48 protein-coding genes (2 of these 48 running past the window's edge) are annotated in these 57,671 nt (G+C 71.2%); 20 read left to right on the top strand and 28 right to left on the bottom strand.

All coding sequences use genetic code 11. The annotated features are described in order from the left end of the window. Positions 1 to 750, bottom strand: the 5' portion of a protein-coding gene (locus tag PV734_RS34500; RefSeq protein ID WP_319095801.1) for a sugar ABC transporter permease. It extends 192 nt beyond the left edge of the window; 750 of the gene's 942 nt are visible here — the first part of the coding sequence; the start codon lies at positions 748 to 750; its stop codon lies beyond the left edge, outside the window. A 198-nt stretch (positions 751 to 948) separates the two neighbouring features. Here PV734_RS34500 and PV734_RS34495 point away from each other — a divergent pair, with 198 nt between their 5' ends. Then, entirely contained in the window at positions 949 to 1,815 is an 867-nt protein-coding gene (locus tag PV734_RS34495; RefSeq protein WP_319293436.1) for an aminoglycoside phosphotransferase family protein, read from the top strand. An 88-nt stretch (positions 1,816 to 1,903) separates the two neighbouring features. Here the strand turns inward: PV734_RS34495 and PV734_RS34490 are convergent, their stop codons facing one another. After that, the gene (locus PV734_RS34490) at positions 1,904 to 2,806 is read right to left on the bottom strand and encodes a LysR family transcriptional regulator (RefSeq protein WP_319293435.1); all 903 of its coding nucleotides are present in this window, start codon (positions 2,804 to 2,806) and stop codon (positions 1,904 to 1,906) included. A 94-nt stretch (positions 2,807 to 2,900) separates the two neighbouring features. Here PV734_RS34490 and PV734_RS34485 point away from each other — a divergent pair, with 94 nt between their 5' ends. Next, entirely contained in the window at positions 2,901 to 3,911 is a 1,011-nt protein-coding gene (locus PV734_RS34485; RefSeq protein WP_319095804.1) for a DMT family transporter, read from the top strand. A gap of 13 nt (positions 3,912 to 3,924) precedes the next feature. Here PV734_RS34485 and PV734_RS34480 read toward each other — a convergent pair whose 3' ends face one another. From PV734_RS34480 to PV734_RS34465, 4 genes are all read right to left on the bottom strand, one after another. Beyond that, positions 3,925 to 4,662: a 3'-5' exonuclease gene (locus PV734_RS34480; RefSeq protein WP_319095805.1), complete on the bottom strand. Its 738-nt coding sequence runs from the start codon at positions 4,660 to 4,662 to the stop codon at positions 3,925 to 3,927. A gap of 111 nt (positions 4,663 to 4,773) precedes the next feature. Further along, entirely contained in the window at positions 4,774 to 6,012 is a 1,239-nt protein-coding gene (locus tag PV734_RS34475) for an SAV2148 family HEPN domain-containing protein (RefSeq protein WP_319095806.1), read from the bottom strand. A 114-nt stretch (positions 6,013 to 6,126) separates the two neighbouring features. Continuing rightward, the gene (locus PV734_RS34470) at positions 6,127 to 7,455 is read right to left on the bottom strand and encodes a copper amine oxidase (protein ID WP_319293434.1); all 1,329 of its coding nucleotides are present in this window, start codon (positions 7,453 to 7,455) and stop codon (positions 6,127 to 6,129) included. 78 nt (positions 7,456 to 7,533) lie between these two features. Next, a complete protein-coding gene (locus tag PV734_RS34465; protein WP_319095808.1) occupies positions 7,534 to 8,355 on the bottom strand; it encodes a Tat pathway signal sequence domain protein in 822 nt (273 codons plus the stop codon). Positions 8,356 to 8,547: 192 nt separating this feature from the next. Here PV734_RS34465 and glgX point away from each other — a divergent pair, with 192 nt between their 5' ends. The 3 genes from glgX (at position 8,548) to PV734_RS34450 (ending at position 14,737) form a co-directional block, all read left to right on the top strand. Beyond that, on the top strand, positions 8,548 to 10,686 hold the full coding sequence (glgX, locus tag PV734_RS34460) for a glycogen debranching protein GlgX (RefSeq protein WP_319293433.1): 2,139 nt from the start codon (positions 8,548 to 8,550) through the stop codon (positions 10,684 to 10,686). 90 nt (positions 10,687 to 10,776) lie between these two features. Then, positions 10,777 to 13,173: a malto-oligosyltrehalose synthase gene (gene treY, locus PV734_RS34455; protein ID WP_319095810.1), complete on the top strand. Its 2,397-nt coding sequence runs from the start codon at positions 10,777 to 10,779 to the stop codon at positions 13,171 to 13,173. Between the two features lie 304 nt (positions 13,174 to 13,477). After that, positions 13,478 to 14,737: a M14 family zinc carboxypeptidase gene (locus PV734_RS34450; RefSeq protein WP_319095811.1), complete on the top strand. Its 1,260-nt coding sequence runs from the start codon at positions 13,478 to 13,480 to the stop codon at positions 14,735 to 14,737. A gap of 39 nt (positions 14,738 to 14,776) precedes the next feature. Here PV734_RS34450 and PV734_RS34445 read toward each other — a convergent pair whose 3' ends face one another. From PV734_RS34445 to PV734_RS34435, 3 genes are all read right to left on the bottom strand, one after another. Further along, positions 14,777 to 15,235, bottom strand: coding sequence for an SSI family serine proteinase inhibitor (locus tag PV734_RS34445; protein WP_319095812.1), 459 nt, complete (start codon positions 15,233 to 15,235; stop codon positions 14,777 to 14,779). Further along, on the bottom strand, positions 15,232 to 16,596 hold the full coding sequence (locus PV734_RS34440) for a M14 family zinc carboxypeptidase (RefSeq protein WP_319095813.1): 1,365 nt from the start codon (positions 16,594 to 16,596) through the stop codon (positions 15,232 to 15,234). The genes PV734_RS34445 and PV734_RS34440 overlap by 4 nt, the downstream gene beginning before the upstream one ends. A gap of 124 nt (positions 16,597 to 16,720) precedes the next feature. Beyond that, the gene (locus tag PV734_RS34435) at positions 16,721 to 17,272 is read right to left on the bottom strand and encodes a DUF1707 and FHA domain-containing protein (RefSeq protein ID WP_319095814.1); all 552 of its coding nucleotides are present in this window, start codon (positions 17,270 to 17,272) and stop codon (positions 16,721 to 16,723) included. 183 nt (positions 17,273 to 17,455) lie between these two features. On the opposite strand from PV734_RS34435, the gene treZ reads away from it, so the two are divergent. Then, positions 17,456 to 19,201, top strand: a complete 1,746-nt coding sequence (gene treZ / locus PV734_RS34430; protein WP_319293432.1) for a malto-oligosyltrehalose trehalohydrolase — start codon at positions 17,456 to 17,458, stop codon at positions 19,199 to 19,201. 60 nt (positions 19,202 to 19,261) lie between these two features. On the opposite strand, the gene PV734_RS34425 is transcribed toward treZ, so the two are convergent. Next, the gene (locus PV734_RS34425) at positions 19,262 to 20,230 is read right to left on the bottom strand and encodes an aminoglycoside phosphotransferase family protein (RefSeq protein ID WP_319293431.1); all 969 of its coding nucleotides are present in this window, start codon (positions 20,228 to 20,230) and stop codon (positions 19,262 to 19,264) included. Positions 20,231 to 20,285: 55 nt separating this feature from the next. Next, positions 20,286 to 21,419, bottom strand: a complete 1,134-nt coding sequence (locus PV734_RS34420) for an aminopeptidase P family protein (protein WP_319293430.1) — start codon at positions 21,417 to 21,419, stop codon at positions 20,286 to 20,288. 191 nt (positions 21,420 to 21,610) lie between these two features. Between PV734_RS34420 and PV734_RS34415 the strand changes: the two genes are divergently transcribed. Further along, positions 21,611 to 22,366: a metallophosphoesterase gene (locus PV734_RS34415; RefSeq protein ID WP_319293429.1), complete on the top strand. Its 756-nt coding sequence runs from the start codon at positions 21,611 to 21,613 to the stop codon at positions 22,364 to 22,366. Between the two features lie 10 nt (positions 22,367 to 22,376). Here the strand turns inward: PV734_RS34415 and PV734_RS34410 are convergent, their stop codons facing one another. The 5 genes from PV734_RS34410 to PV734_RS34390 form a co-directional block, all read right to left on the bottom strand. Further along, entirely contained in the window at positions 22,377 to 23,036 is a 660-nt protein-coding gene (locus PV734_RS34410) for a PDZ domain-containing protein (protein ID WP_319293428.1), read from the bottom strand. A 115-nt stretch (positions 23,037 to 23,151) separates the two neighbouring features. Next, entirely contained in the window at positions 23,152 to 25,305 is a 2,154-nt protein-coding gene (cyc2, locus tag PV734_RS34405) for a germacradienol/geosmin synthase Cyc2 (protein WP_319095820.1), read from the bottom strand. A 126-nt stretch (positions 25,306 to 25,431) separates the two neighbouring features. Further along, positions 25,432 to 26,694: a damage-control phosphatase ARMT1 family protein gene (locus PV734_RS34400; protein WP_319293427.1), complete on the bottom strand. Its 1,263-nt coding sequence runs from the start codon at positions 26,692 to 26,694 to the stop codon at positions 25,432 to 25,434. Between the two features lie 215 nt (positions 26,695 to 26,909). Further along, positions 26,910 to 27,560, bottom strand: a complete 651-nt coding sequence (locus PV734_RS34395; protein ID WP_319095822.1) for a ScbR family autoregulator-binding transcription factor — start codon at positions 27,558 to 27,560, stop codon at positions 26,910 to 26,912. 72 nt (positions 27,561 to 27,632) lie between these two features. Next, positions 27,633 to 28,724 (bottom strand): ScbA/BarX family gamma-butyrolactone biosynthesis protein, encoded by a 1,092-nt coding sequence (locus tag PV734_RS34390; protein ID WP_319293454.1) that lies wholly within the window; start codon positions 28,722 to 28,724, stop codon positions 27,633 to 27,635. Positions 28,725 to 28,787: 63 nt separating this feature from the next. Between PV734_RS34390 and PV734_RS34385 the strand changes: the two genes are divergently transcribed. Further along, positions 28,788 to 29,444, top strand: coding sequence for a ScbR family autoregulator-binding transcription factor (locus tag PV734_RS34385; protein WP_319095823.1), 657 nt, complete (start codon positions 28,788 to 28,790; stop codon positions 29,442 to 29,444). Beyond that, the gene (locus PV734_RS34380) at positions 29,441 to 30,307 is read left to right on the top strand and encodes an NAD(P)H-binding protein (protein WP_319095824.1); all 867 of its coding nucleotides are present in this window, start codon (positions 29,441 to 29,443) and stop codon (positions 30,305 to 30,307) included. The genes PV734_RS34385 and PV734_RS34380 overlap by 4 nt, the downstream gene beginning before the upstream one ends. Positions 30,308 to 30,454: 147 nt before the next feature. Here the strand turns inward: PV734_RS34380 and PV734_RS34375 are convergent, their stop codons facing one another. Beyond that, positions 30,455 to 32,260, bottom strand: a complete 1,806-nt coding sequence (locus tag PV734_RS34375; protein WP_319293426.1) for a S8 family peptidase — start codon at positions 32,258 to 32,260, stop codon at positions 30,455 to 30,457. 422 nt (positions 32,261 to 32,682) lie between these two features. Here PV734_RS34375 and PV734_RS34370 point away from each other — a divergent pair, with 422 nt between their 5' ends. Then, entirely contained in the window at positions 32,683 to 33,654 is a 972-nt protein-coding gene (locus tag PV734_RS34370; protein WP_319095826.1) for a lytic polysaccharide monooxygenase, read from the top strand. 33 nt (positions 33,655 to 33,687) lie between these two features. Here PV734_RS34370 and PV734_RS34365 read toward each other — a convergent pair whose 3' ends face one another. Beyond that, a complete protein-coding gene (locus tag PV734_RS34365) occupies positions 33,688 to 34,347 on the bottom strand; it encodes a Tat pathway signal sequence domain protein (protein ID WP_319095827.1) in 660 nt (219 codons plus the stop codon). 753 nt (positions 34,348 to 35,100) lie between these two features. On the opposite strand from PV734_RS34365, the gene PV734_RS34360 reads away from it, so the two are divergent. Together PV734_RS34360 and PV734_RS34355 are read left to right on the top strand one after the other, a co-directional pair. Next, positions 35,101 to 35,832 (top strand): DUF6230 family protein, encoded by a 732-nt coding sequence (locus PV734_RS34360; RefSeq protein WP_319095828.1) that lies wholly within the window; start codon positions 35,101 to 35,103, stop codon positions 35,830 to 35,832. After that, positions 35,832 to 36,365 (top strand): DUF6114 domain-containing protein, encoded by a 534-nt coding sequence (locus tag PV734_RS34355; RefSeq protein WP_319293425.1) that lies wholly within the window; start codon positions 35,832 to 35,834, stop codon positions 36,363 to 36,365. Before PV734_RS34360 ends, PV734_RS34355 begins: the two co-directional genes overlap by 1 nt. Here PV734_RS34355 and PV734_RS34350 read toward each other — a convergent pair. Further along, on the bottom strand, positions 36,287 to 37,027 hold the full coding sequence (locus tag PV734_RS34350; protein ID WP_319293424.1) for a peptidase E: 741 nt from the start codon (positions 37,025 to 37,027) through the stop codon (positions 36,287 to 36,289). The two genes, PV734_RS34355 and PV734_RS34350, sit on opposite strands and share 79 nt — an antisense overlap. Positions 37,028 to 37,037: 10 nt before the next feature. After that, positions 37,038 to 37,343, bottom strand: coding sequence for a Sec-independent protein translocase subunit TatA (tatA, locus tag PV734_RS34345; protein WP_319095954.1), 306 nt, complete (start codon positions 37,341 to 37,343; stop codon positions 37,038 to 37,040). Positions 37,344 to 37,429: 86 nt separating this feature from the next. Here tatA and PV734_RS34340 point away from each other — a divergent pair, with 86 nt between their 5' ends. Then, on the top strand, positions 37,430 to 38,941 hold the full coding sequence (locus tag PV734_RS34340) for an LCP family protein (RefSeq protein WP_319293423.1): 1,512 nt from the start codon (positions 37,430 to 37,432) through the stop codon (positions 38,939 to 38,941). Here PV734_RS34340 and mgtA read toward each other — a convergent pair. The 8 genes from mgtA to PV734_RS34300 form a co-directional block, all read right to left on the bottom strand. Then, positions 38,928 to 41,426 (bottom strand): magnesium-translocating P-type ATPase, encoded by a 2,499-nt coding sequence (gene mgtA / locus PV734_RS34335; protein ID WP_319293422.1) that lies wholly within the window; start codon positions 41,424 to 41,426, stop codon positions 38,928 to 38,930. The two genes, PV734_RS34340 and mgtA, sit on opposite strands and share 14 nt — an antisense overlap. Next, positions 41,416 to 41,772: a metalloregulator ArsR/SmtB family transcription factor gene (locus PV734_RS34330; RefSeq protein WP_319095833.1), complete on the bottom strand. Its 357-nt coding sequence runs from the start codon at positions 41,770 to 41,772 to the stop codon at positions 41,416 to 41,418. Before PV734_RS34330 ends, mgtA begins: the two co-directional genes overlap by 11 nt. A 9-nt stretch (positions 41,773 to 41,781) precedes the next feature. Then, the gene (locus tag PV734_RS34325; protein ID WP_319095834.1) at positions 41,782 to 42,858 is read right to left on the bottom strand and encodes a LacI family DNA-binding transcriptional regulator; all 1,077 of its coding nucleotides are present in this window, start codon (positions 42,856 to 42,858) and stop codon (positions 41,782 to 41,784) included. A 95-nt stretch (positions 42,859 to 42,953) separates the two neighbouring features. After that, positions 42,954 to 45,323, bottom strand: coding sequence for a beta-galactosidase (locus PV734_RS34320; RefSeq protein WP_319293421.1), 2,370 nt, complete (start codon positions 45,321 to 45,323; stop codon positions 42,954 to 42,956). Then, on the bottom strand, positions 45,320 to 47,080 hold the full coding sequence (locus PV734_RS34315) for a beta-galactosidase family protein (protein WP_319095836.1): 1,761 nt from the start codon (positions 47,078 to 47,080) through the stop codon (positions 45,320 to 45,322). The genes PV734_RS34320 and PV734_RS34315 overlap by 4 nt, the downstream gene beginning before the upstream one ends. A gap of 148 nt (positions 47,081 to 47,228) precedes the next feature. Next, entirely contained in the window at positions 47,229 to 48,434 is a 1,206-nt protein-coding gene (locus PV734_RS34310; protein ID WP_319293453.1) for an MFS transporter, read from the bottom strand. 236 nt (positions 48,435 to 48,670) lie between these two features. After that, positions 48,671 to 49,282, bottom strand: a complete 612-nt coding sequence (locus tag PV734_RS34305) for a hypothetical protein (protein WP_319095837.1) — start codon at positions 49,280 to 49,282, stop codon at positions 48,671 to 48,673. Continuing rightward, positions 49,233 to 50,486, bottom strand: coding sequence for an ATP-binding protein (locus tag PV734_RS34300; RefSeq protein ID WP_319293420.1), 1,254 nt, complete (start codon positions 50,484 to 50,486; stop codon positions 49,233 to 49,235). Before PV734_RS34300 ends, PV734_RS34305 begins: the two co-directional genes overlap by 50 nt. Before the next feature lie 407 nt (positions 50,487 to 50,893). On the opposite strand from PV734_RS34300, the gene PV734_RS34295 reads away from it, so the two are divergent. The 7 genes from PV734_RS34295 to PV734_RS34265 all read left to right on the top strand — a co-directional run. Then, the gene (locus PV734_RS34295) at positions 50,894 to 51,769 is read left to right on the top strand and encodes a helix-turn-helix transcriptional regulator (protein ID WP_319095839.1); all 876 of its coding nucleotides are present in this window, start codon (positions 50,894 to 50,896) and stop codon (positions 51,767 to 51,769) included. Between the two features lies 1 nt (position 51,770). Next, a complete protein-coding gene (locus PV734_RS34290) occupies positions 51,771 to 52,061 on the top strand; it encodes a DUF397 domain-containing protein (RefSeq protein WP_415924311.1) in 291 nt (96 codons plus the stop codon). Positions 52,062 to 52,134: 73 nt separating this feature from the next. Next, on the top strand, positions 52,135 to 52,950 hold the full coding sequence (locus tag PV734_RS34285) for an SAM-dependent methyltransferase (protein ID WP_319095840.1): 816 nt from the start codon (positions 52,135 to 52,137) through the stop codon (positions 52,948 to 52,950). 454 nt (positions 52,951 to 53,404) lie between these two features. Beyond that, positions 53,405 to 54,430: a substrate-binding domain-containing protein gene (locus PV734_RS34280; RefSeq protein WP_319095841.1), complete on the top strand. Its 1,026-nt coding sequence runs from the start codon at positions 53,405 to 53,407 to the stop codon at positions 54,428 to 54,430. Between the two features lie 290 nt (positions 54,431 to 54,720). Continuing rightward, complete coding sequence (locus PV734_RS34275; RefSeq protein ID WP_319095842.1) at positions 54,721 to 57,171, top strand: nitrate- and nitrite sensing domain-containing protein; 2,451 nt, start codon at positions 54,721 to 54,723, stop codon at positions 57,169 to 57,171. 14 nt (positions 57,172 to 57,185) lie between these two features. Further along, entirely contained in the window at positions 57,186 to 57,611 is a 426-nt protein-coding gene (locus PV734_RS34270) for a roadblock/LC7 domain-containing protein (RefSeq protein WP_006377390.1), read from the top strand. Between the two features lies 1 nt (position 57,612). Continuing rightward, positions 57,613 to 57,671 carry the start of a DUF742 domain-containing protein gene (locus tag PV734_RS34265; protein ID WP_319095843.1) on the top strand. Its footprint extends 298 nt past the window's final position, so only the first 59 of its 357 coding nucleotides appear in the window; it begins with the start codon at positions 57,613 to 57,615; its stop codon lies beyond the right edge, outside the window.

The following is a 57,671-nucleotide window of genomic DNA, read 5'->3' as shown; positions in this document are numbered from 1 at the left end:
GGCGAAGGAGTTGAAGTTCCAGATCAGGTTGAGGGCGGTGATGGCGAGCGCGATCGGCCGCAGGGCCGGCCAGGTGACGGTCCTGAAGCGGCGCCAGGCGCCGGCGCCGTCCATGGCCGCCGCCTCGTGCAGTTCACGCGGGGTGTTCTGCAACCCGGCGAGCAGGGCGACCGTCGTCTGCGGCATCCCCGCCCAGACGCCGACGACGACGACGGCGGGCAGTGCGGTCGCAAGGCCGCTGAGCCAGTCGCGGCCGTCGCCCAGGCCCAGGTCGCGCAGCGTCTCGTTGAGGACGCCGGCGTCCGCGTTGTAGACGAGCCGCCACATGATGCCGACGACGACCTCGGGCATCGCCCACGGGACGATCGCGAGGGCGCGGGCCAGCCAGCGCAGCCGTAACTCCTGGTTGAGGAGGAGGGCGAGACCGAGGGCGAGCAGGAACTGCGGCACGGTCACCCCGACGGCCCACACCAGCCCGATCCGGAACGACTCCCAGAACAGTGTGTCGTGCAGCAGGTCCTGGAAGTTGAGGGTGCCGATCCACCGCGTGGACGCGGTCCGGCCCGACTGGGCGTCGGTGAACGCCAGCAGGATCCCGTACAGCAGCGGTCCCACGCTCAGGACGAGGATCGGGATCAGGGCGGGCAGGACGAGGAACCAGGCGCCGTGGCCGCCGAGCGACCGGCCGCCGTCCGGCCCGGCGCGGGTCGCCTGCTTGGCCGGCCGCCTCGTTCCGGTCGCCAATGTCACGTGATCGGCTCCTTTGGTCGCCCGAGGTGGCCCCGTCAGGGTCGTGAATCCCTGGTAACCCGTCAAGGCGCCGCGCACACGCCCCCACCAGTACGAATGCGACACTGACCGGCGGATGGCGTGAACCCGACGCCGTTCGCGGACATACACCGGCGTACTCGCACAGCCGGGTACGAGGGACTGCGCGGGAGGCGGACGATGGACGAGGCACGGGCCCGGGACGTACTGGCCACGGCGGGCGTACTGCCCGGGACGGCACCGGAGGCGCGGCTTCTCGCGCTGGGCGAGAACGCGGTGTTCGCCGCCGGTGACCTGGTCGTCAAGGTGGGCCGCGACGCCGAACTCCTCGACCGCGCGCGTAGGGAACTGGCCATCGCGCAGTGGCTCACCGAAGAGGGCGTCCCGGCGGTACGCGCGGCCGACCCGGAGGCACACCTCGTCGAAGGCCACCCCGTGACGGTGTGGCACCGGCTGCCCGATCCCGTACGCGCCGCCGAACCCGGGGATTTGGCCGAACTCCTACGGACCGTCCACGCCCTGCCGGCCCCGCGCGCCTTCGCGCTGCCGCCCCGCGAACTCCTGGGCGGCGTCGAGCGGTGGCTGCGGCTCGCGGGCGACGCCGTCGACCCGGCGGACGCCGCCTATCTGCGCGAACGCCGCGACGGTTTCGCCTCGGCCGCCGCCGCGCTCACCCCGCGGCTGCCGCCCGGCCCGATCCACGGCGACGCGCTTCCGCGCAATGTGCACATCGGCCCGGACGGTCCGGTCCTGGTCGACCTGGAGACCTTCTCCGCCGACCTGCGCGAGCACGACCTGGTGGTCATGGCCCTTTCCCACGACCGCTACGCCCTTCCGGCCGAGGCGTATGCCGCGTTCGTGGAGGCGTACGGGTGGGACGTACGGGAGTGGGAGGGGTGCGGGGTACTGCGGGGGGCGCGGGAGACGGCGAGTTGTGCGTGGGTGGCGCAGCATGCGCCTGTCAATCCGGCGGCGTTGGTGGAGTTCTCTCGGCGGGTGGGGTCGTTGAGAGAAGGGGATACGACTGTGCGGTGGTATTCGTTCTGAGCGCCCGGTGACGTGGACTTGCTGTTGTTCGGCGGCTGCGGACTCGCTGTGGCTTGTAGCGCAGTCCCCCGCGCCCCTGAAAGGGGCGCTACTCCTTGGCCTTGATTGCCTGTGCTGCTCTGACCAGTTCCGTCAGTACGGTTCTTACCGCCCTGCGGGCCGTTCGTTCCGGGCGGTGGAGGGCGTCGATGCGGCGTCTGACCTGGACGCCGCTGAGGGGCTTGAGGACGAGAGCGGGGTGCGGGCGGGAGGTCCAGCGGGGCATCAGGGCGATGCCTCCGCCGGCGGCCACCACCTCCGCCGCCACCGTGAACTCGTTGATCCGGTGGGCGAGACGGGGACGACGGCCCGCCGCCGTGGCGATGGCCTCGATCGTCGCGATGATCGGGAAGCCGTCGTGCACGGCGATCCAGGGCTGGTCGGCCACATCGCCGGGGGTCAGTCGTCCTTTGGCGGCGAGCGGATGGTCGGCGGGCATGGCCACGTCGAGGGGTTCGCGCAGCAGCGGGGTCGCCGTCACCGTGCGCGGCCAGGGCGGGGCGTGGTCCAGACGGTGGGCGAGGACCAGGTCGTACTCCCGGGTCAGCGACGGGAAGTCGTCCTGCGTGACGTCCTCGTCGGCCAGGGCGAGCACCGGCCCGTCCGGTCCGGCGAGGGCCCGCAGCAGCAGCGGGAAGAACGCGGCGCCCGCGCTGTGGAACGCCGCGACGGACACCTCCCCGTCCGGCCGGTCCAGGAACTCCTCGACGGTGTGCCGGGCCCGCGCGAGCGCCGACTCCACCTCGGCCGCCGCGCCCGCCAGCGCCTGCCCGGCGTCGGTCAGCACCAGCCGACGCCCCTGCCGCTCCGTGAGCGGCACCGGGATGGCGCGCTGGAGCAGCCGCAGTTGCTGCGAGATGGCCGAAGGGGTGACGAGCAGGGCGTCGGCGACCGCGGTGACACTGCCCAGCTCACCCAGTTCACGCAGGATCCGCAGCTGACGTTCGTCCACGGGGTGAGTGTAGACGGACCATGTAGTAAAGCTAAAAGATTGTTGAAGAGACTGGGCCTGGGCTTCAGAGTTGTCGCCGGTGCACTGTGGTCGCGTGTCCGACTCCCGCCGTACCGACGCGGTACTCCTCCTGGTCGCGCTCGTCTGGGGTTCCAGTTATCTGTCCGCCCAGACAGCGACCTCCGCCCTGCCCGTCCTCGTGGTCCTGTTCGCGCGTTACGCCCTCTCCGCGCTCGCCTGTCTCGGCCTGGTCGCCGCCGGGCGGGGCACGGGGCCGAAGCGGGGCGGTGGTCTTCGTCTCTGGACCAGGGAGGAGGTGCGGGCCGGGCTGCCGCTCGGGATGACCCAGGCCGCTGTCCTCGTCGTGGAGACGTACGGGGTCGCGCACACCACCGCCGCCAACGCGGGCCTGATCATCAGCCTGACCATCGTGCTCACCCCTCTCCTCGATCGCGCCGGACACCCAGGTGGGCTGCCTCCGGCCTTCTACGCCGCCGCCGGCCTCTGCGTCCTGGCCGTCGGCCTGCTCATGTCCGGCAACGGCTTCCACGCACCGCGTCTCGGTGACCTGCTGATGCTGGGCGCGGCCCTCGTACGGGCGGTCCATGTGGCCCTGGTCGGACGCCTCACCACAGGCCGGCCGATCCGCCCCCTTCACCTGACGACACTGCAGACCGTGATCGGCACGGCCCTGTTCCTGCCGGCCGCCGCCCCCGACCTGCCGACGCTGGTCCGCGCCGACACCGGGACCTGGACGCAGCTGCTCTATCTCGCCCTGTTCTGCAGCGTTTTCGCGTTCCTCGCCCAGACGTGGGCCGTGCAGCGCACCTCGGCGAGCCGGGCCAGCCTGCTGTTGGGCACGGAGCCGATCTGGGCCGCGGCGATCGGTATCGCCCTGGGCGGCGAGCATCTGACGCCGCTCACGGCGCTGGGCGCGACGCTGATGGTCACGGGTACGTACTGGGGGCAGTCGGTGGAACGGGCTCACCGTGCGCGCCGTCTGGCGCCTGCGAGGGTTTCGCCCCCGCCGCCCCTACCCGTCCCTCCCTCAGAGGGGGGACCCCCACTGGGGGCTGCGCCCCCAGACCCCGCCTGTCGGCCTTGAAGGGGCCTCGTCCTCAAGCGCCGGACGGGCTGGGGGTGCCGCCCACCATCTCCCGTATCGGCCACGTCCCGTCCACCGCCGCGTCCGTCTCTCCCTTGCGGCGCAGGAAGCTCTGGAAATCGGCCGCCCACTCCGCATACCACTCGATCTGACGCCGGTGCAGTTCCACCGGTCCCAGTCCCGCGACCTTGGGATGCCGTTCGGCTATCGCGCACGCCAGCCGCGCCGCGGCCAGGGCGTCCGCCGACGCGTCGTGAGCCGCGTCCAGTGGTACGCCGTACTCCCTGCACACCGCTTCGAGGTTGCGCTTGCCGCGCCGGTAGCGGTCGACGGAGCGGTCGATCGTGTACGGGTCGATCACCGGCGCCGGCTCCAGACCGCCCAGCCGCTCCCGCAGGGACGGCAGGCCGTGCCGTCGCAACTCCGCGGAGAGCAGGGTGAGGTCGAAGTTCGCGTTGTAGGCGACCACCGGTACGCCCGTCTTCCAGTACGTCGCCAGTACGTCCGCCATCGCGTCCGCGACCTGGTCGGCGGGCCGGCCCTCGCTGGTGGCGCGCTCGGTGGTGATGCCGTGCACCGCCACCGCCTCCGCCGGGATCTCCATCCCCGGATCGGCCAGCCATTCGCGGTGGCCGAGCGGCTCACCGCCCCTCACCTCGATCACCGCGCCGGTGACGATGCGTGCCTCGCTCGGATCCGTCCCGGTCGTCTCCAGGTCGAAGCCGATCAGCAGCTCATGGTGCCAGCCCATGCCTGGCCCCCCTTCCAGCCTTCTTGGTGGTGCTTTCCCCCAGTGGTCTCCACGATCCCATGAGCCACTGACAATCAGAGGACCGCATTCCGCTTGAGGAGGACCGGCAGGTCAGGACACCGGACGTGAATCCGCCCAGGCCACCTCGAACTCCTCGCGATATGTCGGGAAGAGACCGATCTCCTCCGTCTCGCCCGACTTGACCAGTCGGCTCCCACCACGCAGCACCAGCACCGGTGCCTCCATCCCCCGCGTCCTGCGCAGATACGTCTGCACTATCGCGACTCCGTCCGAGCCGTCCCCGTCGACGAGGTAGGCCGTGAAGCGGGGTGTCTCGTCGAAGACCTGGATCTCGAAGGCGCCGGGGTCACGCAGACTCGACCGCACCCGGCGCATGTGCAGGATGTTCATCTCCACCGCACGGCTCAACTCGCCGCGCTTGAGGCCGAGTTCACGCTCGCGCCGTTTCACCGCGCTGGACGCGGGGTTCAGGAACAGCAGGCGTACCCGGCAGCCCGACTCCGCCAGCCGTACCAGTCGCCGCCCGGAGAAGTTCTGCACGAGCAGATTGAGGCCGATTCCGATGGCGTCGAGGCGACGCGCGCCGCCGAATATGTCCTCGGCCGGGAACTGGCGCATCAGCCGCACCCGGTCGGTGTGTACGGCGACCACGTCCCCGTACCGCTCGCCCACCAGGTCCTCGACCGCGTCGACCGGCAGACGGCGCGCGGAGGGCACGTCACCGCCCGCGCCGAGGGTCTCCAGGAGCTTGCCCGAGGCCCGCTCGGCCTGATTCAGGACGGCTTCGGACAGGGCCCGGTTGCGGGAGACGACGTTACGGGTGACCTCCAGCTCGTCCAGGGCGAGTTCGACGTCACGGCGCTCGTCCACGTAGGGCTCGAAGCAGGGCCAGTGCTGCACCATCAGCTCGCGCAGCTGGGGAAGGGTCAGGAAGCTGAGGACGTTGTCGTCGGCCGGGTCGAGCAAGTAGCCCTTTCGGCGGCTGACTTCACGTACGGCGACCGCGCGCTGCACCCACTCCTGGCCGGCCGGCCCGGCGGCGGCGACCACCCACTCGTCGCCGTGGACGGGTTCGTAGATGGGGCGCAGAACAGCGGCCACGACCGCGCGCAGCCGCTGTTCGACCAGGTTCAGCCAGATGTAGGCCCGGCCGGCTCGCTGGGCGCGTGTACGCACCTCGTGCCAGGCGTCGGCGTCCCAGTCCAGTTCCGGTCCGATGGAGCCCGTTTCCATCGGCCGTGCCAGGGACACCGCACCGGGCGGGACCTCTGTGGAGTTCCCCTCGTGACTCTCGTCACCAGGGGGCAGCTCCAGCCCTCCCGACCCCACCCGCGTACCGCCTTCCGCTCCCCCGAGCTCTCCCCGTGGCCGGTCCCGGCCAACGATCAAGGAAGGGTACTCCGGGAGCGGTCAGCGGTGCAGCAGGATGGACAGGGTCGTTTCTCAACTACCGCTTTCGACATGACCGTTCTGGTCGGCGAGGGCGGCCGGAGTGAGCGGATTCATAGCCGTGACATCGCGCGGGGCGATGGAGAAGCCCTGCCAGTGGACGGGCATGGGCTGCTGGTCCTCGTCCCGGGCTATGTGGTGGAAGCCCACGTTCACCCAGACCATCGGGTGGGTGAGGGTCTGACCGTTGACCCATCCGTCGACGGATGTCTTGGCGCCGGCACCGCAGTTGCCCAGGTTGTCGCTGGCGAACTGCTCGCACTTGTTGTACTCGGTGAAGTAGACGTCGTGCCGGGTGTAGGTGCGGCCGGGGTACTTGTTGGTGGCGCCGGGGACGATCTCGTACGACCGCGCGTGGCCGTCCTTGTTCTTGCCGGTGGCGCTGACCACACGCCACCAGCGCATGTTCTTGGCGTCGCCGGCGAGTTCCTTCTTGACCTGGGTGCGGGTCGTCTTGTTGGTCGGCCCCTCCTGGCCGTTCGCGGGCGGGCTGACCACGGAGTCGTACTGCTCGACCTTCCCCTTGGAGGAGCCGTCGAGGCCGAAGTCGAGCCGCCAGAAGACGTTGTGGCTGTGGCTGGTGGCGTACGCCTTGGCGCCCTTGCCTATGGGCCAGCCGCGGCCGTCACCCGCGTCGTAGTCCTCGGGGGCGAGGCTGCCGGTGGCGCCGATGTTCATGTTGACGGTGCCGTCGTCCTGGAAGCGCCACTCGGTGATGTACTCGTACCAGCCGACCTGGTTGACGGTGTAGACGAGCAGGTCCTTGCCCTGGGTCTGGTAGACCTTGTTCGCGGTGTCGCCCTGCATGCGGTAGGCGTGGCCACGTGAACGGGTCGTGGTGCACAGGCCCTTGACGTTCTCGTTCTCCGGGTCCCAGGCGTCGGGCACCTTGACGGTCTTGATGGTGCCGCCGGGGCACTCACCGGCCGCCAGGTTCATCAGGCCCTGGCCGAAGCCGGCCCCGGTGAGGTCCTGGTACTCGGCCTTTCCGTCGTCGTAGGGGACGTGTATCTGGCCGAGCCGCGCGGAGTTGAGCACCTTGATCGGCCGGGCCTCGCCCGGGGGCTGGTACGAGATGTTCTCCAGGACGAGCCCGGCCTCGCTCTCGTAGCGGTAGCACATCCGCCAGGTGGTGCCCGTGGCGAGCTTCTTCTCGATGCGGTAGGGCGCGCTGCACTCGGCGGGCGGCACGGGTCCGGCCTTCGGCTGGGCGACGGCCGGGCCCGCCGCCGAGGTGAGGCCGGCGGACAGGGCGACCGCGGAGAGGCCGACGAGCCCGACCGTCGCCCGCCCTCGGGTACGGCTGTTGTTGTTGACGCGCATGAAGTCGTGACTCCCTGGAGAGAGCTGGGGAAAGTAAAAGGAGGTTGAGAAGTGAACCGAGGGCCGCTCGCCCAGGGGTCAGCCGAGCTTGGCCACCTTGCGGGCGCTCAGGTCGATCACGATCGACCTGGCGTCGATCCACGACCCGTTCTTCACCTTCGGGAAGAGCCGCACACAGCGGTGGTCGCCGCAGGTGTCGAGTACGGCGGGCTGGGCGCCCGGCGTGGCCCGGTACACCATGCTGGTGACGAGCAGCTGGTCCGGCGAGGTGAGTTCCGCGCCGGTGGCGTCCTTGTAGTCGGCCTTCAGGCCCGCGCCCAGGGGGTCGGCTATCAGGAGCGCGGTCGCCTCGGCCGTCTCGGCGCGGCTCAGGGGCGGCTGTACGCCGTGCTGGGTGCCGGTCCGCTCGACCTTGCCGGTGTCGAGGTTGACGGTCCTGGTGACCAGGGTGTCGTCCTTGTAGTCGTAGTACGACACGTCCGCGCGCCGCGGCGCGTTCGGGTCGTCGACCTCGGTGGCCTCGGGCTCGGCGAGGTCGATGGCGAGCCGCTGCGGGCCGCGCTTCCCCTCGACGTTCTCGCTGGAATCGAACAACTGCCGGTTCAGGGCGATCCGCTCCACCCGCGCCGTCTCACCGTCGGTGAGCGGATCGCGGCCCGTGCCCTTCTCGCCCTCGGCGGGCACCTGCTCGACGACCCCGGGCGGTGCCACGGCCTGCTGCCCCGCGGACTCTCCGGTGCCGTCCGTACTCGCCGTGCTCCCGGCGGTCCCGGTGCCTCCCGACTCGTCGGCACCCGCCGCTCCCGGCAGCGTCACCGCGATCATGACGGCCGTACCGGCCACCGCGATACCCGTCCCCGCCACCACCTTGCCCAGGTGGCGGCGCACGATCTTGCGCACGTTGTCCCCTTACTCCCCCTCACTGCCCAGGGAGTACGTGAAGAAGGAAATGTTTTGACGCACCCGCGTATGCGGGTACGCACTGGTTCGACCGGTAAGAGGGACGTAAGTCGTAGGTGGTTCCATCACTTTCGGGGAGACTCGGAGGGGAGCAGGCCCCGGCGGCGGACCACAACTGAAAGAGTCGAGCGCATGCAGGTCTGGCCAGGAGAGGCGTACCCACTCGGTGCCACGTACGACGGCGCCGGCACCAACTTCGCGGTCTTCTCGGAGGCCGCCGACCGGATCGAGCTGTGTCTGCTCCACGACGACGGCTCGGAGACCGCGGTGGAACTTCGGGAGAGCGACGCGTTCGTCCGGCACGCGTATCTGCCGGGCGTGATGCCGGGCCAGCGGTACGGCTTCCGTGCGCACGGCGCGTACGCGCCCGAGCGCGGCCAGCGGACCAACTCGGCGAAGCTGCTGCTCGATCCGTACGCGAAGGCGATCAGCGGTGCGGTCACCTGGGGCGAGGAGGTGTACGGCTACCACTTCGACGAGCCCGAGCGGCGCAACGATCTCGACTCGGCTCCGCACACGATGTCGTCGGTCGTGGTGAACCCGTACTTCGACTGGGGCGACGACCGGCGCCCCCGCACCGAGTACCACCACACGGTGCTCTACGAGGCCCATGTGAAGGGCCTGACCATGCGCCACCCGGCGCTGCCCGAGGAGCTGCGCGGCACCTACGCGGCGCTCGCCCACCCCGCGATCATCGAACACCTGACCGGACTAGGCGTCACGGCACTGGAGCTCATGCCGGTGCACCAGTTCGTGAACGACCACCGTCTGGTGGACATGGGCCTCAACAACTACTGGGGCTACAACACCATCGGCTTCTTCGCCCCGCACAACGCGTACGCCTCCTGGGGTGACCGCGGCCAGCAGGTGCTGGAGTTCAAGTCGGCGGTACGGGCGCTGCACGAGGCCGGTATCGAGGTCATCCTGGACGTGGTCTACAACCACACGGCGGAGGGCAACCATCTCGGCCCGACCCTGTCCTTCCGGGGCATCGACAACGCGCAGTACTACCGGCTCGCCGAGGACCAGCGCTACTACATGGACACCACGGGCACCGGGAACTCGCTGCTCATGCGGTCCCCGCACGTACTCCAGCTGATCATGGACTCGCTGCGCTACTGGGTCACCGAGATGCACGTCGACGGCTTCCGCTTCGACCTCGCGGCCACACTGGCCCGGCAGTTCCACGAGGTGGACCGGCTGTCGTCGTTCTTCGACCTGGTCCAGCAGGACCCGGTGGTGTCCCAGGTGAAGCTGATCGCCGAGCCGTGGGACGTGGGCGAGGGCGGCTACCAGGTGGGCAACTTCCCGCCGCTGTGGACCGAGTGGAACGGCATGTACCGCGACACCGTACGGGACATGTGGCGGGGCGAGCCGCGCACGCTCGCGGAGTTCGCCTCGCGGCTGACGGGGTCCTCTGACCTCTACCAGGACGACGGCCGACGCCCGCTGGCATCGATCAACTTCGTGACGTGCCATGACGGTTTCACCCTCAACGACCTGGTGTCCTACCACGAGAAGCGCAACCTGGCCAACGGCGAGGACAACCGGGACGGCGAGAGCCACAACCGGTCCTGGAACTGCGGTGCGGAGGGTCCGACGGACGACCCCGACGTCCTCGCTCTGCGGGCACGCCAGCTGCGCAACTTCATGGCGACGCTGATGCTGTCCCAGGGGGTGCCGATGATCAGCCACGGCGACGAGTTCGCACGCACCCAGGGCGGCAACAACAACGCGTACTGCCAGGACAACGAGATCTCCTGGGTACCGTGGCCGAACCAGGACCAGGACCAGGAGGAGAACGAGCACGAGAACGCCGAACTGCTCGACTTCACGCGCGCGATGGTGTGGCTGCGAAGGGACCACCCGGTCTTCCGCAGGCGCCGCTTCTTCCACGGCCGCCCCGTGGAGGGCACCCACGACGAGCTGTCGGACATCGCCTGGTTCACTCCGGCGGGCGAGGAGATGGTCCAGCGCGACTGGGACTCGTCACAGGCGGGCGCGCTGAGCGTGTTCCTCAACGGCAACGCCATCTCGGAGCCCGGTTCCCGCGGGGAGCGCATCGCCGACGACTCGTTCCTGCTGATGTTCAACGCCTCGCCGAAGACCCTGGAGTTCGTGGTCCCGGTCAACCACGGCCGCCAGTGGCAGGTCGTGGTCGACACGGCCCTCCCGAAGGGTGTGGCACCGGGCACGGGCGCGAAGGTCGCCGCGGGCGACCGGCTGACCCTCCTGGACCACAGCCTGACGGTGCTGCAACGCCCGGCCTAGGGCCCTCCACGCGCGCGTGGAGGGCCGTTTCGGTGACCGTACGCAGGAGTCGATGACACGAAAGGCGGTGGGGCGGGTACGTAGGTTCCCATGACATCTGAGCGTTCTGAGCCGGTCGTGCCGACGGCCACCTATCGGCTGCAGCTCCAGCCCGCGTTCCCGTTCGGTGCCGCGGCGGACGCCGTGCCGTACCTGGCCTCGCTCGGCGTCTCGCATCTGCATCTGTCGCCGTTCCTCGAGTCCGTGCCGGGTTCGACGCACGGCTACGACGTCGTGGACCACGCGCGCGTGCGCGGTGAACTCGGTGGCGAGGAGGGGCTGCGCGCGCTGGCGCGTACCGCGCGGGAACACGGTCTCGGCCTGGTCGCCGACATCGTGCCCAACCACATGGCGATGTCCCCGCGTCACAACCGCCCCCTGTGGGAGGTGCTCCGGGAGGGCCCCGGGTCACCGTACGCGCGGTGGTTCGACATCGACTGGGAGGCGCAGGACGGGCGCCTGCTGCTGCCGGTGCTCGGGCAGCCGCTGGGCGCGGAGTGGGAGCAGCTGAAGGTCGAGCGGTGGCAGGACGCGCACCTGGGGTACGAGGGCCACGTCCTGCGCTACTACGACCATGTCCTCCCCGTGCGCGAGGGCACCGAGAAGCTGCCGCTGCCGCAGCTCGTCGACGCGCAGTGGTACCGCCCGGCGTGGTGGCGGCTGGCGCGCACCGAGCTGAACTACCGGCGGTTCTTCAGCATCTCGGAGCTGATCGGGGTGCGCGTCGAGGACCCCGAGGTGTTCGCGGCGACCCACGGGAAGCTGCTGGAGCTGCTCGCGGACGGGGTGGTGGAAGGGCTGCGGGTCGACCATCCGGACGGGCTCGCGGACCCGGGCGGGTATCTGCGCCGGCTGCACGAGGCCACCGGGGGCCGCTGGACGGTGGTCGAGAAGATCCTGGCCGACGGGGAGCACCTGCCGGCGGCCTGGCCGGTCGCGGGGACCACCGGATACGACGCCCTGCGACACCTGGACGGCCTGTTCACGGACCCGGCGGGGGCGGGCGAACTCCTCGGCCAGTACCGCCGGTTCGCGGCCCCGCAGGCCGACCGGGGCGGGCACTGGGAGGCGACGGTACGGCGGGCCGCGTACAAGGTGGTGACACACGAGCTGGCCACCGAGGTGGACCGGCTGACCCGCGTGGCGAGCCGTCTCTGCGCCGCCTCTTCCGACCCCGCGCTGCGCGACCGTGCCCCCTGGGCCCTGCGTACGGCGCTGCGCGAGCTGCTGGTCCGTCTGGAGGTCTACCGCCCCTACACCCCCGGGGACACGGCCTCCGTGGTCACCGAGGTGGCCGCCGCGGAGGCCCGACTGGCGTTCGCCGTCCCTGAGGAGGGCGAGGCCGTGGACGTCGTACGGGACCTGCTGCTCGGGCGGGTCGCGGGCGGGGACGCGAACGACCCCGAGCAGGTGGAGTTCCGGGACCGGTTCGCGCAGACGTCGTCGGCGCTGCGGGCCAAGTCCGTGGAGGACACGGCGTTCTACCGCTATGTGCCGCTGCTGTCGGCGACCGAGGTCGGCGGCGGTCCTGGCAGCCCGGCGGTGTCCCCGGAGGACTTCCACGCCTACTGCGCGCGCGTGCAGCGCGACTGGCCGGCCACGGGGACAGTGCTGTCGACGCACGACACCAAGCGCAGCGGCGACGTACGCGCGGCGCTGGCCGTACTCACCGAGTGCCCGCAACGCTGGGCCGACGTCCTGGCGGAGGTCACGCGCACCGGTGAGGGGCTGCCCGACGCCCAGCTGGCGTGGGCGGCCTGGCAGACGGCTTTCGGCCTGGGCCCGGCGGACGCGGAGCGTGTCCAGGGCGCCCTGCTGAAGCACGTCCGGGAGGCGGGCCTGCACACCGCCTGGACGGAGCAGGAACCCGCGTACGAGGAGGCGGTGGCGGCGTTCGTGGCGGCGGGCCCGTGCGGGGCGCCAGGCGAGCACGTGGCGGCGCTGCGGGGCGCCCTGGAGCCGTACATCCGGGCGAACGTCCTGGGCGCGGCTCTGGTCCATCTGACGATGCCGGGGGTACCGGATCTCTACCAGGGCACGGAGAGCGAGTACCGGGCGCTGGTGGACCCGGACAACCGCCGTCCCGTCCGGTTCCCTCCCGAGGCCCCCGGGGAGAAGGACGGGCTGACGGCGACGGCACTGCGGCTGCGCGCGCGGCGTCCGGTGGTGTTCGGCGACACGGCGACGTACACACCGCTCGTCGCGCTGGGCCCGGCGGCGGCGCACTGTGTGGCGTTCGCGCGCTCCGGGGAGGTGGTCACGGCGGTCACCAGGCTGTCGTCGCGGCTGGCGGACGCGGGCGGCTGGCACGACACGCGGTTGCCGCTGCCGCCGGGCCGGTGGGCCGATCTGCTGTCCCCGGAGCGGGAGTTCACCGGGCACGCGCACGTGGAGGAGCTTTTCGCGCGGCTGCCGGTGGCCCTTCTGGAGCGTGTCGGCGAGGAGTGACGGCCGGGGGCGTGAATCCTTCGACGCACGCCTCTACGAGCGCTCAGGCGCCCGGCGTACAGCAGCGCACGCTCGGGCGCGCAGGTGTGGCTACGGCGTGTGGTGGTGAGCGCCTTCGCCGGGCCGTGCGGGGGCGTCCCGCGCGGCAGACGTCCCTGCCGACCGTTGCCGCCGACCGTGCTCGTCCTCGCCGTCGGGGGTGAATGCTTCTTGGCGCCCCCTGGAGCCGCCCCCGCTACATCCTTGACAGTTCCTGGACGCCATGGGGTACTGCGGATTGCGACGCCGGGTGGACCAGACGGGGGTGAGTCTCCTGCCGGAGCTGCGTTACCCCAGTGTGAACGAACTCGTTTCGTCCGCACGGGCGCTGGCCGCTCACCGGCCGGGTCTGTGCACCTTCACTCAAGTGGGCTCCTCCCGCGCGGGACGGCCCCTGCATCTGCTCTCCGTGGGCCACGCACGACGCGCCGTGCTCGTCGTCGCGGGCGCCCACGCCAACGAACCCACGGGGGGCTCCACGCTCCTCGCACTCGCGGAACGCACCGTGCACGACCGCGGGTTGCGGGCGGACACCTCATGGCACTTCCTGCTGTGCGCGGACCCGGACGGTGCCAGCCTGCACGTCACTCCGGCGCCACGCAGCCTGCTCGACTACCACCTCGGCTTCTACCGGCCCGCCGGTCCCGAACAGCCGGAGTGGGCGCCCTCCGTGCTGCCGCCCGACCGGCTGCCGCCGGAGACCCTCGCCCTGACCCGTGTCATCGACGAGGTGCGGCCCTATCTCCAGGTCACCCTGCACGGCACCGACGTGGGCGGCAGCTGGGTGCAGCTGACGAAGGACGTCCCCGGGCTCGCCGAGCCGTTCGCCAAGTCGGCGGCGGAGCTGCACATCCCGGTCGAGACGGGTGCCTCGGACGCGGCCGGCTGGCCCGCGTCGGGGCCCGGCGTGCACGTGATGCCGGCGCCGGGCACGGACGCGGCGTACCCGAGCATGCCGGACGACGCCCGGCACAGCACCTGGTACCACGCGCACCGGTACGGCGGTCTGACCGCGATCGTCGAGGTGCCGATGTGGGCGAGCGACCTGGTGGACGACCCGGCCCCGCATCCGGCGCCGGCGGCGGCGATACGCCGGCTCGCGGGCCGGCTGCTGCGGGACGGCACGGAGGTCGAACGGGTCCTCGCCGACGCGCGGCCCCGTCTGACGGACGCCGAGGGACCACTGCTGCGAGCCGCCGAGTGGGCGCTGGAACTGGTACCCGGGCTGGCCGCCGACTGGACGCACACACCACCCGCCGACACGACGATGGCGTACGTCGGCAGCGTGGACGCGTTCGGCCGCCGGCTGCCACTACGGGCCGCCGCGATGCTGCTGCGGGTCCTGCGGGAGACCGACGACCGCGCGGCACCGCGCCTCGAACACCTGGTCGCCGCCTGGAGCGAGGCCTTCATGGTCCGCTTCCGGGCGCGCTGGGTGCCGTTGGACCATCAGGTCGAGCACCAGGCCCGTACGGTGGTGGCCGCCGCACGGCACGCGCGCGAGGGTGCCCCTCGGAGGGGTTAGGCGAGCCGGTTCGCTCCGTCAGGGCACCCTCCCCGGCCGCTACAGGGCGAACACCGCCCCGGTCCTCGCCCCCAGTTCGCATCCGTTGGAGAAGGTCCTGTCGTACTCCCGCGGGCGCCCGTTCCATTCGCCCCGCGCGTGCACGGTGACGGGCGAGTACAGCATCGGGCAGAGGGTCTTCCTCGGCGGGATGCGGCCGATGTCGCCGTCCGCCGCCGCGAGGTCCGCACAGGCGCGGGCGGCCTGCGCGTGCCCCTGGGGCGGGTCGCACAGCACCAGCGTGCCGCGGGTGTCGCCGGAGCCCGGCTCACCCCGGCTGACGGTGACGTAGAGCCAGTTGTCCCGGACGTCCTCCCGGGTGACCGCCTGGGCGGGCACGGAGCCCGCGACGAGGAGGCCGACGGCCAGCAGGGCCCCGCGCACCACGCGGGCGGTGCCGACGGCCTTGTTGACTCGTCCGGGTTCGGTCGTGTTGCCGGTACTGATGGTGTGGGTCATTCCCTGTGCATCGGCACCGCGGTCCCCGCACCCCACCCCGACTCACCCGAACGGGAGCCCACGCGCGCGCGGCGGCCCGCCAGTTCGAACGCGGCGAGCGCCACCCGCGACTGGTACTCCACCTGACGGGCGACCGGAATCCAGCGCGCCCCGCAGCCGTCGCGGTAGTCGGCGCACCACTCGTCGATCAGTCCGTCGAGCGCGCACAGGACGTCCGCGGCTCCCGGACCCGCGCCGCGCGCCAACTGGTGCAGCAGCCCCGCGGTACGCAGTGCCAGCCGCCGTCCGGCGATGCGCAGGGTGGCCAGGTGGGCGTTGCTGAGCGGTGGCAGCCGGCCCGCGGTGCCGTCGTCCGTGTCGGGGTCCCAGGCGTCGGCAAGACCCGGGCAGACCATCAGATATTCGTCCACCGGGGCGAGGAGACGGTCCGCGTCGGGCACGCGCACGAGGTGGGGCCGCAGCCGGCCGAGGACCACCTCCAGGTACCGCGTGTCGTGCCGCAGCGCGTGGCTGACGGTGCGCAGCACCGCGTCGGCGTCGACGGGCGGTGTGTCGTCCTCCACCGCGGCCACGCCCCACATGGGCGCCTCGACGATCGCCGTCACCGTGCCGTGCCGGTGCGGGTGGAACCAGGTCGACTCGACGGCGGCCTCCGTGATGGCCGCGGCCAGGTCGCCCGGTACCGGGGGCGGGATCCGGTGCACGGCGGGTCCCAGACTGGGCCAGTACAGGGTGTCGTACGGGCCCAGCTCGCGCGGGATGCCGAGCCGGGCCGCCGTCTGCTCGACGCGCTGCGGGAGACCCGGCAGGTCGCGTGTGAGTTCCACGAAGCCTCCGCCGACGTCGACGCCGTGCAGCGAGCACTGGAAGAACGGCCGCAGCTCGTCCTGGACGGCGAGCAGCGCGCGGGTCTCCGGCAGGGCGGCCCCGGCCGCGCCGTCGGGCAGCCACTCGGGCTGTTCCAGGAAGCCGGGCCGGAAGAAGTTCCGGAAGTGGTGGCCGAGGGTGAACGGACCCGAGAGCCAGCCCTCGTTGCGGCGCGAGCCGTCGGGGTCCAGGCACAGCAGCAGGTTCCAGGTGGCGTCCGCGCGGCGGGTCGGCCCGGGGTCGGCGAGGGCCCGTTCGGCCAGCCGGAGGGCGGTCGCACCGCCTACGGGCTCGTTGGCGTGCGGTCCGGCGACGATCAGGGCCTGCCGGCTGCCGTGCCCCACGGAGAGCAGCCACAGGGGCGTCCCCTCGCGCGAGGTGCCGATGGTACGCAGCCGGGCGTCGGCGGGATGACGGGCGACGAGCGCGGCGGCCCGGTCGGCCAGCTCGTCCACGGACGGGTAGCGGAGGAGCGGCGACAGGGCAACCTCCACAGCGGGGCCGTCGTTTCACTTGGTGTGCATGGCGCACGCACAGTCAGTCACGACTCGGAGGGTACGTCAACACCACGACACGCAAAGTGAATTGCTCCTGTGCGGTGGACCCGGGCAAGCGCTGTCACTCGGCCGAGAGGCGGAACGCCATGTGCCCGAAGCCGATCTGATCGCCGTCCCGGACTACGGCCGCGCCGATCACACGGCGCCCGTTCACCGTCGTGCCGTTGGTCGAGCCGAGGTCGCGCAGCACCCACAGGCCACCCTGGTGCCGGAGTTCGGCGTGGACGCGCGAGACCGTCTCGTGGGTGAGGCGCAGGCCGTTGGCGGGGTCGCGCCCTATGCGCAGCGGGTGGCCGTTGCCGGGGTGGGGCAGCAGCAGCTTGGGGAGCCGCTCGGACTGCCAGGCCCTGCGCAGCCGTACCGTGAAGCCGGAGACCGCTTCGACCGTCCCGAACACCAGGCGGGAGAGGCGGTTCTCGGTGGGTAGGTCGGCGGTGAGGAGGGCCAGTTCGTCCGACCGCCGGGCGACCAGCGCCAGTTCCATGCGCCGGATGAACGTGTCGTGCGAGAGCCGCCCCAGAGCGACGCCGTCGCGGAGTGCCTTCAGCGCCCGGTCGCGCTCCGCGTCGGAGAGGCGCGCAGGGTGCGTGTGGAACTCGAAGGACGATGTCACTTCGTGATTGTCGGGCAGCGCGCGCGGGGTGTCCACACAACGCGGAAACAGGTGCCCCGCGGACCGACCTGACGACACCTGGGGCGAACGAGCGGATGCGAACGCGGGGCATCGGCGTTTGAAGCACCATGGGACGGGCTACCTCCCGGTGAGCACCGCTCGGCAGAGTAAGGGGATCCGTCCGTGCACTTCGAGGTGTGGGCACCGCAGGCCAGTCGTGTGACGCTCCAGTGCGACTCGGCCACGCGCGCGTTGGAGCGCGATCCGGAGCGTTCCGGCTGGTGGTCCGGCGAGGCCGAGGCCGTGGACGGGTCGCGTTACGGCTTCGCCGTCGACGACGGCCCCGTGCTGCCCGACCCGCGCTCGCGCCGCCAGCCGGACGGCCCGGACGGACTGAGCGCGGTCGTCGACCACGGCCACCACACCTGGCGCACCGAGTGGCCCGGCAGCGCACTGCCGGGCGCGGTCCTGTACGAACTGCACGTCGGCACGTACACCGCCGAGGGCACGCTGGACTCGGCGGCCGAGCGGCTCGGCCATCTGGTGGAACTGGGCGTCACGCACGTCGAGTTGATGCCGCTGTGCCCGTTCCCGGGGCGGCACGGCTGGGGCTACGAGGGGGTGTCGCTGTGGGCCGTGCACGAGCCGTACGGCGGCCCCGAGGCGCTGAAACGCTTTGTCGACCGGGCGCACGCGCTGGGCCTCGGTGTGGTCCTGGACGTCGTGCACAACCACTTGGGGCCGTCCGGCAACTATCTGCCCGCCTTCGGCCCGTACTTCACGGACACTCACCAGACGCCGTGGGGCTCCGCGGTGAACCTGGACGCGCCGGGCTCGGACGAGGTGCGCGCGTATCTGCTCGGCAGCGCGCTGGCGTGGCTGCGGGACTACCGGATCGACGGGCTGCGCCTCGACGCGGTGCACGCGCTGCGGGACACGCGCGCGTGTCACTTCCTGGAGGAGTTGTCGACGGCCGTGGACGCCCTCGCGGCCGACCTGGGCCGGCCGCTGTTCCTGATCGCCGAGTCCGACCTCAACGACCCGCGGATCGTCACCCCGCGCGCGGGCGGCGGCCTCGGACTGCACGCGCAGTGGAGCGACGACTTCCACCACGCCCTGCACACGGCACTGACCGGAGAGGCGCAGGGCTACTACGAGGACTTCGCGCGGGCCCCGTTCCAGGCACTCGCCAAGACGCTCACGGGCGGCTTCTTCCACGACGGCACGTACTCGACCTTCCGGGGCCGTCTGCACGGCCGCCCGCTCGACCGCACCGGTGTCGCCGCGCACCGGCTGCTCGGCTACACCCAGACCCACGACCAGGTCGGCAACCGCGCCCAGGGGGACCGCCTTTCGGCCGCCCTCTCCCCCGGACTGCTCGCCTGCGCCGCGGCCCTGATGCTCACCGGGCCGTTCACGCCGATGCTGTTCATGGGCGAGGAGTGGGCGGCGGGCACCCCGTGGCAGTTCTTCACCGACCACACGGACGCGGAACTCGCGGAGGCCGTACGGCGGGGCCGGCGACGGGAGTTCACGGCGCACGGCTGGGCCGAGGAGGACGTTCCCGACCCCCAGGACCCGGCGACCCGTGACCGCTCCTGCCTCGACTGGTCGGAGCCCGAACGCGAGCCGCACGCGCGCGTACTGTCCTGGTACCGGGACCTGATCGCCCTGCGCCACGCCCAGCCCGACCTGACGGACCCCGACCTCTCCGACATCAAGGTCGCCTACGACGAGGAGGCCCGCTGGCTCGCCTTCCGGCGCGGGGACGTACGGGTGGTCGCGAACCTCGCCCCGAAGTCGGCGGCGATCCCCCTGGGCCCACGACGGGCGCGGGTGCTGGCGGCCTGGGAACCGGTCGAACTCCCGGGCCCGGACGGGTTGTTGCACGTCCCTGGTGAGTCCTGTGTGGTGCTGGAGCAGGGGTGAGCCCGATGCCGGCGTAAACGTTTGCGCAAGCGTTTACGCACCCCGGCCCTCTCCTGTCCCTCACCCCTCCTCGTCCGCGTCCCGAAGCTCCGTCACCCGTTCCAGGAGGATCGCCTCCCAGGCCCGCCGCAGTTGGACTCTCAGCAGCGGCAGCGCGCCGGTGTCGCGCCGGGCGAGGCTCTCGGCGAGGCGGACGACCGTGTCGCAGCGGGCGAGCCACAGGCCGCGCAGACAGGGCCGGGCGGCGTAACCGGCGAGGGTGGCGGCACGTACGGCCGCGGGCGAGCCGACCGCGAGGGCGAGGCCGGCGATGTCCTCGGCGGGGTCACCGACCACCGCTCCGGTCCAGTCGAGGACACCGCGTACCCGCCCGTCGGCACTCACGACGAGATGCTCGCCCCGCAGATCGTGGTGGACGAGGACCGAGGTCCCGGCCTGCGCGGCGAGCTGTGTGGTGGCGGACGGGGTCAGCTGGTGCAGCAGGACGGGGTCGAACTCGTCGGCCGCGGCGAGGCGTTCGGCCGCCGCCGCGGCGGCCCGGCGCAGCGCCTCCAGCGAGCGTGGCCCGACCCGCGGCACGCCGAGCGTCTCGGCCTGGCGTACGGGCACCTCGCGCAGCCCCGTGAGGAGCGCGGCGAGGTCGGCCTCGCCGACGGCGGAGATGTCGTGTTCCTCGGCCGAGCCGCCGGGCACCCTGGTGTCCAGCGTGTAGGCCAGTCCGGGGGCCCACTCGCCGTGCGCCACGCCGACGGGGACGGCGACGCCGATGTGCGGGCGCACGAGGTCGCGCAGGCGCGGTTCGCGGCGCAGTCGTACGGAGGTCTCCCGGTCGGGGGCCAGGCGCAGTACGTGCCGGGAGCCGACCCACCAGGAGAAGTGCTCGCCGCCCGCCCCGCCCGCGTCGGCCGGCTGGACGTCGGGGCAGGTGGAGCCCGTCGCACCACCCGGTCCGCCGCCGGCGCCGTCCGCGAGCAGGGAACGGACCAGTCGGCGGACCGTGTCCGCGGTGGGTGTCGGTACCTGGGTCATGATCGCGCCGCTGTCGTCCGGGGGTGGGGGCGGGGAGGATGCTCCTGGTGCGGGGTCAGTCCACTATGACCATCTCGCGGGTCGTGTTGTTGAGGCGCCGGCCGCCGGTGCCGTCGTCGGTCACCGTGACGATGTCCTCTATGCGTACGCCGAAGCGCCCGGGCAGGTAGACGCCGGGTTCCACGGAGAAACACATGCCGGGGACGAGGAGCCGCTCCTCGCCCTCGATCATGTAAGGCGGCTCGTGCGTGGTGACGCCGATGCCGTGGCCCGTGCGGTGGATGAAGTACTCGCCGTACCCGGCCTCGGTGATGACCGCGCGGGCCGCCCGGTCGACGTCCTGGCACGCGGCGCCCGGCCGCACGGCGCGGAAGCCGGCCTCCTGGGCCTCCCGCACGATGTCGTGGACCCTGCGCTGCTCGGCGTCCGGTTCACCGACGTGGACCGTGCGCGAGGTGTCGGAGCCGTAGCCGTGCAGAAGGCCGCCGAAGTCGAGGACGACCATGTCGCCGTGCTCGATGACGCGGTCACCGGCCTCGTGGTGCGGATTGGCGCCGTTGGGACCGGAGGCGACGATCGTGAAGTCGACCTGGGAGTGCCCGAACCGTCGCAGCAGATCGGCCAGCTCGCCCGCGACGTCACTCTCCCGGCGTCCACCGAAGGGAACCTTCCGGATCTCGTCGTACGTTGCGTCGGCAGCCGCGCCCGCGGCTGCCAGGCGTGCCAGTTCCGCCACGTCCTTCACCGCGCGCAGCATCGGCAGGCCCTCGGTGAGCGAGACGTACGAGCTGCGGGGCAGCGCCTTCTGCAGTGCCAGCAGGTGCAGCGCCCACGCGTTGTCGCTGACCCCGAAGCGTCCGGTTCCGTCGAGGAGGCCGGCGGTGGCCGCGTAGGGGTCCTTGCCGTCGGTCCAGTCGCGCAGGGTCAGCGCGGGCGCCCCCACCGCCTGAGCCGCGTCCGGGGCCTCCAGTGCGGGGACGACGAGGACCGGGTCCTGCCCGGCGGCCAGCACCAGCAGGGTGAGGCGTTCGGTGACCGCGGTGGGCGCGTAGCCGGTGAGCCAGACAAGGTCGGGGCCCGGCGCCACGAGGAGCCCGGCGAGCCCCGCGTCCTCAGCCGCCCGGGCGGCGCGCCGCATCCGGGCCCGGTAGTCGTCGGCGGTGAAGGGCGCGGGTGTGCTGCCTGGCATCCGGGCCTCCGTGAAAGGGCGAGGGGCTACGGGCAGCATCCTGCCCGTACGCACGGGACGGCGCGAGCCGATTGACGGCGCCTCTCACCTGCTTCACCTGCCTCCCACCCTTCCCCCTAACGGATGAGAGTTGAGTAACCATTAGATCTAATGCTTAGATCTGTCAGAACCATTAAGGGAGGCGGAGGATCATGCTCGTACTCGCTCACATCAGCGATCTGCACCTCGACGGAACCGCGCGGTCCACGGCACGTGCCGAACGGGTGCGCGACCGGTTGTGGGAACTGCCGGGGCGTGTCGACGCCCTGCTGGTGACCGGGGACATCGCGGACCACGGCACGGAGGCCGAGTACGAGGGGGCCGCACACCTCCTAGGGCTGCGCACCGGCGACGCGCCCTTCCCGGTGCTCACCTGCCCGGGCAACCACGACAGCCGCGGCCCCTACCGCAAGGCGCTGCTGGGACTGCCCGCCACCGAGGAGCCGGTCAACAGCGCGCACGTCTTCGACGACGCCGCCGTCCTGATGTGCGACTCCAGCGTGCCGGGCGACGACGAAGGAGCCCTCGCCGACGAGACGTACGACTGGATCGAGTCGACGCTCGACGAACTGGACGACGGCGTCCCGGCACTGCTCGCCCTCCACCACCCGCCCGTCGCCCTGCACCACCCCCTGCCGGACGGCTACCGGCTGACCGAACCCGGCCGGCTGGCCGCACTGATGGAGCGCAGGCCACAGATCGCCGCGCTCATCACCGGTCACGCGCACACGCCGGCGGCCACATCCTTCGGCGGCCGGCCTCTGCTCGTCGGCCCGGGCGTGACCTGGACCCTCCGGCTGCCCTGGGAGGGCGAGCAGCCCGCCGACCGGGACGCGCCGGTCGGGCTCGCTTTTCACATACTGGACGACACCGGGCGGTTGACCAGCCACTTCAGGGTGGTGGCGTGACGGTGGGCGGTCAGGTGACAACGCCCGGAATCGCCACCAACCGCTGGTAACCGCCGTTGACATGACGGACCGTCACAGTGATCTCCGTGCCGGGCCGGGCGGCGGCGACCGCCCGGGCGAGACCGGCCGCCGAGTCGACCCGGGTCTCGCCGAACGCCAGGAGTACGTCGCCCCGAACGAGGCCGGCGGTGTAACCCGGACCCGGCACATGGACGCCGACAAGCAGGGCACCCGCCCTCTCCGCGTCCACGGCCTCGACACCGAGCGTGGCGGGCACCGCGGACGGCGAGAGCGTCGAACTCGCTCCGCCCGAGGGCGACTTGGAGGGGCCGGCTCCGGACGCGGTTCCGGACCCGGAAGGGGCGCCGGACCCGGCGAGGGCGCCACTCCGCCCGCCCGGCGTCTCCCCCGACCGCCCGGTCCGCCCGTCGTCTCCCGTCTGCCCCCGCAGGTCGGCGAGCTTGCCCATGCCGATCACGGTGGCGCCGAGCGTGCCGAGCCCGACGCCCGCGAGGACGAGGACGGTACCGACGAACAGGCCGAACAGAAGTGTCGCCAGCCGTCGGCCTCGTCGGCGCGCGGCATGTGGGCGCCGGGCCGGGCGGGATGTGGTGCCGCCGGCCCGTTCCTGCCCGGGCATCGGCTTGGGACGCAGCGCAGTCTGTTCCATGGTTCGCCTCCGCCAGGTGCTCTACCCGGCACACCGGCGCCCCACGAGCCACGAACGAGTGAGACTGACACAGGGCCGGACATGGGCAGGCACAGACGTCCGGCTCCCGGAGTCCTCAGCGGATCGACAGCGCCGAACTGTGGTCCGGCAGAAAGCCGTGCGACCTTCGGGCCAGGTGGTCGGCCTGGTAGCGGGGGACCGCCCGGTGCCAGTTCAGGATGCCGGCCAGCCAGTTCCGCAGCTCGTCCACATAGCCGTCCATGGTCGCGCGTGCCTCCTCGGTGAGCTTGAAGTCCTCGTACAGGACGGGGAATTCATGGGCGGCGACATGCTCGAACTGCTGCATGCGCTGGGTCATCAGATCGTGGATGATGCCGAGCGCGGTCGGGTAGTCGCAGCCGAAGAAGTTCTGGACGACGAGGATGCCGTTGTGGATCTCGCCCTCGTACTCGATCTCCTTCTGGTACGAGAAGACGTCGTTGATGAGCATCCCGTAGTCGAAGGCCGCGTTCTCCAGCGAACGGACGGGACCGCTGCGGTAGACCTCGGGAGGGACCGCCCGGCCGTGGCCGATGCGGCACAGGCTCGCCGTGAGGTCCGAACCGAAGGTGGCGCGGCGCATCTCCAGGTAGTCGACCGGGTCGGGGATGCGGTTCTGGGTCTGGTTGAGCAGCTCCCACACCCAGCTCTCGGTCATCTTGTCCACCGCCGCGCGGAACGTGCGCCGCTGGTCGGGGGTCATCCCGACCGTCGTACGCCGCCACAGGTCGATGAGGCCGCGTTCCATGGCGTTGACCGGAACGGGGAAGGCGTCGCCTTCGACGGGCATACAGGCGGACAGGCGCTCGGTGCACAGATGAGCCGCCGCCAGGTCCCGGCGGTGACCGAAGACGAGGGGGTAGTAGTCGTCGCCGTAGGTGCCCCAGGCCAGCCAGGCGGAGCTGAGGTCGAGGGCGTCGGCAGTCGCGTCCGGGTGGATACCGGCCGCGCACAGCGACAGGTCGGCCGCGGCGAGCTTGTCCTCGTCCCAGACGCCCTCCTGGAGGATGCCCATGGCGTGCGACCACTCGACGAGGCGTGACCGGGCGCCGTCCAGATGCGGGCTCAGGGTGAGCCCGAACGGCATGTGGAAATCGGGCAGCAGGGACGGGCCGACCTTCTGATAGGGCACGTGCGTGTAGGCGCGCAGCCGTTCGGCGCCGGCCGAGGCCAGGAGTGCGCCGATGTTGGCGGCGGACGTGCCGAACCCGCCCAACGCGAACGGCCGCGACTCCTCCAGGGCCCCTTCGTTCATGTAGCGGCTGGAACGCATGTGCCACTCGTGCCCGCCGGACTGCCAGTCCTGCAGCCCTTGCGTGTACGCGGCCACCGCGGCGACCTGATCCGGCGTGAGGCCCTTCGCCAGGGCAAGCCCGGGCACCTCGGTGAGTGCGGTGTGCTCGAACTGGTGGAGCCGTGAGGTGAGGATCTCGTTGACCGTGTCGGCGGCCTCCTGGGTGGTGCACCCGAAGAAGGTCTCCAGGACGAGCACGCCGTTGCTGAGTTCGCCCTCGTCCTCGACCTCCCGCTGGTAGGAGAACAGGTCGTTGCGCAGGTGGACGCCGTCCGAGAAGGTCTCCATCAGTACCCTCAGCGGCCTCGACTCCGCGACGGACGCGGGCACTTCGGCGGTCGCGTACTCGACGAGCCCCGCCGACCAGGGCGCCCCGCCGACCTTGCGGCGCATCTCGATGTACTCGACGGGGTTGGAGATCCGCCCCTCGTTGATGTTGGACAGTTCCCACATCGACTCGTTCAGCAGATGCTCGGTGGCGACGGCGAACCGCCTGCGCCAGTCCACGGACATGGCCGGTACGGTGCGCGCCCACAGGTCGGCGAGGCCCGCCTCCACCGGATTCCGCGGCTCGGGCACGGGAGTCGAGAGGTCGAGCGGCATGAACAGGGGCAGCCGGTCCAGATAGGCCTTGCCGCCGTCCCGGTCCTGGCTGCGCTTGAAGACCTCCAGGAAGTGGTCGTCGAAGAAGAAGACCCACACGTACCAGTCGGTGATGAGCGAGAGAGCCGCGCCGTCGCAGTCGGGGTGCGTGTAGGCGCACAACAACCCGTAGTCGTGCGAGTCGAGGTCGGACTGCTCCCAGACCCCCGAGCCCTCCAGCATTCCCATCTCCCGTGCCCAGACGGTCGAATGGGCGCGCGCCTCGTCCAGATGCGGGTTGAGCCGCGCGGGATACGGCATGTAGAAGTGCGGGAGTACGAACGGCTGTGTCATGGGCGGGGCCCTACCCCTGCCCCGGACGAGCCATCCACAGCGCGGCACATGATCACACCATCGCGTGAATCAGGCTCGATTCCGGGATTCCGGACGGGCGTTGTGAGTTCACTCGACATGCGACGACTACGACGACACCTGAACCGACGACACCTGAACCGACGACACCTGAATCACCGCACGCGTACCGCTCGTCCGCCAGCGCTGCCCCTCCGCCGCGACGAGCGCCGACTCGGTACGGTCGTCGAGGCCGACGATCACCTCCGACTTCAGGGTGCGCAGGGCGGCCACGGGGCCGGGAAAGTAAGCGGTGACGTCCGCGAAGGGCGTGGTGGGGGGCCTGAGTCGGTCACCCACCAGGCGGCGGTAGTTCAGGTCGCCCTTCATCACGGTGACCGTGGCCGAGGCGAACTCGTCGCGGAGGTCGCCGGGCATCGCCGCGTACGGGAGCGGGGCGCAGGAGAAGGGGTGGGCGCGGACCACCAGTCGGCCCTCGGCCAGCGCGGACCAGAGCCGCCGGCCGTACGAGGCGGCGGCACCCGGAGCGCGGGTCAGCCGGCGCAGGGCGTCGACCACGTCGGCGGTGGTCGCGTCGGAGACGAAGTAGGGGTGCGGTTTGACGTGCAGGACGGCCCGGTCGGAGTACCCCCGGGTCAGCAGGTGGTCCAGGAGCAGCAGGTCGGGGACGAGTTCCCGGCCCGCGTTGTCCGCGACCAGACACACCGGGCCGGCGGCGGGGCGGGCGGACCGGAGCAGCGACCAGAGGGCTTCGCTGTCGTCGGCGACGAGCCCTGCCGCCTCCCCTCCCTCGTCCGCGCCGGAGAGCCGGAAGCCGAGGTCGGCCCGGTTGCCCCACAACGACCCGTGGAGCAGAGCGCGCGCCTGGTCCTCCTCCGGTTCGCTCACCAGATCGTCGAGCGCGGCCAGTTCCTCGTCGGTCTCGGGGGCGTCCAGTTCGGCGAGCTTGAAAGGGCGGAAGGGGTCGATCCCACGCCAGGCACCGTCACCCCGACCACTCTGGCCCCCGCCACCGCTCTCACGGCTCTCACCACTGCCGAAGTATCCGACCGCTTCGAGGAGTTGGCGATAGAAGTAGCCCTCCGCCCACAACCACGGCACGTCGAACCAGGACCGGCCGACGTACTCCCGGGTGCCCCATTCCTCCCACTGCCGCCGGTCGTCCGCGTCCGCGGGGAGCGGTTCGATGACGCCCTCGGCGCAGTTCTTGAGGAGCGCGTCGAGCGCGCGGTGCTGCTCCGGGCCGTACGGGAAGGCGTCCCGCACCTTCTGGATCAGCGCGGGATGCCGTTCGGCCAGGACACTCCAGGGGAACGAGCCCGGTTCGTTGCCGAGGATCACGGGTGGGGACACGGAGTCGGTGGCAGGCATACGCCTCACCGTACCGCCGGAGAACGCGCGACCCCTGACGTGACCGCGCGACGGTGGGGCCGCCCGAAGCCAGGCGTACAGCCCGTACGGCCGGATGCGCACGGGCGCCGACGACGCCGACCGATCACCGGTTGGGCTGCCGGACGACCTGCCGGTCGAGGCCGTCCGAAGCCGGTCGCCACGTTCGCCGGATCAGCCGGGTCGCTCCGACCGCGTCACGCCACCGCTCGTAGCTCCCGCTCCAGTTGCGCCACCAGTCCCAGATACCGTGCCCGCCTCGGCGTGGGCACCAGCGCCCGGATGGTGAGCCGCCACATGTCGGCCGTCCGGCGCGGCTGGCGGGCCACCGGCTCCACCGCCCGGCTGACCACGCGGCTGCCGACGAAGAAGCTGACCAGGGAGTGCGCCATCGCCTCGGTATCCACGTCCTGGTGGACGTCGGCCTCCTTGACGGCGCCGAGGAGTTTGCCGGAGGCCATCTCCGACCACTCGCGGAACGGATGCCGCAGAGGAGGCCGTACGGCGACGTCACCGGCGGCCAGACGCAGGCCGGCCCTGGCGATCGGGCCCTCGACGGCCATCCGCGTGATCCCGAAGGTGACGCGGATCAGCGACTCCAGTGAGGAGTAGCCGCGGCCGTCGATGTCCCTGGCCATCCGCCGGGAGGTCCTGGACTGGATCTCCAGGATGGCGTGGGCCAGGTCCTCCTTCGCCGCGAAGTGGAAGTAGAGGGCGCCCTTGGTGACATGGGCGTGCTCGACTATGTCGCTCAGGCTGGTCGATTCGTAGCCATGGCGGTCGAACAGGTCTGCCGCGGCGGTGATGATCGTCGCGCGAGTCTGCTCGGCGCGTAACTGCCTCGGCATCGGCGCCACCCCTCCCCACCGTCGCGGTGTTCCCGAACTCCCCGAAGAAAAACGGGATATGCCGTTTGTTTCTTACTGTCGGTACAAGATAGCCGACCGCTCGGCCGTGCCCACCACACACTCGAAAATCGTGCGTCCCTCCTGGGTTCCCACCACCTTCAGGGCTCCGTCGCCCTCGTCCGTCGAGTCGATCCAGGTGGGCAGGTCCAGTTCGGCGAACTGATGGAAGGTCGTGTCGAACGACACCGGTATTCGCAGGCCGCCCGGGCCCGTTCGTGCCAGCGCGGCCTGCCGGGCGGCCTCCAGGAGCACCATGCCCGGTATGTGGTCGAGAGGATGATCAAAGAAAACGGCATGACCGGTATCAACTCGCAACTGCCAGTTACCGTCGCCCTGCTGGGGCGGCGACAGAACCACGTCCGCCGCCGAATCCCGGCCAACATCGGTGGCCGACAGACCCGGGGGCAGGGGCAACGGCGTCACGGTGGCCGCCGTACGGCCGCCCCGCAATCGGCTGAACACGGCCCCGCTGGTGCAGGTGAAGGCGACGTCGGCGTGGGCGACCTGTTCACCGTCCAGCCGTACGTCGGCCTCGTAGCGGGCCGAGACCAGGCGCTTGCCACGATGACGGATGTCGGAGAAGGTGATGTCGACGACGGGTTCGGCCGGGGCCGGTCCCACGGCCAGGTGTTCCGCGAACGTGGTGATCCGGAACTCCTGGAGCACGAACTGGTGGTCCAACGGCACTTTGTACTCAGTGTGGTTGAGCAGGGTTCCGGCCTGCCGCACGGTCTCCACGACGAGCAGCGGATCGTACGCCGTCCGATCCGCCGACACGTGTAAACAGTGGACACGCGGCCACTGCGCGGAGACGCTGAAGCGGTCGGTTTCCGTGCGGGTCCAACCGGTCGGGAACGTCTCCGCGATCGAGGCGCGGTGCACGAGTTGACGCGGAACACCCGCCGTCATGGTTGGGGTTTCGGCAGACTGCGGCACTGGAAGCAATGTCTCTCCTCGGTCCCCCCGTTGTGGCGTGGCAGACGGAAAAGCGCCCGCTTCGTGAGCGATAGAGTACGAGGCGACCGGTTTGTTTTCAACGAGATCGTTCGGTCCGGCCCTATGATCGGCGGGTTCCGGCGCATCTGACGACAGGCCGTCACGCATCGGCACGGCACCAATTCGGCACTGACAGTGACACCGGCCAACTGGGCGCCAGGGAGGGCTCTTATGGCGAAGCAGGAGCGCGCCATCAGGACGCGCAGGGCGATCCTGGAAGCCGCGGGCGCGGTTTTCGACGAGCACGGCTACACCTCCACGACCATCTCGATGGTCCTGGAGCGGGCCGAGGTCACCAAGGGAGCCCTGTACTTCCACTTCCCTTCCAAGGAATCGCTCGCGCAGGCGGTGCTCCACGAGCAGGTGCCGTTCGGCAGTGTGCCGACGCAGCCCTGCAAGTTGCAGGAGATCATCGACATGACGTTCGTGGTCGGCCAGCGGCTGCTGACCAACTCCCTGCTGCGGGGCAGTGTCCGGCTGGCGGTGGACCAGGAGACACCGAACCACGTCGATCACTCGGAGCCGTTCCGGCAGTGGTCGGAGCGGCTGACGTCCCTGATGGAACAGGCTCGGGGGCAGGGCGAGTTGCTGCCCACGGTGGATCCCCCGGAGACGGTGGACCTGCTGGTCGGCGGCTTCACCGGCATCCAGCTGATGTCGCGGGCGATGACCGACCGGGCCGATCTCGGCCACCGGCTGTCCGTGCTGTGGGCGCACGTACTGCCGAGCATCGCGGTGCCGGGGCTGCTGCTCGGCCTCGACAGCAGGGCGGACCGGGGTGCCCGGGTCCTCTCCTCGATCGACTCCCTCGACCTGCGGGCGTCGTGATCCTGCTGACCGGCGCGACCGGCACGGTCGGGCGTCTGGTGGCCCGGCGTCTTCCCGTCGCCGAGCCGGTACGGCTGCTGGTCCGCGACCCCGCCCGCGCCGCCGCCCTCGTGGGTGCGCACGCCGAGGTGGTGGGCGGTGACTTCGAGGATCCCGCCAGTCTGCGCCGGGCGCTGACCGGTGTCCGGTCGGCGCTGCTCGTGACTGTCGATCCGCTGACGCACACCCACGACGAGAACTTCCTGACGGCCGCCCGGGCCGCGGGAGTCGGGCACATCGTGAAGCTGACCACCCTGTCGGTGACCGAGCCCGACGCGACCGACCTGGTCACGGAGTGGCAGCGGGAGAACGAGCGGCTGCTGCGCGCCTCGGGCCTGTCCTGGACCCTGCTGCGACCGCGCGCCTTCATGTCCAACACCCTGGGCTGGGCCGGTTCGATCCGGGCGGAGGGTGTGGTGCGGAGCCCGGGCGGTACCGTCCCCACGGCGGCGATCGACCCCCGGGACATCGCGGATGTGGCGGTACGGGCGCTCACGGCTCCGGAGGGCCGCACCGGAACGGCGTACGCGCTGACCGGGCCCGCGGGAGTGACCCCGGTGCGACAGGTCGAGATCCTGGGCGAGTTGCTGCACCGCCCCCTGGAGTTCGTGGAACTGACGGAGGATCAGGTGCTGCGCGGGCTGATCGCTCGCTACCCGGAACCGGTGGCCCGTGCCCTCGCGGAGAGTGCGGGGCGCGGGCGGCACGGGTCGAAGGGGCAAGTGGAGCCGGCCGTCGCGGAGTTGCTCGGGCGACCCGCGCGCGGATACCGGGAGTGGGCGGCGGAGCATCTGTCGGAGTTCGGCGGCCCGGCGGCACGGTGACGAGCACGTGGCCGGCGCGGCATGGCCCGCACACGACGGCGGGTCGACCGGCGTCCATCCACGCCGATCGACCCGCCCGTTTCTGTCACACCGTCAGTTCCGCTGAACCGACGGGTGGTTCGGCCCTGTGGGCCTGTGCTCGGAAGATCAGAAGGTGAGCTTCCAGCTGTTGATCCTGCCGGTGTCCGACGAGGCCACGTCCTGGACACGCAGCTTCCAGGTGCCGTTGGCGGTCTCGCTGGAGGCGTCCACCGTGTACGTGGTGTTCACGTTGTCGGCGGAGTCCGAGGTGCTGGATGCCTTCAGCGGGTAGGTCGTGCCGTCGGGTGCCACCAGGGTGATGACCAGGTCACCTCGGTAGGTGTGGGTGATGTCGACGCCCACCTGGAGAGCCGAGGGGGCGTTGCCGGTCCGGCCGCTGACGGCGATCGAGGACTCGACGGCCGCGCCGTTGTCCGGGATGGAGACAGCGGTGCCGGAGGAGAAGACGGTCCCCGTCGTGCCGCCACCGGTGCTGCCGCTCACGGCCTGCACGGTCTTGGTCGCGTCGGCCAGACCCGCACCGCAGCCGCCCGAGCAACTGCCGGGCAGGGCACGGGCGTTGTTCTTGATGGCCGTCTCGATCTGGGCCGGGGTGAGCGAGGAGTTCGCCGACTTCATCAGCGCGACCAGGCCCGCGATGTGCGGGGTGGCCATGCTGGTGCCCTGGTAGTAGGCGTACGACTCGGTGGACGGGGTCTTCGCGCCGGAGTTCAGCGTGGAGAGGATGCCGTTCGCGGTGCCGGTGCTCATCTCACCACCGGGGGCCGAGATGTCCACGACGGAGCCGAAGTTGGAGTAGGAGGCCCGGGCGCCGGTGCGTCCGGTCGCGGCGACGGTGATGACGTTGTTGCAGTTCGCCGGGTTGGAGGTGGAAGCGTTCGCGTTCTCGTTGCCGGCCGCGACGACCACCGTGGTGCCCCGGTTGACCGCGCCGGTGATGGCGCTCTGGGTCGCCGCGGAGCAGGCGCCGCCCCCGCCGAGGCTCATGTTGATGACCTTGGCGACGTTGGTGTTGGCCGGGACGCCGGAGACGGTGCCGCCGGACGCCCAGGTGATGGCGTCGATGATGTCGGAGTCGTAGCCGCCGCACTTGCCGAGCGCGCGGACCGGGGAGATCTTCGCGTTGTACGCGATGCCCGCGACGCCCTTGCTGTTGTTGGCGACGGCGGCGATGGTGCCCGCGACGTGCGTGCCGTGCCAGGAGGAGGAGCTGCCCTCGGTCTGCTCGCACTCGCCGGCGGCGTACCAGTCGCCCGGGTCGGCCGGGTTGCTGTCGCGGCCGTCACCGTCGACGGAGACCGCGGTGTCGGCGATGAAGTCGTAGCCGCCGACGATGTTCGCGGCGACGTCGGAGTGCGTGACGTAGCCGGTGTCGATGACGGCGACGGTCACGCCGGTGCCGGTCGCGGTGGTCCAGGCGCCGGGGACGCGCATACCCGCGGCGGCCTCGAAGAGGTCCCACTGCTTGGCGTACTCGGTGTCGTTCGGGTCCGCCATCGGCTTCTTGAGACGGTCCGGCACGACATAGGCGACCTGCGGATCGGCCTTGTACTCGGCGATGACGTCGGCGACGTCCGTCTTGCTGAGCTCCTCGCCCAGGTCGACGAGGGCGGCACCGGTACCGAGACGGCGCTGGAAGTCCAGGTCTTCGCCGGCCTCCTTGCCCTTGGCCGCGGCGTCGGCGTCGGCGGCCTGGTTCGACGTGGCCTCGGCGGTGCCCGCCTTGTAGCCGACGATGAGTCGCTCGGCCGGGGCGGCGACCGCCTGTGCGGCGGCGTCCAGGCTGGCGCCGGGGGCGGCGGGTTCCTGGGCGACGGCGACCGACGTGGTGGCCGCGGCCACCAGGGCCGCGGCGACCGCGGCGACGGATATCAGCTTCCGCCCCGTGACACGGGTGGGTGAAGTACGCAAGGGCTTGCCTTTCGGGGGCCGTACTCCGGGCGGCGCGGGCAGCGAGGAGTGGCGGGATTCGCTTCGTCGTCGAAGCGGCGGGGGGTGCGGTTCGAAAAGCGGCGCGGCGGCCGGCCAAGCGCGAGCGGCCCGTTCCGGGGTTACCTGTGGGGCGGCTGTGGTGGAACAGTAGGCAAAGAGAAGGTCATCCGGATACAGGGGAAACCCTCGATACGTCCAAATCCGCACCCTCGAACAACGGAAACCGGCCCTGTACACAGGCCAGTTGACCGGGGTTGACCGGGTTGGGCGAGTTGCGTGGATTCCCGGCGCCGGGCGCCGGTTGAACGCGGGCCACCCGCTTCCCGTACTGCCCGAAGGCAGACCTGTCCTTGGGTCGGCCCGCAGCAGCTCTGTTCCCCCTGGTCGAGGAGACGTCCCGGATGACCGTCCACCGCCGCACTCTTCCGGCCGCCGTACTCGCGGGGGCCGCCGCTTTCGCGGCACCGCTGCTGCTCACGTTGTCGGCGGCGGGCCCGGCTCAGGCGCACGGTGCGCCCACCAAGCCGGTCAGCCGCGCCTTCGCCTGTTCCCCCGACGGCGGCAGCCTGGCCACGACCGCGGCCTGCCGGGCGGCGGTCACCGCGAACGGCGGGGCGCCCTTCACCTTCTGGGACAACCTGCGGGTAGCGAACGTCAACGGCCGGGACCGCGCGGTGATCCCCGACGGCCGGCTCTGCAGCGGCGGCCTGCCCGACTACCGGGGGCTCGACCTCGCCCGCTCCGACTGGCCCTCGACCACCCTGACGCCGGGCGCGCGGCTGACGATGACGTACCGCTCGACGATCCCGCACACGGGCACGTTCAAGATGTTCCTGACGAAGCCCGGGTACGACCCGTCCGGCCCGCTGAAGTGGTCCGACCTGCCCGACCGGCCGTTCGCCGAGGTCAAGGACCCCACGCTGACGGGCGACGCGTACCGCATCGAAATGACGCTGCCGTCCGACCGGACCGGCCGCCATGTCCTGTACACGATCTGGCAGAACTCCAGCACGCCGGACACGTACTACTCGTGCTCGGACGTGGTGTTCCCGGCAGCGAAGGGCAACGCGGGCAGCACGGGTGGCACCGACGACTCGGGCGCCTCCACGCCGACGGCCACCGCCCCGTCCGCGGCGCGGTCCGGGTCGGCCGCTTCGGCGACGCCTGCCGAGCAGCCGGCCCGGGCCGCGGAGACGGAAGAGGCGGCGGAGTCCGCCGACTCCGCCGCCCCACAGGCCGCGGGCACCGTGGCCGGCGCACCGGTGGCCTCGACCACCGACGATGCCGGACCACGGCACCTGATCGCGGGCGCCGCCGCGGCCGTACTGCTCGCCACGGTCGCCGCCATTGTCCTACGGCTGCGCCGCCGGTGAACACCGTTGGCCCAGCCACTTATTGACGGTTCGTCAGTTGACGAAGACCGTGGCGTTGCCCTGCGTCACGTCCGTCACCGGGGCGTACTTGGCGGTGAAGTAGCCGCTGGCGAAGCACAGCCCCGAACCGGACGTCTTGGTGAACGCCTGGGCCGTGAAGTTGATGCTGTTGTCGGCGGCACCGGTCGTGCCCGTGAGGCTGGGCGCCTGGTAGACACAGTTGATGCTGCCCAGCAGGGTGCGCAGCACCACGGTCGTCTGGATGGTGGAGCCCGCTGCCGGGGTGACGGAGACGGAGCCGTCGGAGCCCACCACGGTGGTGTAGGGCAGGTTGTTGACGGTCACGCTGGTCACACCGAGCACGCCGAGCACATTGCTGGTGCAAGTGCCGAAGGTGTGCGCGGTGACCGACTCGGTGGCGCTGGCGGGCGCCGCCGGGTTGTCGGTGACAGCCGCCGTGAAGGTGGACGCCGCACAGGAGACACCGCTGGTGCCGGTCGCGCTGGAGTAGAGGGTGGCGGCGGTGCCGCTGGCGAGGGAGGCGCTGAGGACGTCGCCCACGGCGACGGCGTCGCCGGCCGCGCTGTTGACGGTGAGCACGGTGTCGGCGGCGGACGCGGGGGTGACCGCGGCGACCGAGAGACCGGCGACGGCGGCGGCGAGGGCGAGGGCGGAGCGGGTGCGAGTACGCATGATGCGGGTGCCTCTTTCTTTGGAACTGGGGGTGTTGGGGGTGGCGCCGAGGAGGCCAGGGCGCGCGAACGTACGCGTGCGGGACGCATGAAGGACGCTGGAAAACGCCGTTACCGGCCCGTAACGCCTTCTCCGTACGTGACGGACCGGCAACGACAACCGGCCGGTGACCGGAGGAAGGCTTGGAGGGAGGCTTCCTGACCGGACCGGGCGGGACAGGGCGACCCGGCGGCGGCCCAGGGGGGAAACGGCCGTGCCGGTGCCTCGGGGGCGGACTTGAGGAATGAGCTGAGAGTCCGGGAAGAGCGGTGACTCGCACCGCTGCGGATCCGGCGCCACGGATCCGGGGAAACCAGCTAGTTTCTAGACCTGAGGAACCGTCAACGTCAAGACATCAGACGGAAGTTGATGTCCCCGATCGAACTTTCCCGTGAACTTCCGCGCACCTCACCAACCGGTGCGGCACCCCTCCGGAAGCCCGCCGGCAGCCCCTCGGGCGCCTTGGAGGACCATCGATCGGCCCGCAAAGTCACAGGTGGCGCATAATCCGCACCCTTTTTCCACAACTCCCTTGACCCCCCAAAGTAACCACGGGTAACTTCCTCGGCGGCTACTGGTGCGTAACCGTGAAAGCCCTTGCAACCGCCGGGAGTTGCGAGGGGAGGTAACGCCACAGGCGCTGTCCGCGCCAGGACAACGTGCCACTGAAGCGTGACCAGCATTGACGCACTGACTATGTAGTGGGAGCAGACCATGGCTTCGTCCTCGGACGCCTCGTCGTCCGCTGGATCCAACCCCGAAGGGCCAGGAAGCGGTAACGCTTCCGACGGCTCCGGGGGCGCGGGATCCACCAACGTGTCCGAATTCTTCGAGGGTGCCGGAAAGGGCACCGAGCTGCGTGGGCGGGTCCGTATGCGTCGCGCAGCCGTGATGGCGGTGCCGGCCACTCTGGTCGCCGCCTCACTCGCGGTTCTCACCGCGCAGGGCGCCCTGGGCGTCCAGTTCGCCATCTCCGGCATGCCGTTCACGGTCACCGCGACCGAGATGAACGGCACCGGTTTCGAGCAGTTCGGCGGCCTCGACAACATGATCAAGGACAGCCCGAACGAGGGCGACACCGGCGGCCAGGTCCTGATCATCACCACCGCGATCAAGAACGCGACGATCACCAAGCTGTGCCAGAGCGTGGACCTCGGTGGCGTCAACCTGCTGATCAAGGCGGGCGGCAACGGCACGCCGGTGTCCGCGACCGACCTGACGCTCGACGGCACCGAGCAGTCGGGTGACGCGTCCTTCAGCAACATCGAGATCGGCAACGACGCCAGCACGCTCAGCAAGGCGGGCGTCCAGGGTCCCGCGGGTGTCTTCAGCCAGCAGGCGGACTCCATCCGCATCGCCAACCTGCGCTCGACCAACTACGCCACCACAGCAGCCGTGTTCAAGCTGCCCGGGCTGAAGCTCAGCTTCAGCTCGTCGGGTTGCTGATGTCCGGCATCGAGCAAGAGGGGGTGGGGCCCGCCTTCAGAAACTGGCGGGCCCACCGTCCGTTCGTGGGCGGGCTGCTGCTCACCCTGGGCGGCGTGGAGATCCTCGTTACGATGAAGGTCTCCCTGAAGATCGTCGTGCACCTGGGTATGCAGGGCCTGGCAGGCTTTCTGCTGCCGGCGCTGATGGTGGTGGTCGGTCTGCTGATCCTCTTCAATCCCGCGCAGCGCCTGTTCTACTCGATCGTCGGCATCATGCTGACGCTGGGCACCTGGGTCACCTCGAACCTCGGTGGCTTCTTCATCGGCCTCGCTCTGGGCGCCGTGGGCAGCTGCATGGCGTTCGGCTGGCTTCCCAACCAGGAACCCCGGGTCAGCCGCAGCCAGCGACGCGAGGACAAGAAGCAGGGCAAGGCCGACATGGAATCCACGGAGGCCCCAGCGGCGGACGACGGTCAGGGAGACGGCGAGGGCAGCCTGCGTGGCTCGATGCGCTCCTCCACCGCCGCGTCCCCGTCGCACGTGGCGACATAGGCACCCCTGCCCGGCAACTCCGCGACTGCCTCGACGAGTTCGGTCCCTCGGTACACGAGGCCGACCCCGTCGTCGGTGCAGTGCGTGGTGGGCAGGGTGCCGTCGGCGACAAGCCGGTGGACCAGCGGGCGGCGGCCCGCGTCACTGTCGTAGTGCACACCGTTGCCGTACGGCAGGAAACCCAGCGCGTCGGTGAGCGGCCTCAGTTCGGGGCCGAAGGAATCGGTGGTGCCCCCTCTGAACCAGCAGAGGGAGCCCGCGCTCACCCCGCTGAGCACCACGCCTGCCTCCCAGGCACGCCGCATGATCCGGTCGAGGCCGTGCACCCGCCAGACCGCCAGCAGATTCGCCACCGAGCCACCCATGACCCAGACGACGTCCTGGTCGAGCACCGCACCCTCGACGTCGTCCAGGTTGGGCATGGGGAACAGGTGCAGCGGCGTGAGGTCGAAGCCCGCGACCCGGGCGGCCTCACCCATGCGGGCCGTGAAGTGCTCCGCGTCCCCGATCGCCGTACCGACGTAGAGCACGCGTGGTCTGCGGCCGTGGACCCCTGACAGGTCCACGGCGTGATGGACGAGGGCGTCGAACGCCACCATGGTCCGGCCGCCGGCGCGGTGTCCGCCGGAGGTCGCGAGGATGGTCGGTTCGGAAGCGGGCATGCCGATGACCCTACCGATCGGCGACGGGCTCCCGTCGGTCGGCGACCGCCTCGGCCGTAACCGACTCGGTCCGCAGGGGCTCGGCCCGCTCGACCACGGGTTCAGCGGGGAAACCGCCGCTCACCTGCGAAGATCCCTCCCCCGCCGGCCCAGTCGCCGCCCCGTCCTCCTTCAGCGCCTGCGCCTCGCTCTTGAGGATGCGCATCGAGCGACCCAGGGCGCGTGCCGTGTCCGGCAGCTTCTTCGAGCCGAACATCACGATGAACACGATGGCCACCACCAGCAGGTGCCAGGGTTCCAGTCCGTTCCGGAGCACAACCTCACCGCCCTTTCCTTCGTCAGACATAACAGTTGCCACTTTGCGCAACTGTACAACCAGGGTGAGACGTGAGAAGGGCGCCGATGACCACCAGCACTAGCAGACCGGCCGTACCCCCGCGACAACGGTCCGGGGCGGGCACCCGGCGGCGGAAGCCGGGGCGGCGCGGACGGCTGGCCCTGGCGATCACCCTCTCGCTCCTGCTGCTCGCCGCGGCCGGCGCCGGCTGGGTCTATCTGAAGCTGGACAGCGACATCAAGACCTTCGACGGGGGCGGCCTCTCGGACAACCGCCCCGCCGCCGGCTCCTCCAAGGGCGAGAACGTCCTGGTGATCGGCTCGGACGCGCGCAACGACGGCAACGCCGCGCTCGGCGGCGGCGACGTCAACGACATCGGCCGCTCCGACACCGCCTTCCTGCTGCACGTCTACGCCGACCACAAGAACGCCGTCGCCGTCTCCATCCCCCGCGACACCATGGTCACGATCCCGCCCTGCAAGCTGCCCGACGGAAAGTGGACGGCCGCGCGGCCGGACACCATGTTCAACGCGGCCTACTCGGTCGGCGAGACCGCCAAGGGCAATCCCGCCTGCACGCAGAACACCGTCGAGAGCCTCACCGGTCTGCGTGTCGACCACACCGTGGTCATCGACTTCAAGGGCTTCGCCGCGCTGACCGACGTGGTGGGCGGGGTGAAGGTGTGTCTCCCCAAGAAGCTGTACGAGGGTGATCTCAACCCCAAACGCCCCACGCGCGGCAAGATGCTCTTCGACAAGGGCGAGCAGACCGTCTCGGGGCAGAAGGCGCTGGACTACGTCCGGATCCGGCACGGCATCGGCGACAACTCCGACATAGGCCGGATCAAGCGCCAACAGGCCTTTGTGGCAAGCCTGATGAAGGAGGTCAAGAGCAACGGGCTGAGCCCGACCAATCTGCTCCCCCTCGCCGACGCGGCCACCAAGTCCCTGACCGTGGACCCCGGTCTCGGCTCCGCCCAGAAGCTGATCTCCTTCGCGATGTCGCTGAAGAACATCGACCTGCACAACACCAAGTTCGTCACCATCCCCTGGCGGTACCAGGGGAAGCGCGTCGCGATCGTCGAACCCGACGCGAGCGATCTCTGGGCGGCCCTGAAGGCGGACCGCACCCTGGACGGCAAGGACGCGAGCGGAAAGAAGAAGACCCCCGTGAGCCCCCGTCCCACAGCGCCCGCCCCAACTCCCGTGTCCGGCAAGGGAATCACCGTCACCGTCTACAACGGCACGACCGTCACGGGCCTGGCCGCGAAGGCCGCCACCGAGCTGGCCGCCCAGGGTTTCACGGTCACCGGCACGGCGACCGCCCACAGTCAGGACCACGCGACGACGGTCATCGAGTACGGCCCCGAGCACAAGGCTCAGGCCCAGACGGTGGCCCGTGCCTTCCCCGGCGCGGCCATGCAGCCGGTGCCGGGGGCGGCCATCAACGTGGTCCTCGGCCAGTCCTACAAGGGCGGCGCCACGTCCGCGCCGCAGCCGACCTCAGTCCCGAAGGACGTCGTCGAGGGAGCCCGCTCGGCGGACGACAACCCCTGCTCGAACCTCACCTACGGCTGAACCGCCACCGCCGGGCGACAGCGAGGGCACCCCCGTACAGCCCCAGCACCGCCGCCAGAAGGGCGTAGTACGGCCCCGGGAGTCCCACCAGCCCCAACGGCGGGCCGAGGGGGGACAGCGGCAGCAGCAGCCCGGCGGTGGCCAACCCGGCCGCGGCCCGCCCGACGGCTCCCCGGATCCGGCCGCCGCCACGCAGGAGCACCATGACGACGGCCTGGGTGAGGAGGTTCTCGGTGAACCAGGCCGAGTGGAAGACAGCCTGGCCGTCCGGGGTGCCGGGGCCGTGCGGGGCGAGGGCGAGCACGGCGAAGGTGGCGAGGTCGGCGACGACGTTGAGCGCGCCGAAGCCGCCGAGGAAACGCAGGAGGTCACGGGGGCGCGCGACGGTCGGCCCGGCCAGGACGCCCGGCGCGGGACGGTCGTAGGCGTAGGCCAGTTGGGCCGCGTCGAAGCACAGGTTCTGTGCGAGGACCTGGGCCGGGAGCATCGGAAGGAAGGGCAGCACGAGTCCGGCGGCGAGCATCGCGACGACATTGCCGAGGTTCGAGGAGAGCGTGACGCGCAGATACGTGGTGATGTTGCCGCTGCTGTGCCGGCCGGCCGTGACGGCGTGGGCGACCGCGACGAGGTCCTTGTCCCCCAGGACGACGTCCGCGCTCTCGCGGGCCACGTCGACGGCGGTCCGCGGCGCGATCCCGACGTCGGCGGCGGCCAGCGCGGGCACGTCGTTCGTCCCGTCGCCGAGGAAGCCGACGGTGTGCCCGCCGGCCCGCAGCGCGGCGACGATCCGGGCCTTGTGGGCGGGGGCGCAGCGCGCGAAGACGGTCGTACGGCGGGCCAGGTCCGTCAGTTCGGCGTCGCCGAGGCCGACAGCGGCGTCCGCGTCCACGACCTCCCCTGGATCGAGGCCCAGGTCGTGGCAGACACGGGCGGCCGTGCCCGGATGGTCGCCGGTGAGGATCTTCACGCCCACCCCGAGCGCGGCGAGGGCGTGCAGGGCTTCGGCGGCGGTGGGCGCGAGGTCGTCCCGGAGGGCGACGAAACCCCGGAAGGTCAGGCCGTGTACGTCGGCCGGGGTCCACTCACGGGTGCGCGCGGGCCGCTCGGCGGTCGCGACGGCGAGCAGGCGCAGTCCGCTCGACGCCCGCTCATCGGCGCGCGCGAGGAGCCGTGCCCGTTCGGCGGGGTCCAGCGCGCACCGTTCGACGACGTCCGCGACCGCGCCCTTGACGACGAGGACATGGGTCCCAAGGCGCCCCCGTACCACCGCCGTGGCCAGTCGACGCACGGGGTCGAAGGGCAGTGCCGCCACCCCGTCGTACCGTTCGCCGACCGGTCCGGCCGCTGTCAGGAGCGCTTCGTCGAGAGCGTCCGGGGTGGGCGGGTCGGCGAGTTGCAGGGTCCACCAGGCGGCGGCGGCGGCCCAGTCGAGCACCTCCGGATCGTCCCGGCCGGCGGCGTCCGTGGACCGTTCGACGACGGGCCGGTCCTGGGTGAGCGTGCCGGTCTTGTCGAGGCACAGGACGTCGACCGCGCCCAGGTCGTGCAGCGCCGGCAGCCGTTTCACCACGACCCCGTGCGCCCGGGCGAGGCCCGAGGCGCCACGGGCCAGACAGGTGCTGACGACGACCGGCAGCATCTCGGGCGTCAGTCCGACGGCCACCGCGACGGCGAAGGGCAGCGTCTCCGGTCCCTGCCGGCGCAGCGCCGCGCTCGCCGTCAGCACGAGCGGCGGGGCGAGCAGCATGAACCGGATCAGCAGCCAGGAGATCCCCTGCAACGACCGGTCGAAGGCGCTCCTGTCCCGCGCCGCGACCGTCTTGTGCGCGCCCGCGAAGCAGGTACGCGTCCCCGTGGCCACCACCACGGCGGTGGCGCTTCCGGAGGCGACGGCACTGCCCTGGAAGCACAGCTCGGGCCGCGCGAACACCCCCCGGCCCGCGGCACCCGGCCGAGCGTCCTTCGCGACCGGCGCCGACTCGCCCGTCAGCGGCGCCTGGTGCACGGTCAGCCCGGTCGCGCGCAGCAGTCGTACGTCCGCCGGGACCAGGTCACCGGGTCCGAGCCGGATCACGTCGCCCGGGACGAGTTCGGCGACGGGGATCTCCCGGGCGAGCGGCGGCCCGTCCTCCTGGGGCCTTCGCAGGACCGTCGCGGTACCGGTGACCAGTTCGCGCAGCCCCATGAGGAAACGTTCCGCCTGATGTTCTCCCGAGGCGCGCAGCACACAGCTGACCGCGACCAGGGAAAGGATCACCGCGGCCGTCCCCCAGGCCGTGACAGCGGCGGAGACAAGCCCGAGACAGAGCAGTACGGCGGTGAAGGGGTCGCGCAGGCTCCGTACGAACCGGACGGGCCGGCGGATCGGGCGGGCGGCCGGAACGACGTTCTCCCCGACGGCCGCCAGCCGCGCCTCGGCCTCGTCGTCGGTCAGAGCGCTCGCGAAACCTTCGAGCCGTCGTGGCGTCCGGAGCTCAGACTCCACGGAGGTGCCGTACGGGGGCGCCCTCGGCCCGGTCGGTCAGCCGCCCGACCAGCAGCCGCACGACGGTGACGATGTCCGGGTCGTCGACGAGGTACACCTGTCGGCGCCCTTCGCGTCTGGAGCGTACGAGCCCGGCGAGTCTCAGCTTGGTGAGGTGCTGGCTCACGGCGGGCAGCGCGCCGCCCACCCGCTCGGCGAGCCCCGTCACATCGCTCTCGCCCTGCGCCAGCGCCCACATGATGTGCAGCCGCGCGGGCGAGGCGAGCAGCCCGAACGCTCCGGCGGCCTCCGCCAGCACCTCGGCGGACGGATCGTCGAAACCTGTGTCGCCCGTACCTGTCACCACCGCGCCAGTTTAGGCGGGTGCGCGGCCCGTGCTGCGTCGCACGATGAGGTGGGCGGGAATGACGGAGACCACCGCGCCGGAGTCCGTGGCCGCCTCCTCCCCGCCGTCGATCCGCGCGAGGAGCAGCCGCAGCGAACGGGTGCCGATCTCCTGGAAGTCGGTGCGGACGGTGGTGAGCGGGGGCAGCAGATGGGCGGCTTCCGGGATGTCGTCGTAGCCGACGACGCTGACGTCGTCCGGGACCCGGCGGCCGGCCTCGTGGAAGGCACGCAGCGCGCCGAGCGCCATCTGGTCGTTGGAGGCGAAGACGGCGGTGACGTCCGGATCACGGGCGAGCCGCCGGCCCAGTTCGTACCCGGAGTCCGCGCTCCAGTCGCCGACGAGCGGCTCGGGCACCTCGGCCCCGGCCTTCTCCAGGGTCTCGCGCCAGCTCGCGGCCCGCCGTTCCGCGGACGTCCAGCCGGCCGGTCCCGCGATGTGCCGCACCGTACGGTGGCCCAGCCCCAGAAGGTGCTCGGTGGCCAGGAGCGCCCCGCCCCGGGAGTCGGCGGTGACCATGGGGGTGTCGTCGCCCAGGGCGTTGTCCATCACGACGAGGGGGATGTCGAGGTGGGCCTCGGCGAGCGCCCTGCCGACGCGCCGCTGCGGGGCGATGGCGATGACCCCGTCGGCGCCCTCCGCCGACAGCCGGTCCACGGCCTGGACGACGGTGTCCCGGTCGGCGGTGTCGAGGGCGATGGAGCTGACCAGGTAGCCGGCGTCCTGGGCGGCGGTGTTGATCGCGGTGAGCGTGGAGGCGGGCCCGTAGCGGGCCGCGTCGAAGGAGATCACCCCGAGCATCCGGGTCCGCCCGCTGGCCAGCGACCGCGCACTGCGGCTCGGCCGGTAGCCGAGCGAGCGCATGGCCGCCAGCACCGACTCGCGGGTCTCGGCCCGTACGGCGGGGTTGTCGTTGAGCACCCGTGACACCGTCTGCTTGGAGACACCGGCCAGACGTGCCACGTCGTCCATCACCGGCCGTGTGCCCGCGAAGTTGCGTCGGCTGCGTCCCTTGGGAGCGGCGCCGCCACCGGCACTTCGGGTCATGGGGGTCGCATCCTTCGGCTTTGTCGCGCGGCGGTCGTGCCCCGCCCGGCTGGCCCACAGGATAGGCCGCCGGACGGGGGTGACCACTGACCGCCCTACCCCGCGACCACGTGAGTCCGGACCGTGACCCACTCGACCCGCGATACCGAGGCCTCCCCCACCGGCACGGGCACCGGCAGGTACACGGGTGCCTCGGCCGGGAACGGCAGCACCCGCACCCGCAGCCCACCGCCGGCGCGCAGTGCGTCGGCGGGCAGCCGGTCGAGGCCGATCTCCCAGACACGCCCGGAGAAGTACTGGTCGGCGACGAGTGTGTCTCCCGCATACGCGCGGGCGACGTCTCCGGTCCAGTGGACGCGCAACAGGGTTCCGGTGCGCGGGAGTTCGTCCGGTACGGCGATGAGGTACTCGGCGGCGGAGGTGTCGAAGCAGCTGTCGGCGGGGGCACTGGCCCGGTCCAGTACGCCGGTAGCGGTCTCGGGGGCGGGCCCTGCGGCCCGGACCAGGGACACGTCCAGGGTGCCGGACGCGCCGCCGGTGGGGAGCGTGTAGCGGGTGAACACCCCGTCGGCGACGCCGGCCGGGATCTCGCCGGGGGGCCGCTCGGGTGCGGGCAGCACGGCGAGCGAGGTCCCCGCCGCCGGACTGTGCACCCGTACCTCACCGGCGGACTCGTCGAAGACGACCCCGCCGCCGTCACCGCACAGGAGCAGCCGCTCGGCGCCCCAGGCCCTGCCCCGGTAGGCGGTGCGGGCGGTCGCCGCGTCCAGCACCAGCAGGCCGACCTGTCCGCCGTCCGGCGTCCCGACCTCGACGAGCGCGTCCGTACCGGGTCGCAGCCCGGTGACGAGGAAGCGTCCGTCGGCGGACACGACCTTCCCCATGGGGGTGTGCACATACCGCAACGTCGCGATGTCCAGGGCGAGTTCGACGGGAATCCCGTCGGTGGCGGCCAGCACCAGGACGGTACGTCCGCCGACGTCGACCGTGCACACCGGCTGGGCGGTGGCCCAGTCGAGCCGGAGCCCCGCCACGTCGAGGCGTAACGGCCAGCAGAAGTAGGCACCTTGAGGAACCGTCACCGGTGCGCTGGGAAAGGTCAGTTCAGGACCGTCCGGAAGGGCGACCGTGAACGAGGTGTCCGGACGGTCCGGCAGCGGCTCGTGCGGCTGGTGGTTGTTGACGAAGAGGAACCCGGAGTGGCCGTCGCTCCGGACGGCCCACCGCAGGGTGTCCCGGTCGCCCTGCCCGGCCGGCAGCCGCTCGGGCAGCACGGACTCCATGGGTGCGACGCGCTCACCGAAGTCCGCCAACAGCAGGTGCTGGAGGCGCAGTTCGTCGTACGAGGGCCGGTACTGCCCGTACTCGCCGAGCGGCGCCTGGAAGTCGTACGTCAGGACGGGCAGGTCGTTGGGGTAGCCGGTGGCGTGGGACTCCTGGAGGGTGGTCAGCTCGCCCACCGGGTTGGTGCCGCCGTGGAACATGTAGTAGCCCTGCCAGACCGAGCCGCACCCGATCTTCGTGAGCGCGAGCGCGCCGACGTCGGCGGCGTCGACGCGTGGCCGACGGTGATAGGCCACCGCCATCCCGCCGCCCAACTCACAGGTGGCCCAGGGAAAGCGGTCCGTCGGCGCCGGTTCGCCGCCCCGCACATGGGTCGGCCGCAGGTCGGCGCCGATACCCTCGTCGTCGCGCTGGTGGGTGAAGAAGAAGTGCTTGCGGCAGGTGTCGGGCCAGCCGCCGTCCCACTCGGTCCAGAAGGTCTCGGGGTAGCCGCCGAACAGCGGAAGCAGTTCGTCGGGCGGGAGTTGGACCCCGCCCCAGGCCGTCGAGGTCCAGAGCGGGGCGCTCAGCCCGGCCTCCTGCGCCATCCGCTTCAGGGTGAGGAGATGGCCGGGCCCGTCGTACAGTTCGTTCTCGATCTGGATGGCGACGATCGGGCCGCCGTGCGCCCGGTCGAGTCCCTTCAACTGCTCGGCGAGCGCGGTGAACCAGCCCCGTACGGCTTCCAGGTAGGCGGGGTCGTCGGTGCGGGGCGCGGGAGTGCGGGCGAGCAGCCAGTCGGGCAGCCCGCCGTTCCGTACCTCGGCGTGGCTCCAGGGTCCGATGCGCGGGACGAGGTCCAGGCCGTGGCGGGCGCAGAGTTCGGCGAAGCGACGCAGGTCTCGGTCGCCGTCGAAGCGGATCCGGCCCTCGGTCTCCTCGTGGTGGATCCAGATGAGGTAGCCGGCGACGACCGTCACTCCGGCCGCCTTCATCTTCAGCAGCTCCTCCTCCCACTCCCCGGCCGGGTAGCGGGTGTGGTGGAACTCGCCGGAGACGGGGAACCAGGGACGTCCGCCACGGGTGAACCAGCGGCTGGTCACCCCGATCGGGTCGGCGGCTCCCGGTGCGTCGGAGAAGGGGAGGTGGCCGCTGAGCGGGGGTTCGGCGGTCGTGGGGACCCGGAGGAAGTGGCGGGTCATGGCTTCACCGGGCCCAGGTCGGGCGTGTCGGTCAGCAGAGCCCGCACGGAGGTGGTGGCGTTCAGCTCAAGGAGCAGCAGCTCGTTGGTGCCCGGGCGCAGTACGGGCGCGGGCACGTAGAGGGTGCGCTGCGGTCCGCGGTTCCAGTAGCGGCCCAGGTGGAAGCCGTTGATCCAGGCCTGGCCCTTGGTCCAGCCGGGCAGCGACAGGAAGGTGTCGGCGGGGGCCTCGACCTCGAACGTGCCCCGGTGGAAGGCGGGTTGGGCGGCCTGGGTCGCGTCCGAAGGAGCGAAGGGGAGCGCGCTGAGGTCGTCCAGGGTCAGGGGGTGGCTGTCCCAGCCGCGCAGGGCGTCGCCGTTGAGGGTGACCGCCCCGAGGAGCCCCTTGGGCGAGCCGATGCGCGGCCCGTAGTTGACCCCGCCCATGTTCTCCACGAGCACCTCGACCGACGCTCCGGCGAAGGGGATCCGGACGGGCAGGGACTCGTCGTGCCGCTCACGTTCGAGGACGCCGACGGGGGCTCCGTCGACGAACACCTGCGCCCGGTCGCCCACTCCGCCTGCGAAGTGCAGCAGTCCGTCGCCCGCGAGGGGTGCGGTGGTGCGGTAGAGCACGTAACCGGCGCGCAGCCCCAGTTCGTCCATGGTCACCGGGTCCTCGGTGCGCACGGGCTTGGCGAGGAGCCCCACATGGGGCAGCAGCGGTGCCCGCTGCTCCAACTCGACGACGGTGGGCGGGAGTTTGACGCTCGGCGCGGGGACCGGCTCGTCGGGGACGGGCGCGTGCCGGGCGATGACGTCCCGGAAGGCGTGGTACTTCGGTCCGGGGTCGCCGTTCTCGGTGAGGGCGGCGTCGTAGTCGTAGGAGGTGACCATGGGCTGGTAGGCGTGGTCGTGGTTGGCGCCGTTGGTGAAGGCGAAGTTGGTGCCGCCGTGGAACATGTAGATGTTGACGGACGCGCCCGCCGAGAGCAGCCGGTCCAGGTCGGCGGCGGCGTCGGCCGCGTCCCGGGTGTGGTGCTCCTCGCCCCAGTGGTCGAACCAGCCGATCCAGAACTCCGCGCACATCAGCGGACCTTCGGGCTGATGCGCCCTCAACTGCTCCAGTGAGGCTGCGACCTTGCTGCCGAAGGTGCCCGTGGTGAGCACGCCGGGGAGACTGCCGGCCGCGAGGTGCTCGGGGTTGGCCTGGTCGCAGGTGAAGAGCAACTCCCCGATCCCGCGCGAGCGCAGAGCCTCCGCGAGGTGTTCGAGATACGCGGCGTCGTGGCCGTAGGCCCCGTACTCGTTCTCCACCTGGACGGCGATGACGGGACCGCCCGACTCGGCGAGGTACGGCAACAGGGGCGGCAGCAGCAGGTCGAGGTAGCGGTCGATGGCGCCGGTGAAGCGGGGATCGCTGGAGCGCAGCCGGATGTCGGGATCGGTGGTGAGCCAGGAGGGCAGACCGCCGCCGTCCCACTCGGCGCAGATGAACGGTCCGGGCCGCAGCAGGACGTGCAGCCCCTCCGCCTGGGCCAGCCGCAGATAGCGCGGCAGGTCGAGGATGCCGTCGAGGGCGAGTGTGCCGGGCTCGGGCTGGTGCAGGTTCCAGGGGACGTACGTCTCCACGGTGTTGAGGCCCATCAGACGGGCCTTGCGCAGCCGGTCGGCCCACTGGTCGGGGTGGACGCGGAAGTAGTGCATCGCGCCGGAGATGATCCGGAACGGTTCGCCGTGCAGCAGGAAACCGTCGGACGTCGTTGTCAGGGCGGGCATGCGGGGGTTTCCCTTCGGTTCGTGCGCTCCAGCCGGTGCGCTGGAGGGGCAGGTGCGGGTGGAGGAGGTGCAGGTGGAGGGGCGGACGCGGGTCAGGTGCGGGTGGGCGGCCGAGGCGATCGTCAGCGGCCGTCGAGCGGTCGGGTGTTCATCGCACCCGGGTCGCCCGGGTCGCCCCGGTCGCCCGGATCAGCCAGACCGTCGCCGCCAGGCACAGCGCCGAGACCCCGCCCAGCAGCAGCGGCACGGCCCGTACGCCGGACCACTCGATGGCCTTGCCGAGCGCCGGTCCCGCGGCCACTCCCCCGGCCATCGACGCGGCGATGACCACGGCGCCGGCTCTTCGCGCCCCCGAGGCGGCCCGGTTCAGCCAGGGCAGTCCGGTGGGGAAGATCGGCGCGATGAAGAGGCCGACGCCCGCATAGGCGTAGGGGGCGAGTCGGGGTACGGCGGCCAGGAACAGACAGACGGTCATACCGGCGCAGGACGCCGCGACGATCGTCTGCGGCGAGAAGCGCAGGGCGAGCGGGGCGGCCAGGAACCGGCCCACGGTCATCATCAGCCAGTACACGGAGGTGGCCGTGGCGGCGGCTGTGGCCCCGTAGCCGACAGTCTCCAGGTGCGTCGGCTCCCAGCCGCCGACGCCCGCCTCGATACCCACGTGCAGGACATAGAGGGTGACGAAGACACCGATCACGGAAGCCAGGCTGCGGGCCGGCACCTGTCCGCCGGGGCGGCCGGACTCGTCGGACTCGGGCGCGGGAGCCGGCTGCGGGAGGTGTTCCCGTACGCCTCGAAGACACAGCAGCAGGGGCAGGTTGGCGAGGGAGAAGGCCAGGAAGACGGCCGGATAGTGCTCGGAGCCGACCGCGCCGATCAGCGCCGGGCCGAGGATCGCGCCGACGCCGAAGTGGGCGTTGAGGATATTCAGCATCGCCGTCGAACGCTCGCCGAAGCCGACCGCGAACAACTGGTTGAGGCCGTAGTCGATACCGCCGAACCCGAGCCCCGCGAGCAGGGCGGCGGCCAGGGCAACGGGCCAGTTCGGCGCCAGCGCGAAGCCCGCGGCGCCGACTGCCATCAGCACGTACGAGCTGCCGAGGATGCGCCGGTTGCCGATCCGCCCGTGCAGCCGGTCGAACAGCAGCACCCCGACGACCCCTCCGGCGAAGTGCGCGCTCAGACCGAGGCCAACGGCCGACGGGGAGAGCCCGAACTCTTTCCGGAAGGCCGGGATCGACGGGCCGTACAGGGCCTGGATGACCCCGATCAGCACGAAGCCGAGGCAGGAGGCGACCACGGCGACGGGGCTGAAGACGGGAGTGGTCGCGGTCGCAGGGGCCGTGAGGTCCACAGGGGCCCCGGGGACCGCCGGAGGCACGGGGGCCGCCGAGGAGGCTCGTCGCTCCGTGACCGCCGGATGCCCGGAGGGTTGGTCGGTCACGTGGACTCCCGTCGCCTTGGTGGGGAACGCGGCTGACTCGCCCTCGCGCCGATGCGGGGACGGCTTCGATGTTACCGGTAACATTTGTGCCGTCAAGATCCCCCGAGGCCATTCGCCTCAGGGGATTCGCGAGAGAGCCGGCGGGATCAGCCGCCCGCGCCGGGCGACCAGCTGGGAACGCTGCCGGCCAGACGGCAGGCGAGGACGTACAGCGGTATCGGCGGGGTGTACGGGGAGTCGCCCTCGGGGCTGTGGATCAGCCGGGGCCTGGCGGACGGGGACGCCGGTCGGGTGCGGGTCCAGGACGGGTCGGCCAGCTGGGCACCGACCAGGTAACGGGTGCTCGGGGGCCAGGTGACACCGAGGTGGGAACCGGCCGGGACGATCCACCACCAACGCTGGTCGTCGGCGAAGACACAGCCGACGTGGGGCAACGAGTCCATGATCCGCCGCCCGTGCTCACGTGGCGTACCGACGGCGTCACAACCGAGGCCGGCGGTCAGCCGGTCGGGCAGGACGAGATGGCCGGAGTGACCGAAGTGCGCGCGCTGGGCCTTGGCCGAGGACGGCGCGTGGAGCGGCGGGGCCGCGAGATGGGTGGCGACGGACTGGAAGGGACGAGGCGCGTGGGGGGCGTGAGACGGATGGGATACGTGCGACCCGAGGGACGGGTGGGCGACCGGGCCACGCGGGCCGAGCTGGCGCGGGTCAGGAGCGGGAGTACGGGGGGTGCGGTGCTGTCGGTCCATACGGTCCATGTGAGGCGATTCCTTCGGCCGAGTGGGGGACGGGCCGGATGCGGTGCGGGGCCGACGGATGCCAGGGGGCAGGCGCGACGACCTGTACTGCGGGGGCGGCGAGGGTTGCGTGGACGGTGGGGGAAACAGGGGTTGCGTGGACGGTGGACGGAGTGACCGGGAGAGCCGGGGTGGGCACGGAGGCGTGGGCGCCCGGGGGAAGCGGGGCCGGGACCGAGACGGACCCGACGCCATGAGCGACCGACGCGAGCCGAGGCACCGCGGACACGGCCGCGGCTCCGACCGACGCCGACGCGGTGGACGCGTCCTCGACGGGACGAGCGGCCGGAGGAAGCGGGAGCCCGGCCACACGACCGGTCGGCGGAAGCGGCGAGAGCTGGGGCGCGGTCGATACGGCCGCGGCTCCGACCGACGCCGACGCGGTGGACGCGTCCTCGACGGGACGAGCGGCCGGAGGAAGCGGGGACCCAGCCACACGACCGGTCGGCGGAAGCAGTGGCACGGTCGATACGGCCGCGGCTCCGACCGACGCCGACGCGGTGGACGCGTCCCCGGCGGAACGAGCGGCCGGAGGAAGCGGGGACCCAGCCACACGACCGGTCGACGGAAGCGGCGAGAGCTGGGGCGCGGTCGATACGGCCGCGGCTCTGACCGGGGCTGGTGCGATCAGTGCCGACTCGGTGGCAGTCGCCGTCTCGGCGAGACTCGCGGTGGCGAGGGGATTCGCCGGCTCGGTAGGAGCTGCCGGAGCGACCGGTGCCGATGGAGCGGGTGCCGCCGAGGCCGTGCTCGGCGATGCCGCCGGGGACGCTTCCGTCAACTCGGCTTCTGCCGTGGGGAGTTCCGCCCAGACAATGCGGCCGGAGCCGTGCGGGGCATCGCGGACGCCCCAGTCGCTGCTCAGGACGCCGACCAACAGGAGTCCACGCCCGCACTGTTCGTCGAAGTCGGGCCGGCGCTGGGCCGGCAGGGTCCCGCCGCGGTTCTCGTCCTCGACCTCGACGTGCAGCCGCCCGGCGGAGAGGCCCAGTCGGCAGACGATCCGCTCACTGGCGGTGTGGGTGAAGGCGTTGGTGACGAGTTCGGAGGTGATGAGAAGGGCGTTGTCGGAGGTGTCGGCGTCGACGCCCCAGGCATCGAGCAGTTCGCGCACCTTCCGGCGGGCCGCGCTCACGGAGGCGGGAGCCGCGGGCAGAACGAACATGTCCGACTGCGGAGAGTGACCAACAGGGTCCGGGAGGGCCGGGTTGACTGGGCGGCCGGCACGTCGGCCGCCGGGCATTCGGCCGAGCGGCTGGGGGAGGGAGGGCGGAGCCATCGCCGTTCGCCTTTCGTCTGCCTGCGCACCCTGGCCGGTGCGACACCGCCCCGAGATGACCCGCGAGTAGGTCAACCTGCGGCAAAACAGCGCAGATTGCAGCCCCTTCTCCCCCAACTGGGCCGTTCGTACTCGTCGTTCACCGTTTCCGGGAAGGTACGAACACTGTGACACCTGACAACAACGGCTCGCAACCAGCAAGTTGAAATTTGCATTTTGTGGGGTGCATGCTGCTTCCGTCGAAAGATGATCGTGACAGACTGCGACCCTGAGCCCGGCGTGAGGGGGTAGGCGTGACCGCGGAGACCGACTGGGGCGGCGCCCCCTCCGTCCTGCGCATGATCCTCGGCAGACAGCTGGAGGAGCTGCGGACGCGCGCCGGTCTCTCGTTCGAGGACGCGGGTATGGCGATCGGTGTCAGCCACTCCACCATCCGCAGGATGGAAGCGGCCAAAGTGGCCCGCCTGCGCCTGCCGGACGTCGAGAAACTGCTGCAGACGTACGGGGTGACGGACCAGCAGGAGATCGACACGTTCCTGAAGTCGGTCCGCGAGGCCAACAAGCGCGGCTGGTGGCACAACTACCGGGACGTACTGCCCGACTGGTTCGCCGCGTATCTGAGCCTGGAGCAGGCGGCGTTGCAGATCCGCGCGTACGAATCACAGTTCGTGCCGGGTCTGTTCCAGACGGCGGACTACGCGCGTGCGCTGCTGGGGGCCGGCAATCCGCACGGCTCCTCGGAGGCGACGGACCGGCGCGTGGCGCTGCGTCTGCGCCGCCAGGAACTGCTGACCCGTCCGGCGCCGCCGCGGGTGTGGATCGTGATGGACGAGACCGTGCTGCGGTGGCCGGTCGGCGGTCCTGAGGTGATGCGCGCGCAGATCGACCATCTGATCGAGATGAACGCGCTGCCCCATGTGACCTTGCAGATCATGCCGTTCGGCAACGGCCCGCATCCCGCGATGCGGGCCGGGGCGTTCCATCTCTTCCGGTTCAGGGCACCCGAGTTGCCGGACATCGTCTATCTGAGCGGTCTGGTCGGCGCGGTGTATCTCGACAAGGGCGACGACGTCGTCGTCTATCGCGAGGCTCTGGACCGGCTGGGCGCGCAGTCGGCGCCCGCCAGAAAGACCGAGGCTCTCCTCGGTGCGATTCGCAAGGAGCTCTGACATGCACCACCCCACGCATCCCCACCTCACGAACACCCACCCAAACCACTCCGGCCACTCCCATCCCGTACGCAACGGCATGCCGGCCCGTGAACTCGGTTCCCGGGGCTGGTCCAAGCCGTGGAGCGACGACGCGGGCGGTGCCTGCGTCGAAGTGAAGAAGCTCGCCGACGGCCGGGTCGCCGTCCGTCAGTCGACCGATCCCGACAGCCCGGCCCTGGTCTTCACCCCGCACGAGATGACGAGTTTCCTGGCCGGGGTCAAAGCAGGTGACGCAGACTTCCTGCTCTGAACTGCCTTGTTTCTACTGAGACTTGACTGGCTTGACTCAGAACCGGACTCACGAGCTGAATGGGAGGGGCGGCGTGCCCGAAAACGGATGGCCTGCCGACCGAATCGACACGGAGAACGCACACTCCGCGCGGATCTACGACTACATCCTCGGCGGTAAGGACTACTACCCCGCCGACAAGGAAGCGGGCGACGCCATGTCGCACGAGTGGCCCGCCCTGCCGATCCACATGAAGGCCAACCGCGACTGGATGAACCGCGCGGTGGCCTACCTCGCCAAGGAAGCGGGTATCCGCCAGTTCCTCGACATAGGCACCGGCATTCCCACCTCCCCCAACCTCCACGAGATCGCCCAGTCGGTGGCCCCCGAGTCCCGGGTCGTCTACGTCGACAACGACCCGATCGTCCTCACCCTCTCCCAGGGCCTGCTGGCCAGCACACCGGAGGGCCGGACGGCGTACATCGAGGCCGACTTCCAGCACCCGGAGGCCATTCTCGACTCCCCCGACTTCCGCGAGACCCTGGATCTCACCCAGCCGGTGGCCCTCACGGTGATCGCGATCGTCCACTTCGTCCTGGACGAGGACGACGCGGTGGGCATCGTCCGCCGGCTCCTCGACCCCCTCCCCTCGGGCAGCTACCTGGCGATGTCCATCGGCACCGCCGAGTTCGCCCCGGAGGAGGTGGGCCGGGTGGCCCGCGAGTACAAGGCCCGCAACATGCCGATGCGCCTGCGCACATACCCCGAGGCGGAGCAGTTCTTCGAGGGCCTCGACCTGGTCGAGCCGGGAATCGTCCAGGTCCACAAGTGGCACCCGGACGCGACGAGCGGGGAGGGGATCCGGGACGAGGACATCGCCATGTACGGCGCGGTGGCCCGCAAGCCGTAGTACCCACGCGTAGACGCGTAGCACCCGCGGCGGTCGCGGGAGGGCGTCCACCCTGGCACGCGGCCAGGGTGGACGGACCCCGCGCCCCTCGGAGTCCCGCACCCTCGGAGCCTCGGAGCCTCGACGAAGTGGCAAATTCCAGGGCACGAAAGGGAACCGGAGGCCCCATTTCCCCTTCCGTTCCCCGTCCGCACCGGTAATCCTTCTGATACCACCCTGGGCCGTCCGAGGGGGATCACAGGAGCCGGGGACGCGGTTCCAGCTGGTTGCTCACTTGACTACCGGGCGTCACATCCGATTGGCTCCGCCCCAGCGAAAGTCGGACAGTCAGTGCACGTCGACCGGCGATCGCACGGATTTCGCCGTACCCGCACACTCCTTCCCGTCCCTCCCCTTCCTTCTCTCCTTCCCCCTCCCTCCTCTCCTCGGCCGCGCAGCGAGGTGCCGCACTTCCATGAACACACCCCCCGCCCCTTCCGGTTCCGCACGATCCGTCCGTGTCACGGCCGTTGTCGCCGGTCTGGCCGCCGTCTGTCTCCTCGCGGCCGGCTGTTCCGGCTCCGGCTCCGGGTCCGACGGGTCGGACTCCGGCCAGGGTGCCGCCGGCGCCGGCACCGCCCGGATCAAGGTCGCCCTGATCACCCACGGGGCCAAGGGCGACGCCTTCTGGGAGCGGGTGCAGAAGGGAGCGCGGGCAGCCGCGGCGAAGGACAACATCGAGCTGACGTACGCGAGTGACCCCGATGCCGCCGCCCAGGCCGATCTGGTGCGCGACGCCGTCAAGAACAAGGTCGACGGCATCGCCGTGACCCTCGCCAAGCCGGACGCGATGAAGAGCGTGGTCTCGCAGGCGAAGGCGGCGGGGATTCCCGTGGTCGGCCTCAACTCGGGTATCGACGCGTGGCGTTCGACGGGGCTGCTGGAGTTCTTCGGCCAGGACGAGAGCACCGCGGGCCGCGCTCTCGGCGACAAGCTGGACGCGCTCAAGGTCAAGCACGCCCTCTGCGTCATCCATGAGCAGGGGAACGTCGCCCTGGAGGCGCGCTGCGCCGGTGTGAAGAAGACCTTCACCGGAGAGACCGAGAACCTGTACGTGAACGGCACCGACATGGACACGGTGTCCGCGGTCATCACGGCCCGGCTGAACCAGGACCCGAGCATCGACGAAGTGGTCACGCTGGGCGCGCAGTTCGCGCTCTCGGCGGTGAAGTCGGTGGACCAGTCGGGCAGCAGGGCGAAGGTCGCCACCTTCGACCTCGACAACGACATCGTGGGCGCGATCAAGAGCGGTGCCGTGCAGTTCGCCGTGGACCAACAGCCGTACCTCCAGGGCTATCTCGCTGTCGACTCGCTCTGGCTGTACAAGTCCAACGGCAACTTCAGCGGCGGTGGATCGGCTCCCGTGCTCACCGGGCCCGCCTTCGTCACCAAGCAGAACATCGCCGACGTCGCCAGGTTCGCGGCCAACGGCACCCGCTGAGCGTCACCCGGTACCCGACTCACACCCGCTACGGCTCCCCACCGCCCCGTCGGCTCCCTCACGTGGACGTTCCGCATCCCCTTCCGGCTCGCTCCCGAACCCCCTGGCCAGCAACCGTCGTACAACGGCTACGCCAAGCTTTGGGGGCTCACGGTGTGTACGTTCACTTGTACGGATAGCATCCTGCCGACCCGAACGTGTTCCGCCATCTGTTCCGTTTCCGCTGTCACCCGCCCTCCGTCACCTGCCATTTGTCACTCCCACCCACCGCTGATCGCCCTAGGACGACGATGCCTCCACGCAAAGGTGCCCGGCGCCGTCTCGGCTCCATACGTCTCTCGCTGATCCTGCTCGCACTGGTTCCCAGCGTCCTCCTCGCCGCGATGTGGGGGGTGACGACGATTCAGATCGTCTCGGAGGGCATGCGGCTGCGGGACCAGACCGAACTCAGCGAGGCGACCGGAGCCATGGGCACCGACGCCACGTTCGCGTTGCAGAAAGAGCGCACCCTGTCCGCCGAGTGGCTGGCCTCGCCCGAGGGCGACCGCACCGCCCTGGACGCGCAGCGCAAGGAGACGGACGCGGCGGTCGCGAAACTGGTCGGGCAGACCAGGGCCGTCCAGGAGGCCCCCGACCGTATCGGGGAGCGGATGTACTCGGTCATCGCGGCGGCGGGCAGCCTGGAGTACTACCGCGGGCAGGTCGACCATCTCACCGACATCTCCCCCCAGCAGGTGCTGGACCAGTACTCGTCGATCATCGGCAACCAGATCCACGCCTTCCAGGAGCTGTCCCAGGTCGACGACGGCGACCTCACCTCCCAGGCCGGCCCACTCGTGTCACTGGAGCAGGCGGCCGAACTGGTCGCCCAGGAGGACTCACAGCTCACCCTGGCCTGGCCCTCGGGGCATTTCGACCAGAAGGAGTGGGAGTCCTACGTCCGGCTGGTGAGCGCCCGGCGCTGGATCGTCGAGGACCAGCTGATCCAGTCCCTCACCGGGACGGCGAAGGCCCGTACCGAGGCGATCCTGCGGGGCGCCGCCTGGCGGACCGTGACCTCCATCGAGGACCAGGTGCTCGCGTCGGGCACGCCCGGCGGCGGCGCCGAACGGAAGATCACTCTGCCCGCCAGACAGAAGCAGTGGTCGGCCGCGATAGACCGACTGAGCCTCGAGTACGGGTCGCTCATCCACGACGAGACCCACGGGCTCCTCTCCCGCAGTGCCGACGAAGCGGACTCGCTGCTGATCAAGGCCGCCGCACTGAGCGCCGGTGGACTCGGCGGGCTGGTGCTGTGTGTCGTCCTGTCCTGGCGCATCACCCGGTCCCTGTCCCGTCGGCTGCGCGGGCTGCGCGTGGCGACCCTCGGCCTGGCCGAGGAGCGGCTGCCGGACGTGGTCGCGCGGCTCAACCGGGGCGAGAAGGTCGACGTCGAGTCGGCCACGCCACCGTTGGACTACGGCCACGACGAACTCGGCCAGGTGGCACAGGCGTTCAACGCCGCGCAGCGGACCGCCGTGCACACCGCGGTCGAACTCGCCGACACCCGGCGGGGTTTCCAGAAGGTCATCCTGGGCATCGCCCGGCAGAGCCAGAACCTGGTCAACCTGCAGCTCACCAAGCTGGACGCGCTGGAACGCGCCCACCAGGACCCGGAGATCCTCAAGGGTCTGTACGAACTCGACTCGACGGCGAGCCAGCTGCGCCGCTACGAGGAGAACCTCGTCATCATCAGCGGTGAACGGCCCGGCCGCAGCTGGACCGAGCCGGTCGCGCTGATCGACATCCTGCGCAGCGCCGTCGGTGAGGTCGCCCAGTACCAGCGGGTGGAGGTGCAGACCGAGGAGGACGTGTACCTCGCGCCGCCCGCGGTGGCCGACGTCATCCATCTGCTGGCCGAGCTGATCGACAACGCGACCGCCTACTCCCCCGCGCCCAGCCCGGTGGGCGTACGGGCCGCGATGGTCGCCAGGGGCCTGGCCATCGAGGTCGAGGACCGCGGACTCGGCATGTCCGAGGACGACTACGCGTCCTTCAACGAACACCTGTCAAAGGCCCCGCAGTTCGACGTGGTGGCCCTCGCCGACGACCTGCGGCTCGGCATGTTCGTGATCGCGCGCCTCGCCGTCCGGCACGGCATCCAGGTCACCCTGCGCTCCTCGCCGTACGGCGGTACGACGGCGATCGTGCTGATCCCGCACGAGGTCGTCGTACGGGAACTCGGCGCGCCGGACACGGACTTGTCGGTGCCGGAGGACGCGTCCGCCGAGGCGCCCGGCCCGGCCGTCGCGGAGCGCCCGGCGCACGAGCGCGTCCGGGAGCCGCAGACGGCCGTGGCCCGCGTCCGGACCGCCGACGCCGGTTCCGCTCCCCGGCCCGGCGTCCTCGTCGGTGCGGACCGGGGCGCGGGTCCGGGTGGTGAGCGGGGGGCCGAACGCGGTGGCGCCGCCGGCAAGGGCGGGCTCACCCCGCTGCCCCGCCGGGTGCCGCAGACCAGCCTGGCCGCCGAACTGCTGGAGGACACCGAACCGGACGACACGTCCGAGGACGCGCTCGACGAGTTCTCGGCGGAGCGCGCGGCCTCCTCGCTCTCCGGTTTCCAGCGCGGAACCCTCCGGGCCCGTGACGACGACGCCGAAGAGCAGTACGACCATGGGGAGGACAACGCTCCTCAGGAACCTGACGCACCGCTCCCCGACGCAGGCACTCCGGTCACCTCGACTCCGCCCGCAGACCGCTGATGAAGGACAGAGAAATGACACGCCCCACCCCCGCCACGCACACCGAGCTCGACCAGTTGCTCACCGGACTCGTGGACCGGGTAGCCGAGGTCAACCACGCCGTCGTGCTTTCCGAGGACGGACTGGTCGTCAGCAGGTCCACGGCGTTCCTGCGTGACGACGCCGAGCGGCTCGCGGCGACCGCGTCCGGGCTGATGAGCCTCAGCAAGGGCGTCAGCATGGACTTCCGGGGCGGCCCGGTGCGCCAGGCGCTGATCGAGATGCGCAACGGCTACCTGATCCTCACGGCGGCCGGCCCGGGCGCCCATCTCGCGGTGCTGACCAGCCAGGGCGCGGACGTCGGGGTGGTGGCGTACCAGATGAACATGCTGGTGAAGAAGATCGGTGAGCACCTCAGCGCGGCCCCCCGTGCCGGGGTCGTCGGCGCGGCCGGCGAGTGAGGTGAACGGAAGCGACGCGGCCGGCCGTCTCGTACGGCCGTTCACGCTCACCGGCGGGCG

Source organism: Streptomyces sp. AK08-02, from assembly GCF_033795085.1.
Classification (GTDB): Bacteria; Actinomycetota; Actinomycetes; order Streptomycetales; family Streptomycetaceae; genus Streptomyces; species Streptomyces echiniscabiei.
Note: the sequence above shows the minus strand (reverse complement) of the source record. Positions and strands in the feature narration are given on the sequence as shown.

Bases quoted from the DNA above. Each gene is read 5' to 3' on its own strand.
- PV734_RS34305 (WP_319095837.1), bottom strand. From the start codon at position 49,282: ATGGACCGTATGGACCGACAGCACCGCACCCCCCGTACTCCCGCTCCT.
- PV734_RS34340 (WP_319293423.1), top strand. From the start codon at position 37,430: ATGACCACCAGCACTAGCAGACCGGCCGTACCCCCGCGACAACGGTCC.
- PV734_RS34290 (WP_415924311.1), top strand. From the start codon at position 51,771: ATGCACCACCCCACGCATCCCCACCTCACGAACACCCACCCAAACCAC.
- PV734_RS34365 (WP_319095827.1), bottom strand. From the start codon at position 34,347: ATGCGTACTCGCACCCGCTCCGCCCTCGCCCTCGCCGCCGCCGTCGCC.
- PV734_RS34280 (WP_319095841.1), top strand. From the start codon at position 53,405: ATGAACACACCCCCCGCCCCTTCCGGTTCCGCACGATCCGTCCGTGTC.
- PV734_RS34320 (WP_319293421.1), bottom strand. From the start codon at position 45,323: ATGACCCGCCACTTCCTCCGGGTCCCCACGACCGCCGAACCCCCGCTC.
- PV734_RS34270 (WP_006377390.1), top strand. From the start codon at position 57,186: ATGACACGCCCCACCCCCGCCACGCACACCGAGCTCGACCAGTTGCTC.
- PV734_RS34395 (WP_319095822.1), bottom strand. From the start codon at position 27,560: ATGCCGAGGCAGTTACGCGCCGAGCAGACTCGCGCGACGATCATCACC.
- PV734_RS34420 (WP_319293430.1), bottom strand. From the start codon at position 21,419: ATGCCAGGCAGCACACCCGCGCCCTTCACCGCCGACGACTACCGGGCC.
- PV734_RS34385 (WP_319095823.1), top strand. From the start codon at position 28,788: ATGGCGAAGCAGGAGCGCGCCATCAGGACGCGCAGGGCGATCCTGGAA.
- PV734_RS34415 (WP_319293429.1), top strand. From the start codon at position 21,611: ATGCTCGTACTCGCTCACATCAGCGATCTGCACCTCGACGGAACCGCG.
- treY (WP_319095810.1), top strand. From the start codon at position 10,777: ATGACATCTGAGCGTTCTGAGCCGGTCGTGCCGACGGCCACCTATCGG.
- PV734_RS34350 (WP_319293424.1), bottom strand. From the start codon at position 37,027: ATGCCCGCTTCCGAACCGACCATCCTCGCGACCTCCGGCGGACACCGC.
- PV734_RS34425 (WP_319293431.1), bottom strand. From the start codon at position 20,230: ATGACCCAGGTACCGACACCCACCGCGGACACGGTCCGCCGACTGGTC.
- PV734_RS34445 (WP_319095812.1), bottom strand. From the start codon at position 15,235: ATGACCCACACCATCAGTACCGGCAACACGACCGAACCCGGACGAGTC.
- PV734_RS34470 (WP_319293434.1), bottom strand. From the start codon at position 7,455: ATGCGCGTCAACAACAACAGCCGTACCCGAGGGCGGGCGACGGTCGGG.
- PV734_RS34300 (WP_319293420.1), bottom strand. From the start codon at position 50,486: ATGTTCGTTCTGCCCGCGGCTCCCGCCTCCGTGAGCGCGGCCCGCCGG.
- glgX (WP_319293433.1), top strand. From the start codon at position 8,548: ATGCAGGTCTGGCCAGGAGAGGCGTACCCACTCGGTGCCACGTACGAC.
- PV734_RS34275 (WP_319095842.1), top strand. From the start codon at position 54,721: ATGCCTCCACGCAAAGGTGCCCGGCGCCGTCTCGGCTCCATACGTCTC.
- PV734_RS34355 (WP_319293425.1), top strand. From the start codon at position 35,832: ATGTCCGGCATCGAGCAAGAGGGGGTGGGGCCCGCCTTCAGAAACTGG.
- PV734_RS34360 (WP_319095828.1), top strand. From the start codon at position 35,101: ATGGCTTCGTCCTCGGACGCCTCGTCGTCCGCTGGATCCAACCCCGAA.
- PV734_RS34370 (WP_319095826.1), top strand. From the start codon at position 32,683: ATGACCGTCCACCGCCGCACTCTTCCGGCCGCCGTACTCGCGGGGGCC.
- PV734_RS34315 (WP_319095836.1), bottom strand. From the start codon at position 47,080: ATGCCCGCCCTGACAACGACGTCCGACGGTTTCCTGCTGCACGGCGAA.
- PV734_RS34495 (WP_319293436.1), top strand. From the start codon at position 949: ATGGACGAGGCACGGGCCCGGGACGTACTGGCCACGGCGGGCGTACTG.
- PV734_RS34390 (WP_319293454.1), bottom strand. From the start codon at position 28,724: ATGCGTGACGGCCTGTCGTCAGATGCGCCGGAACCCGCCGATCATAGG.
- PV734_RS34410 (WP_319293428.1), bottom strand. From the start codon at position 23,036: ATGGAACAGACTGCGCTGCGTCCCAAGCCGATGCCCGGGCAGGAACGG.
- PV734_RS34480 (WP_319095805.1), bottom strand. From the start codon at position 4,662: ATGGGCTGGCACCATGAGCTGCTGATCGGCTTCGACCTGGAGACGACC.
- PV734_RS34325 (WP_319095834.1), bottom strand. From the start codon at position 42,858: ATGACCCGAAGTGCCGGTGGCGGCGCCGCTCCCAAGGGACGCAGCCGA.
- PV734_RS34400 (WP_319293427.1), bottom strand. From the start codon at position 26,694: ATGCCTGCCACCGACTCCGTGTCCCCACCCGTGATCCTCGGCAACGAA.
- cyc2 (WP_319095820.1), bottom strand. From the start codon at position 25,305: ATGACACAGCCGTTCGTACTCCCGCACTTCTACATGCCGTATCCCGCG.